The sequence below is a fragment of the Syntrophothermus sp. genome (genome assembly GCF_013314835.1).
Taxonomy (GTDB): Bacteria; Bacillota; Syntrophomonadia; order Syntrophomonadales; family Syntrophothermaceae; genus Syntrophothermus; species Syntrophothermus lipocalidus.
Genome location: NZ_JABUEX010000020.1, coordinates 1 through 49,963, shown reverse-complemented (window position 1 = coordinate 49,963; position 49,963 = coordinate 1). Strand labels below are relative to the sequence as shown.

59 protein-coding genes and 1 pseudogene are annotated in these 49,963 nt (G+C 51.0%); 54 read left to right on the top strand and 6 right to left on the bottom strand.

Translation table 11 applies throughout. The annotated features are described in order from the left end of the window. Together HPY90_RS07955 and HPY90_RS07950 are read left to right on the top strand one after the other, a co-directional pair. A partial coding sequence (locus HPY90_RS07955; RefSeq protein ID WP_287193304.1) for an Eco57I restriction-modification methylase domain-containing protein occupies nt 1-2,603 on the top strand: 2,603 nt, incomplete at its 5' end. Between the two features lie 517 nt (nt 2,604-3,120). Then, a complete protein-coding gene (locus tag HPY90_RS07950) occupies nt 3,121-3,951 on the top strand; it encodes a hypothetical protein (RefSeq protein WP_287193301.1) in 831 nt (276 codons plus the stop codon). Nucleotides 3,952-4,317: 366 nt separating this feature from the next. Here the strand turns inward: HPY90_RS07950 and HPY90_RS07945 are convergent, their stop codons facing one another. The 3 genes from HPY90_RS07945 to HPY90_RS07935 form a co-directional block, all read right to left on the bottom strand. Then, the gene (locus HPY90_RS07945) at nt 4,318-5,166 is read right to left on the bottom strand and encodes a recombinase family protein (protein WP_287193299.1); all 849 of its coding nucleotides are present in this window, start codon (nt 5,164-5,166) and stop codon (nt 4,318-4,320) included. 78 nt (nt 5,167-5,244) lie between these two features. Continuing rightward, on the bottom strand, nt 5,245-5,862 hold the full coding sequence (locus HPY90_RS07940; RefSeq protein ID WP_287193298.1) for a hypothetical protein: 618 nt from the start codon (nt 5,860-5,862) through the stop codon (nt 5,245-5,247). Between the two features lie 15 nt (nt 5,863-5,877). Next, the gene (locus HPY90_RS07935; RefSeq protein ID WP_287193296.1) at nt 5,878-6,078 is read right to left on the bottom strand and encodes a hypothetical protein; all 201 of its coding nucleotides are present in this window, start codon (nt 6,076-6,078) and stop codon (nt 5,878-5,880) included. Nucleotides 6,079-6,205: 127 nt separating this feature from the next. Here HPY90_RS07935 and HPY90_RS07930 point away from each other — a divergent pair, with 127 nt between their 5' ends. The 10 genes from HPY90_RS07930 to HPY90_RS07885 all read left to right on the top strand — a co-directional run bounded on the left by HPY90_RS07930 (nt 6,206) and on the right by HPY90_RS07885 (nt 10,289). Continuing rightward, nucleotides 6,206-6,493, top strand: coding sequence for a helix-turn-helix domain-containing protein (locus HPY90_RS07930; RefSeq protein WP_287193295.1), 288 nt, complete (start codon nt 6,206-6,208; stop codon nt 6,491-6,493). Beyond that, nucleotides 6,490-6,765, top strand: coding sequence for a type II toxin-antitoxin system RelE family toxin (locus HPY90_RS07925; RefSeq protein WP_287193293.1), 276 nt, complete (start codon nt 6,490-6,492; stop codon nt 6,763-6,765). The genes HPY90_RS07930 and HPY90_RS07925 overlap by 4 nt, the downstream gene beginning before the upstream one ends. Nucleotides 6,766-6,791: 26 nt before the next feature. Beyond that, nucleotides 6,792-7,001, top strand: a complete 210-nt coding sequence (locus HPY90_RS07920; protein ID WP_287193291.1) for a hypothetical protein — start codon at nt 6,792-6,794, stop codon at nt 6,999-7,001. Further along, nucleotides 7,001-7,267: a type II toxin-antitoxin system RelE family toxin gene (locus HPY90_RS07915; RefSeq protein WP_287193289.1), complete on the top strand. Its 267-nt coding sequence runs from the start codon at nt 7,001-7,003 to the stop codon at nt 7,265-7,267. Before HPY90_RS07920 ends, HPY90_RS07915 begins: the two co-directional genes overlap by 1 nt. A 57-nt stretch (nt 7,268-7,324) precedes the next feature. Next, nucleotides 7,325-7,537, top strand: coding sequence for a hypothetical protein (locus tag HPY90_RS07910; RefSeq protein WP_287193287.1), 213 nt, complete (start codon nt 7,325-7,327; stop codon nt 7,535-7,537). Continuing rightward, nucleotides 7,506-7,781, top strand: a complete 276-nt coding sequence (locus HPY90_RS07905; protein WP_287193286.1) for a type II toxin-antitoxin system RelE family toxin — start codon at nt 7,506-7,508, stop codon at nt 7,779-7,781. The genes HPY90_RS07910 and HPY90_RS07905 overlap by 32 nt, the downstream gene beginning before the upstream one ends. Before the next feature lie 117 nt (nt 7,782-7,898). After that, entirely contained in the window at nt 7,899-8,426 is a 528-nt protein-coding gene (locus HPY90_RS07900; protein WP_287193284.1) for a hypothetical protein, read from the top strand. Between the two features lie 69 nt (nt 8,427-8,495). Beyond that, the gene (locus HPY90_RS07895) at nt 8,496-8,684 is read left to right on the top strand and encodes a hypothetical protein (protein WP_287193282.1); all 189 of its coding nucleotides are present in this window, start codon (nt 8,496-8,498) and stop codon (nt 8,682-8,684) included. 56 nt (nt 8,685-8,740) lie between these two features. Next, nucleotides 8,741-9,100, top strand: coding sequence for a hypothetical protein (locus tag HPY90_RS07890; RefSeq protein ID WP_287193280.1), 360 nt, complete (start codon nt 8,741-8,743; stop codon nt 9,098-9,100). 493 nt (nt 9,101-9,593) lie between these two features. Further along, the gene (locus HPY90_RS07885) at nt 9,594-10,289 is read left to right on the top strand and encodes a CDP-alcohol phosphatidyltransferase family protein (protein WP_287193278.1); all 696 of its coding nucleotides are present in this window, start codon (nt 9,594-9,596) and stop codon (nt 10,287-10,289) included. Between the two features lie 434 nt (nt 10,290-10,723). Here the strand turns inward: HPY90_RS07885 and HPY90_RS16120 are convergent. Beyond that, nucleotides 10,724-10,858, bottom strand: a pseudogene (locus tag HPY90_RS16120) (hypothetical protein); the annotation flags it as partial. A gap of 707 nt (nt 10,859-11,565) precedes the next feature. Continuing rightward, nucleotides 11,566-11,697 (bottom strand): hypothetical protein, encoded by a 132-nt coding sequence (locus HPY90_RS07880; RefSeq protein WP_287193276.1) that lies wholly within the window; start codon nt 11,695-11,697, stop codon nt 11,566-11,568. A gap of 60 nt (nt 11,698-11,757) precedes the next feature. On the opposite strand from HPY90_RS07880, the gene HPY90_RS07875 reads away from it, so the two are divergent. From HPY90_RS07875 to HPY90_RS07865, 3 genes are all read left to right on the top strand, one after another. After that, entirely contained in the window at nt 11,758-11,937 is a 180-nt protein-coding gene (locus tag HPY90_RS07875) for a hypothetical protein (protein ID WP_287193274.1), read from the top strand. Nucleotides 11,938-12,686: 749 nt separating this feature from the next. Continuing rightward, nucleotides 12,687-13,943, top strand: a complete 1,257-nt coding sequence (gene ltrA, locus HPY90_RS07870) for a group II intron reverse transcriptase/maturase (protein ID WP_287193312.1) — start codon at nt 12,687-12,689, stop codon at nt 13,941-13,943. A 128-nt stretch (nt 13,944-14,071) separates the two neighbouring features. After that, the gene (locus HPY90_RS07865) at nt 14,072-14,677 is read left to right on the top strand and encodes a zinc-binding dehydrogenase (protein ID WP_287193273.1); all 606 of its coding nucleotides are present in this window, start codon (nt 14,072-14,074) and stop codon (nt 14,675-14,677) included. A 180-nt stretch (nt 14,678-14,857) separates the two neighbouring features. On the opposite strand, the gene HPY90_RS07860 is transcribed toward HPY90_RS07865, so the two are convergent. After that, nucleotides 14,858-15,643, bottom strand: coding sequence for a DeoR/GlpR family DNA-binding transcription regulator (locus HPY90_RS07860; RefSeq protein ID WP_287193271.1), 786 nt, complete (start codon nt 15,641-15,643; stop codon nt 14,858-14,860). A 758-nt stretch (nt 15,644-16,401) separates the two neighbouring features. Between HPY90_RS07860 and HPY90_RS07855 the strand changes: the two genes are divergently transcribed. The 39 genes from HPY90_RS07855 to HPY90_RS07670 all read left to right on the top strand — a co-directional run. Then, nucleotides 16,402-17,427 (top strand): uroporphyrinogen decarboxylase/cobalamine-independent methonine synthase family protein, encoded by a 1,026-nt coding sequence (locus tag HPY90_RS07855; protein ID WP_287193269.1) that lies wholly within the window; start codon nt 16,402-16,404, stop codon nt 17,425-17,427. 418 nt (nt 17,428-17,845) lie between these two features. Beyond that, the gene (locus tag HPY90_RS07850; RefSeq protein WP_287193267.1) at nt 17,846-19,087 is read left to right on the top strand and encodes an ABC transporter substrate-binding protein; all 1,242 of its coding nucleotides are present in this window, start codon (nt 17,846-17,848) and stop codon (nt 19,085-19,087) included. A 71-nt stretch (nt 19,088-19,158) separates the two neighbouring features. Beyond that, entirely contained in the window at nt 19,159-20,043 is an 885-nt protein-coding gene (locus HPY90_RS07845) for a carbohydrate ABC transporter permease (RefSeq protein ID WP_287193266.1), read from the top strand. A 38-nt stretch (nt 20,044-20,081) separates the two neighbouring features. Then, nucleotides 20,082-20,906, top strand: coding sequence for a carbohydrate ABC transporter permease (locus tag HPY90_RS07840; RefSeq protein WP_287193265.1), 825 nt, complete (start codon nt 20,082-20,084; stop codon nt 20,904-20,906). A 137-nt stretch (nt 20,907-21,043) separates the two neighbouring features. Next, on the top strand, nt 21,044-21,205 hold the full coding sequence (locus HPY90_RS07835) for a hypothetical protein (protein ID WP_287193263.1): 162 nt from the start codon (nt 21,044-21,046) through the stop codon (nt 21,203-21,205). Nucleotides 21,206-21,317: 112 nt separating this feature from the next. Next, a complete protein-coding gene (locus tag HPY90_RS07830) occupies nt 21,318-21,584 on the top strand; it encodes a transposase (RefSeq protein ID WP_353733646.1) in 267 nt (88 codons plus the stop codon). 237 nt (nt 21,585-21,821) lie between these two features. Beyond that, nucleotides 21,822-22,061: a uroporphyrinogen decarboxylase family protein gene (locus HPY90_RS07825; RefSeq protein WP_287193262.1), complete on the top strand. Its 240-nt coding sequence runs from the start codon at nt 21,822-21,824 to the stop codon at nt 22,059-22,061. Between the two features lie 22 nt (nt 22,062-22,083). Beyond that, nucleotides 22,084-23,340 carry a uroporphyrinogen decarboxylase family protein gene (locus HPY90_RS07820; protein WP_287193259.1) on the top strand — a complete coding sequence of 419 codons (1,257 nt, stop codon included), beginning with the start codon at nt 22,084-22,086 and terminating at the stop codon, nt 23,338-23,340. A 42-nt stretch (nt 23,341-23,382) separates the two neighbouring features. Further along, nucleotides 23,383-23,721 carry a cupin domain-containing protein gene (locus tag HPY90_RS07815; protein ID WP_287193256.1) on the top strand — a complete coding sequence of 113 codons (339 nt, stop codon included), beginning with the start codon at nt 23,383-23,385 and terminating at the stop codon, nt 23,719-23,721. Continuing rightward, on the top strand, nt 23,705-24,901 hold the full coding sequence (locus HPY90_RS16330; RefSeq protein ID WP_502707199.1) for a mannitol dehydrogenase family protein: 1,197 nt from the start codon (nt 23,705-23,707) through the stop codon (nt 24,899-24,901). The genes HPY90_RS07815 and HPY90_RS16330 overlap by 17 nt, the downstream gene beginning before the upstream one ends. 24 nt (nt 24,902-24,925) lie before the next feature. Then, the gene (locus tag HPY90_RS07805; protein ID WP_287193251.1) at nt 24,926-26,149 is read left to right on the top strand and encodes a RuBisCO large subunit C-terminal-like domain-containing protein; all 1,224 of its coding nucleotides are present in this window, start codon (nt 24,926-24,928) and stop codon (nt 26,147-26,149) included. Between the two features lie 58 nt (nt 26,150-26,207). Further along, nucleotides 26,208-27,011: a class I fructose-bisphosphate aldolase gene (locus HPY90_RS07800; RefSeq protein ID WP_287193247.1), complete on the top strand. Its 804-nt coding sequence runs from the start codon at nt 26,208-26,210 to the stop codon at nt 27,009-27,011. Then, a complete protein-coding gene (locus tag HPY90_RS07795) occupies nt 27,008-27,940 on the top strand; it encodes a PfkB family carbohydrate kinase (protein WP_287193244.1) in 933 nt (310 codons plus the stop codon). Before HPY90_RS07800 ends, HPY90_RS07795 begins: the two co-directional genes overlap by 4 nt. After that, on the top strand, nt 27,930-29,273 hold the full coding sequence (locus tag HPY90_RS07790) for a hypothetical protein (protein ID WP_287193242.1): 1,344 nt from the start codon (nt 27,930-27,932) through the stop codon (nt 29,271-29,273). Before HPY90_RS07795 ends, HPY90_RS07790 begins: the two co-directional genes overlap by 11 nt. A 117-nt stretch (nt 29,274-29,390) precedes the next feature. Continuing rightward, the gene (locus HPY90_RS07785) at nt 29,391-30,023 is read left to right on the top strand and encodes a cobalamin B12-binding domain-containing protein (RefSeq protein ID WP_287193239.1); all 633 of its coding nucleotides are present in this window, start codon (nt 29,391-29,393) and stop codon (nt 30,021-30,023) included. Between the two features lie 225 nt (nt 30,024-30,248). Continuing rightward, on the top strand, nt 30,249-31,250 hold the full coding sequence (locus tag HPY90_RS07780; protein WP_287193236.1) for a uroporphyrinogen decarboxylase family protein: 1,002 nt from the start codon (nt 30,249-30,251) through the stop codon (nt 31,248-31,250). Between the two features lie 112 nt (nt 31,251-31,362). Next, nucleotides 31,363-32,172, top strand: a complete 810-nt coding sequence (locus HPY90_RS07775; RefSeq protein WP_287193234.1) for a tyrosine-type recombinase/integrase — start codon at nt 31,363-31,365, stop codon at nt 32,170-32,172. Nucleotides 32,173-32,277: 105 nt separating this feature from the next. Beyond that, on the top strand, nt 32,278-32,703 hold the full coding sequence (locus HPY90_RS07770) for an AbrB/MazE/SpoVT family DNA-binding domain-containing protein (RefSeq protein ID WP_287193233.1): 426 nt from the start codon (nt 32,278-32,280) through the stop codon (nt 32,701-32,703). Further along, complete coding sequence (locus HPY90_RS07765) at nt 32,700-33,170, top strand: PIN domain-containing protein (protein ID WP_287193231.1); 471 nt, start codon at nt 32,700-32,702, stop codon at nt 33,168-33,170. The genes HPY90_RS07770 and HPY90_RS07765 overlap by 4 nt, the downstream gene beginning before the upstream one ends. A gap of 36 nt (nt 33,171-33,206) precedes the next feature. Continuing rightward, a complete protein-coding gene (locus tag HPY90_RS16110) occupies nt 33,207-33,449 on the top strand; it encodes a WGR domain-containing protein (protein ID WP_353733645.1) in 243 nt (80 codons plus the stop codon). Nucleotides 33,450-33,583: 134 nt separating this feature from the next. Then, nucleotides 33,584-34,078 (top strand): helix-turn-helix domain-containing protein, encoded by a 495-nt coding sequence (locus HPY90_RS07760; protein WP_287193229.1) that lies wholly within the window; start codon nt 33,584-33,586, stop codon nt 34,076-34,078. A gap of 399 nt (nt 34,079-34,477) precedes the next feature. Then, a complete protein-coding gene (locus HPY90_RS07755) occupies nt 34,478-35,314 on the top strand; it encodes a ParA family protein (RefSeq protein WP_287193227.1) in 837 nt (278 codons plus the stop codon). 3 nt (nt 35,315-35,317) lie between these two features. Continuing rightward, entirely contained in the window at nt 35,318-36,658 is a 1,341-nt protein-coding gene (locus HPY90_RS07750) for a hypothetical protein (protein ID WP_287193225.1), read from the top strand. A gap of 308 nt (nt 36,659-36,966) precedes the next feature. Next, nucleotides 36,967-37,929 carry a hypothetical protein gene (locus tag HPY90_RS07745; RefSeq protein ID WP_287193223.1) on the top strand — a complete coding sequence of 321 codons (963 nt, stop codon included), beginning with the start codon at nt 36,967-36,969 and terminating at the stop codon, nt 37,927-37,929. Nucleotides 37,930-37,943: 14 nt separating this feature from the next. After that, on the top strand, nt 37,944-38,177 hold the full coding sequence (locus HPY90_RS07740) for a helix-turn-helix domain-containing protein (RefSeq protein ID WP_287193221.1): 234 nt from the start codon (nt 37,944-37,946) through the stop codon (nt 38,175-38,177). 245 nt (nt 38,178-38,422) lie between these two features. Further along, nucleotides 38,423-40,900 (top strand): phage/plasmid primase, P4 family, encoded by a 2,478-nt coding sequence (locus tag HPY90_RS07735; RefSeq protein ID WP_287193219.1) that lies wholly within the window; start codon nt 38,423-38,425, stop codon nt 40,898-40,900. A 60-nt stretch (nt 40,901-40,960) separates the two neighbouring features. Further along, a complete protein-coding gene (locus HPY90_RS07730) occupies nt 40,961-41,302 on the top strand; it encodes a TubC N-terminal docking domain-related protein (RefSeq protein ID WP_287193217.1) in 342 nt (113 codons plus the stop codon). 138 nt (nt 41,303-41,440) lie between these two features. Next, nucleotides 41,441-41,818, top strand: coding sequence for a hypothetical protein (locus tag HPY90_RS07725; RefSeq protein WP_287193215.1), 378 nt, complete (start codon nt 41,441-41,443; stop codon nt 41,816-41,818). Nucleotides 41,819-42,270: 452 nt separating this feature from the next. Beyond that, nucleotides 42,271-42,450, top strand: a complete 180-nt coding sequence (locus HPY90_RS07720) for a hypothetical protein (RefSeq protein WP_287193213.1) — start codon at nt 42,271-42,273, stop codon at nt 42,448-42,450. Between the two features lie 5 nt (nt 42,451-42,455). Further along, entirely contained in the window at nt 42,456-43,277 is an 822-nt protein-coding gene (locus tag HPY90_RS07715; protein WP_287193211.1) for a hypothetical protein, read from the top strand. Nucleotides 43,278-43,282: 5 nt separating this feature from the next. Then, the gene (locus HPY90_RS07710) at nt 43,283-43,522 is read left to right on the top strand and encodes a hypothetical protein (protein ID WP_287193208.1); all 240 of its coding nucleotides are present in this window, start codon (nt 43,283-43,285) and stop codon (nt 43,520-43,522) included. A gap of 131 nt (nt 43,523-43,653) precedes the next feature. Next, nucleotides 43,654-44,280: a hypothetical protein gene (locus tag HPY90_RS07705; protein ID WP_287193206.1), complete on the top strand. Its 627-nt coding sequence runs from the start codon at nt 43,654-43,656 to the stop codon at nt 44,278-44,280. Nucleotides 44,281-44,302: 22 nt separating this feature from the next. Next, nucleotides 44,303-44,740, top strand: coding sequence for a helix-turn-helix domain-containing protein (locus HPY90_RS07700; protein ID WP_287193203.1), 438 nt, complete (start codon nt 44,303-44,305; stop codon nt 44,738-44,740). Nucleotides 44,741-45,577: 837 nt separating this feature from the next. Beyond that, nucleotides 45,578-45,778, top strand: a complete 201-nt coding sequence (locus tag HPY90_RS07695) for a helix-turn-helix domain-containing protein (RefSeq protein ID WP_287193200.1) — start codon at nt 45,578-45,580, stop codon at nt 45,776-45,778. 3 nt (nt 45,779-45,781) lie between these two features. Then, nucleotides 45,782-45,958, top strand: a complete 177-nt coding sequence (locus HPY90_RS07690) for a hypothetical protein (RefSeq protein WP_287193197.1) — start codon at nt 45,782-45,784, stop codon at nt 45,956-45,958. Between the two features lie 44 nt (nt 45,959-46,002). After that, nucleotides 46,003-46,467 (top strand): hypothetical protein, encoded by a 465-nt coding sequence (locus HPY90_RS07685; protein WP_287193194.1) that lies wholly within the window; start codon nt 46,003-46,005, stop codon nt 46,465-46,467. Nucleotides 46,468-46,613: 146 nt separating this feature from the next. After that, nucleotides 46,614-46,886 carry a hypothetical protein gene (locus tag HPY90_RS07680; protein ID WP_287193191.1) on the top strand — a complete coding sequence of 91 codons (273 nt, stop codon included), beginning with the start codon at nt 46,614-46,616 and terminating at the stop codon, nt 46,884-46,886. 117 nt (nt 46,887-47,003) lie between these two features. Then, on the top strand, nt 47,004-48,659 hold the full coding sequence (locus tag HPY90_RS07675; RefSeq protein WP_287193188.1) for an IS1634 family transposase: 1,656 nt from the start codon (nt 47,004-47,006) through the stop codon (nt 48,657-48,659). A gap of 531 nt (nt 48,660-49,190) precedes the next feature. Beyond that, nucleotides 49,191-49,963 (top strand): hypothetical protein (locus HPY90_RS07670; protein WP_287193185.1); only part of this gene is annotated, 773 nt, incomplete at its 3' end.

The following is a 49,963-nucleotide window of genomic DNA, read 5'->3' as shown; positions in this document are numbered from 1 at the left end:
TAACGAACCGCCTATACCTTGAGTATAAGGAAATGCGTCTGTGCCTCTTGGAGTACCTGCGTTCAGTCAATCCAGGTGTGAGTATATCGTTGCTCATTAGCAAGGCACAGAAGATTCTGGACCGTATCCTCTTCATCTGCTTTTGTGAAGACTGTCAACTGCTCCCGGCGCAGACGCTAGAGCGACATTCCAAAGCGGTCCCACCAGGATTCTCCAAGTGGGAGGTTCTCCAGGGACTTTTCCGTGCCATCGACAAAGGATATCCACCAGACAGCATCCCAGGCTATAATGGTGGCCTCTTCGCTCCTGACCCTAACCTAGATAGCCTTAAATTGCCCGATGAAGCCTGCGACCTCTTAACACAGTTAACTCGCTACAATTTTGATTCTGAAGTTAGCGTAACCGTCCTCGGGCACATATTTGAGCAATCGATAAGTGACTTGGAAGCAATGCACGCCGCGGCACATGGCGAAGAGGTAGAAAGTACTTCCCGCCGCAAGCGGGAGGGGGTTTATTACACTCCGCCATACATCACGCAGTTCATCGTCCAGGAAACCTTAGGCAAGTATCTCGAGGAGCAGTTTCGGCGCATTGTAGACAAGCATCAGCCAGACCAGAAACGGAGTAAGAAAAAGAAGAGAATTACTTGGCAAAGGGTTTATGACGAGTACCGGGAGCTTTTACTCCGAACGCGTGTACTTGACCCCGCTTGCGGTTCAGGAGCCTTCTTGGTCGCTGCTTTTGACCTGTTATGGACTGAATATGACCGGGTAAACAGAGCCTTGGCCGAGCTGCGCTCTGGTATGGCCGAACAGGCAGCGTTCTGGGACCTGAACAAGACTATACTTAACAACAACCTCTATGGCGTGGACTTAAACGAGGAGTCTGTGGAGATAACCAAGCTGTCCCTATGGATTAAGACAGCAAAAAGGGGCAAGCCTCTTACCGACTTGGACCATAACATCCAATGTGGTAACTCCTTGGTGGACGACCCCAACGTTCATCCCCGAGCCTTTGATTGGCAGGCACGATTCCCTGAGGCGTTCCAGGATGGCGGCTTTGACGTGATCATCGGCAACCCGCCGTACATTAAGTTGCAGAACTTCCTACAGTTCCATCCTCGGGAAGCTCGTTGGCTCATTGAGCACTATCGGACTTGTCAGACAGGTAACTTTGATATGTATCTTCCCTTCATTGAGAGGTCACTCAACCTTCTGAGAGCTGGGGGAAGAATGGGATTCATCGCCCCGAGTGTCTGGATGAAGAACGACTATGGGGAGGGGTTACGTGGCCTTTTAGCGGAACTAAGGTACATGGACCGACTCGTTGATTTCAAGAGCTATCAAGTATTCAAGGATACTACCACGTACACGGCGCTTCAGTTTTTCACTCGCCAGCCGGTAAACGAGGTAGCCTATGCGGAGGCACCTGACGGCGACCTAATGTCTCTCCAATGGGCCGGTAATTCGTATAGAGACCTTAATGAGCGCCCTTGGGTTCTTCTTCCAGCCGACGAGCAAGATATTATGCGCCACTTAAGTGAATCCGGTGAGCCACTATCTGAAGTGGCTTACCGAATATTCGTGGGCGTTCAAACGAGTGCAGACAAGGTATATCACCTCGAAAGGATTGACCACGACCGGTTCTTTTCACGGGCGCGCAAGGCGGAGGTTGAGATAGAGGAAGAGATAATGCGCCCCCTCGTGTCCGGTGAGCATGTGAAACGATACGTTGAGCCGGTCACCAGAACGTATATTCTATTCCCATATGATGTGACTGAGGGGGAGGATGGCAACTGGCATGTACGATTGTGGACCCAGGATGAGATGGAGAACAGGTTCCCCCATGCTTGGGCCTACCTCCGCAAAGTCGAGAAGATACTTCGTGAGCGTGAGCATGGGATTATGGATAGAGATGATGGCTGGTGGGCCTTTGGCCGAATCCAAAATCTGGACAAGCAACATTTTCCAAAGTTGATTATCCCCCGTTTGCTGTTACACCTGGAGGCATCGATGGACCTAACCGGGAAGTTCTGCCTCGATAACGTCGACGTGGGAGGTGTCTTCGTCAAGCCAGGGTGGAACCCGTGGTATGTCTTAGCTGTCATTAACTCCCCGGTTGGCGACTTTTTCTGGAGGAGGCGGTCAAAACCGTTTCGTGGAGGCTATCGTTCGGCGAACAGGCAGTTCATTGCACCTCTACCTATCCCTAGAGCCACTACAACACAGCAAAACGAGGTAGGAGCGTTAGCGGAACATCTGTACGAACTATACACCAAACGGCGGGCCATACAGGATACAGTTCTCCACCGCATATGTACCGACTTCGGGCCTGGGAGGTCCTCCCGTAGGCTAGAGCAGTGGTACGAACTTGAATTCGCTGACCTGCACAAAGAGATTAAAGCGAAGTTCAAGCATACCATTCCCGTTGTCGAGCGAGACGAATGGGAGGAATACATTCGGACCCCAAAGGAACGGTTAGCCGAGATAGGAGAGAGTATTGGTAAGCTAGAGAGCGAGATAAATCAGAAGGTGTTCTCCCTGTATCGGCTGTCTGACAAAGATATAACAATAGTCCTAAAGGATGAGAGGATAACCTCTTGAGCCCTTAAAAGGCTTCTAGGAATATGCTCGGAAACCCTATCGAAGGGGCTACATCCCACAATATATTTGGGACAATTCCTAAGGATGGCTACAACATATGAAGGCTGTGAGGGTTTTCGAGCAATCTCCTAGGAGGCTGTTTAACCCCCCTCGTTTTTTCCAAAGTGTCCTATTTGTAGTGGCTAGAAAGCTTGGAGCACAAACATGTCATAGCTATTCGTGAAGGCAATAAACCACAACCCCTGAACACAAGGGTGACAATTATTGGTTAATTTTCAGGTTAAGCAGCTCTGCAAGCCTCTATCTCCAGGCTGATTTCCCCCGGAGGCGTGGGCTGTATATCTGAGGATTGAAGAAGAAGTGAATATTGAAATGGGGAGATTAAGAGAGGGTGCCCGATCCCGCTAAGATAGACACCCTCTAGCAGGGACAAAAGCCCCAAATCAAACCCTTGCCCTGCCGATTTTATTATAGCCCAAAAGGGGTAACTGCTACAACAAAAAAAGGGGGCGTTCTTATGGCTAAGTGGGAGAGATACATAGTCTACCCGTTGCTATTTGTGGCGCTGTTTTTGGGAGTGGCTCGTGAAACGCGGGTACTACAGGCAGCGGAAAGCATCGTTGATGAGATACGGGCCAGGCGCGTGGTAGTGGTTGATGAAGCCGGGCGGGAACAGCTGGTGCTTCGCGGTGCCGCACGGGAGGGGGGGGATGGCGGGCGGATTGAGATGTTCAATAAAGAAGGCAAAAAACAAATTGAACTAGGTGCGTCGACAATAGCGGGCGGCTGGATCAATTTGTTCAACCCAGAAGGCAAGGGTGGGATGCATTTAGGGGTGGTGTTGGGCGGGAATATCGGCCTGTACAACCCAGAAGGCGCGGGGGTATGGTTGTGGGCTGATAAAGAAGGCGGATCCGTGAGGATATACAATCCCCAGGGAATTCCAGCAGTGACAATCAATCAAGATTCCTTCGTGCCTCAGCGCGATTATTGGACAGCTCTTGAATTAACTGCTCGTCTTAATACAGGGGGATGGGCTTTAACGCAAAAGTTGATTCAGACGTCATTCATCGTTGTACTGTCTACTGCAGATGGACTTAAGTTAGAGGCGTGGGTTAATACAACATGTCAGCCCACTTGGAATTTTTATCTTGGGCAGGGTAGATTCTCGGTATCAGATAGAGAGGTTAGGGTGGCATATGAGGAAGCAGGTAACTATGTGTTTGAGAAATACATTCAGCCAGCGTTCCCTCAAGTATCTAAGAATGAGGTTAAGATAACGTTCTTCATTCAAAGTTGTGAGGTAGGCACTTGGCGTAACGGGGTTATGAAACTCAAAGGTGAATAAACTGGGAACTAACTGGTGCTGTAGATTCAACATGGAGAGCCTTGAGCGCCATGCCCGGACTTTTTTGTTATTGGTGCGGGTGCCATCTGTCACTAGGCTAGTCTAGGCGTTGGTTCTAGTAGTAACCTTATTATGGCCCGTGGTAGGGCAAGAGTTGGGTAAACGTTAGGAGGAAAGGGGCCTCCAGGAGCACGCAGGAGGCCCGCAGGCGCGAGTTTTAGGACAGGCTAAGGTGATTCTACCTATCCTGGGTGTAGAGGCCCATGGCAGGGAGTTTTGCGAGTTTCGCGAGGCTATAAAAAGCTAAGGGAGCGGCCATGTGAAGACGACTGCTCCTCTGCTATTTGCCCTGCCCTCTTCGGCAGGTTATCCCGCTTTTGGGATGATGGCCTCCTGTTTGCCCTTCGTAAGGACGTAATTCTCTCCATCCCATCGGAAGTAGTATTCGACGTAGCCCTGATATTTGGGATTATCGAGGATATACCGAACTGTACCCGGGTACCAGAGGCCTCCCCGTTTCGTGGGGACGCCTTCGGCGTTGAGTGTGTCTGCTATCTCCTGGAGCTTGCGGCCCTGCTTACGCAGCGTGTAGATGCGGCGGACTGTTTCCGCTTCTTCGGCTACAACCTGGAGGCCTCCGTCCTTATCCCTGGCATACCCTAACGGTGCGGGGCCCCCGGCGAACCCTCCCCTTTGAGCCTTTTCCTTCTTGCCGGCAAGGGTGCGCTGAGTGATGGTAACTCTCTCCTGGGCGGCCATGCCGGCGAGGACGGCGAATATCGTTTGCCCCATGGGCGTGGCCGTATCTATGGGTTCGGTGACGGAACGCAATGTTATGTTGTATTGGTCCTGCAGGGCGTTAACCGTGGTAACTGCGTATGCGAGGTTGCGGGCGAGTCTATCGAACTTCCACACAAGGAGGACTGAGAAGGCCTTTTTCTCCGCAAGCTGGAGCACCTTGAGGAAACCCGGCCTATCCTCTGGCTTTGTGGCACCTGAAATGCCGGCGTCTTTGATGACGTCTACTAATTCGTATCCCTGGGATTCAGCGAAGGCGCGAATGGCTTTCTCCTGAGCCTCCATGCCGTAACCTGTGGAGGCCTGTTCGTCGGTTGAGACGCGGACGTAGCCGACTGCTTTTCGAGCGACTATTTGCTTTTCCTCCGCCTGTTGCTTAGTTTGACTTTGAAGTCTTGCCACTCTCTTGCTTGCCATGCCGGGGGCCCCCTTCTTCTTTTTAAATTCTCGTTAATAATCGCAAAGGGGCGTAGCGTTTCGCTTGGTGGTCCATTTTTAGATCCACCCATATGTATATTTCGAGTAATTGTATTCGTCTATTAACTTGAGAAGTGTTTTTTCCGATCGACTAGTGTAATCCTTAACTTCATTTGCTATGTCTTTTATAATCTCGCAAAACTTAACATATCTTTCCGCAGGATTCTCGTTATAGTAACACCCATAAGCTTGCGCTATTTTATTATCCCAAAGAGGAAAAAACTTAGGAGCCAAGAGATGTAAAGCTTTAGCCACTGCTACAGGGCTCCTCCTCCCCTGCGCTTTACCTGAATCGATTTGCAAAGCTTTAAGTAAATCATCAAATAAATGCTTTATATCATCATTATCGGAACTTGATAACGTGAAAATGTCTCTATCTCTGAAGTTTTCAATTCGGGAGAGATTATCGGTTAAACATTTTTCAAGTTTATCAAAATCGAAAAGCCCATACCGATAAAATGCCTGATTCCACGTCAACAACAATACACCTAATCCATCTGCCATATCCGAAGGTTTACCCCAAAAATGGGATACAAGAAAAGTTGCCACTTTGTACATAGCATCACGCTTCTCATGGTTTTTAAATTCCTCGCAGCCTTTACGAAATTCCTGACGATCTGGAATGTTGATAGGCATTATTTATACCTCCGTTTATTGCCGATTTAATTCTAAACTGCTGGCCCGGCCAACTTCGAGATCCGGCTGATCAAATGCGTTGAGACCATAACCCTGGGCGGCCTGTTCGTCGGTGCTGACCCGAATGTAGCCGACTGCTTTTCGAGCGACTATTTGCTTTTCCTCCGCCTGTTGCTTAGTTTGCCTTTGAAGTCTTGCCACTCTCTTGCTTGCCATAGGGAGGACCCCCTTCTTCTTTATAAATTCTTAGCAGAATTTATAATAACCCATCCCGAGGGAGTTGTCAAGCATCTATTGAATAATAGCGGAAAGTAGTGTATAGTATCGGTAGGAGGTGTTTACTATGAATGAGGGGCTGATTTTAACACCTGAAGAAGCTGCCAGCTATCTGAGGGTAGACTTACGCACTGTATATAAGATTCTGAGGGAAGGCCAACTCCCTGCCGGCAAAGTGGGGCGTCAATGGCGTATTCGCAAGGAGGACCTGGACCGCTTCCTTACCCCCCATATGCCGGTCGCAGAGGAGGAACTCTCTCCTGAAGACCTGGCGGCTATACAGCGAGGGCTTGAAGACATAAAAGCTGGCCGCGTCGAACGGTGGGAAGACCTAAGCAAGGAGCTGGGGCAGTGAGCACCTGGGATGTTATTGTCTCACATGAAGCCGCGAAGACTCTACGCCGGCTGGACAGCCGTCAACGGAAGCGATTGCAAAAGGAGATTTATGGCCTGGCTGAAAGCCCATATCCTGCCCCAGGCCGCGACATAATCCCCGTAAAGGGGGTCCCGGACCTCTTGAGGCTGAGGGTGGGGGATTGGCGAATCTTCTACACCATAAACGATACGGAGAATACCGTTTATGTTGCGGCTATACGGCCTCGTGGTGGCGCCTATCGGAGGCTGTGACCCTTCAACAAGAGGAGGCCTAAACTATGAGCATTCGTGAAGAACTGTTAAAGGCAATTGAGGCCATGAGCGAGGAGGACCTAAGGGCTGTTCTGGACTATGTGCGGCTGCTACAAGAACCCGAAGAAGTGGAACCCACGGAGGAGGAACGCGAGGCCATTGCCAGGGGTAGAGAGGAATATGCCCGTGGGGAATACATGAAGTGGCGTGGTCTTAAGCGGAGCTGTGATATCTGATGCATTCCTATGATGTGATACTAACCAAGGGTGCACAAAAGATTTACAAGAGGCTGACGGCGAAGCTGCGGCATGGCATTGACCAGTGCATTGTATACCTGGAGGTTAACCCGACCTGGGGACCGAATGTAAAGAAACTTGCAGGTGAGCCTGGTTGCTACAGATATCAGGTAGGCGGCTGGCGTATCCTCTATGAAGTAGATGAAACGACCCGAGAAGTAAGGATATATGATATAAGGCCCCGGGGCGATGTTTACAAGCATTGAGTAAGGATCGCGCTGTGGGTATTCGCGAGGAGCTTATATATGAGGGAGGCCGGGACAATGGGCGTTCGCGAAGAACTGCTGAAGATAATGGAGACCCTGAATGAAGAGGACCTAGAGGAACTCCTCGAGTACGCCAGGTGGCTCCAGGCCGACAAATTCGAGGAGCTAACAAAAGAGGAATACCGAGAGCTTGAAGAGGCCGAAGCTGAAGTTGCCCGTGGAGAGGTGGTGCCCTGGCGTGCAATTCGGCGGACAAAGGTTTCGGGTTGAACTTTCCCGCAAGGCGCGGAACTATTACGAACGATTAGATGCGGATACGGCGGCCAGGTTAGACGAAGCATTTGAGGCTATGGAAGAAAATCCGTGGAGCGGGGATATTCGGCCAGTTAAAGGCAAGCCCGGAACCTGGAGACGGCGAGAGGGAGACCTTCGCATTATTTACCGCGTGGACAAACAAACAAGGGTTGTAACGGTGACTTTGATACTGCCCAGGGGTGACGTATATAAGCATTGAGTAGGGGGGCTCCATGAAACTTTCTAGCGGGGAAGTGCCGGCACTGTCGAGAGGAGATAAGGAGCCCCAAACTGTGAGCATTGGTAATTCTAGCTTGCGCAGAGAGGAAGGGGATCGATGGTGCCTAGATCATTTCCAATTTGGCAGTTAAACGAACGGGGGGCTGGTCTTGGAGGGGGTAACCATGCTACGCGCGTAAAGAGGTTCGTAGCATTTCTCTCAGACTGGGGGAGCTGGTACTTTGAGGTGCCTGTTGCCCCCTCAAGAAGAGGGGGCGACTGGAGCCGGCCACGGCACAAAGTGGATGCCGTTTGTGTTCTCGGGGCTGAGAGTCAGGTGCTCCCCCCTGTCAAGTGGGCAGATTCCTCTTGGACGGAGGATATAGGATGCGAGGCTTTCGAGAACGAGAAAGTCGCACTTGTTGAAGTTAAAACAAGGCCCCTATCACATAATGCGCTTGGACAGCTTATTACTTACGAAGAAGAATTTGCATCAAACTGGGGGTGCGAAGTAGACTCCTGTTGGGTTGTCTGTACAGAAGCCACCGATGAATTAATAGAGATATATAATGGCGAAGGGATTTCCGTGGTAATCATGCCTTGGGGAAGTTATGACCCAGGGGATTGGGAATTTTTTGAGGCGTAGAGAATCCTAGATTTTCAGAGTTCGATAAAGCAATAGACGACTAAGAGACTAAAAGGAGCTGCGTGAGCCATGTCGAAACTGCTTGCGTGGAAATGCCGGCAATGCCGGACCGTAACCTACGTCGAGGCCCAGGACCCTACAGGGCGGAGCTTAAACCTGCCCGGGTACTGCAGCGGGTGCGGTAAGGAGCTGGACCGCAAGGCCGCGGAATTCCTGGGGTGGCATGAAATACAGGATAGCCCAAGGCCCTCGCAATAACCTACCCTTATGCACTGCATAGGCGTTGCTGCAGAGGCGCGAAGGGAGGGTGGCCGTTGAGAGAAGCTATTTATGCCTACAAGCGAGGGAAGCGCGTCTACGCACGCAAGAATGGCAGACTTCTTTATGTGCATTACTACGTTGCCGACGGGCATGTCTATGAGATTCCCCGCGGGCGTGGACATCCTCGTGCCCGTGTATGCTTCAAAGAAACACCTGGGGGGCGAGAGGTTCTCTGGGAGGAGTATGACGGCGCAGCCCTTCTGGAGGCGATTCGCAGGGAGAACAAGATGATATTCTCCTTAATGCCATACATCGAAGACGAGAAAGAGCGAATGAAGGTTATAGAAGACTTCCTAGATGCCCTTGAGGTGCCAAGAGAAGCAAAAGACCCTTCACGTTTAGAGCAGAAATAGAGACCCTATCCAATGATAAGGGTGGTTTGACAAGGGTTGTCACAGTGGATAGGGTGTGGTGAATAGGGTTGTCATGACCCTATCCAATGATAAGGATGATGATAAGGGTGGGATTGATAACCCTCGAAAAGGCTGGGGGTATCCCTCACAACGGCCCGGCGCATGATAAAGGACGGGCGATTGAAAGCAGAACTCAGGAAAGGCCCCAGGGGGCAGGTTTACTACGTAGATCGAAGAACAAATTCGAACGGCGCAAGCTGTGATTGACGTGGTTCTCGCGACCCAGCTGGTATCCATACCTGACCTGGTGGACCCGATAGTATTGGCTAGGATAGAATGGAAGTGAGGAATGAAAAGTTAGTTGAGGTCTCGACCCCCCTCACGGAGCAAGAAATCAGGACAAATATGTCGAATCCTGATATAGTTATAGAAAACCGGAGCAGTACTGCGATAAGCCCGAATAAATGATCGACCAAAGGGGGCAGGAACGTCCATGTGGGAGCGGCTGACCTCGCTCGAAGAAAACCTGAGGGATCGAACCCTCGGCCGTATCATAGCAGCCATTATACCTCGATGGGTCCACCCTAACCACATCACATCTCTCAGGATAGTCCTAGTGGGTGTAGCCGTAGCGCTGTTCCTGATCGGCCAGCCCCTTGAAGTCCAAACAAATGTCCTCATCGCCGCGGCGCTTACCGATACAATCGACGGCATGCTCGCCCGCTCTAGAAAGCAGGCCTCCCGCACCGGAGCATACCTGGACCACTTCTCAGACTGGCTGGTCGGCGGCTGGATGGGCATCCTGGCCCTCACCAACGGCGTGCTCGAAACTGGCATAGTGGTTCTGATGATCACGCCTCAAGTCCTTGTGACTATTACAGACCGGATTAAGGCATCACATCTCAGGTTCAAGGATAACAAAACACGCCTGCTGGCCCTCGTGATGGGACCCGCCAATTTCCGGCCCAACACCGTCTCCAGGCTGCAATTTGTCGCAGTTCTCGCGGGTTTCACAATGATGCTGCTCAGCAAAACGGAGAATTACCCTGCTCTCCGCAAGGCGGGGCTTGTCTGCCTGTATGCCGAGGTGTGCCTAGCGTGGATGCTGGCAATCGACGGTCTCATTGGCATATACTATCTTCTTCGCAGACCGCACCAGGGAAGCGGGCGTCCCGTGATACCAGATTGACGTATTCCCGCGAGCTCAGTCAAAACTTGTCCCGTCTCCACCGCCTCCTGAAGTAGAAGACGTCTTGGACGTGCATGGAGCTATATACTAAGGCCTGGGGCAGAGGAGCAAGGGCGGCGGTATCCTGAGTAATGTCAGTGGCACGTCAGTGCGATGTTCAGTGTGTTGAGGGTGCAAGAGCTGGAGGGTGAGGCATTCCGGGTGGTATAGGGGGTCTTCAATCTTCGGAATCTGATGGCCCGGCTATTCGGGCGCGCGGCTTCGCGAAGGCGACCGCGAAATTCGTTAAGGGGGGTACCGGGTTTCAGGAATCCGGTGTTGGAATAGTATTGCAAAACCTTATAACAGGAGCGATGCTTTTCCGATAGGGATATGCCATCAGGAGGTCTCTAGAAACGCGTAGGAGGCCCGTAGAGGCGTGATTGGGGACGGGCTCATATGATTACCCCCTGTAAAATCAAGGGCGTAGAAGCGAAAATTGAGGGGCACAGCTCGGCGTTAAGGGTACAAGCGATCGCCTGCAAGGTGTACCCTTGCTTGCGTAGGGAGTATATTCTGCGGACCGTCTCTGCCTCTTCGGGAACTAACTAACTGCAGGCCACTCTCTTTATCTCTGGCATATCCGAGGGGGGCTGGCCTAGTATTCATGATTTACACCTTTAGCCCGCTAGACATTCCTAGACATCCTGGGGATGGTGCGCTAGCGGGAGCTAGCGACTGCACCTAAAGCAAGGAAACTCTCTAGGAATTTCGCTAGACTTGTCTAGAAGGCCTCTAGGCATTAGCATTCAGACTTCTTTGTTGACTATTAGTTGCTAATAATGATCTAATAATAACGCTCCAATGAATGTCAGCCGTAGCAGAGCTTTTATCCTCTGATTAGCGTAGATCAATAAGCCCAGAACATTCCTCAGCCTGAGCAGGGCGTTTGCTACGATTAGTGAAATATGCTAGCTGGAACACTTTCCTAGCCGTAAGAGGACTTTTGTCTTCTGATTAGCATAAATCGCCAACTAGACAGCCCACCCGCTCTAGCAGGGATTTTACCTTTCGCTTAGTGATTCTCGCTAGCTAGCCACTCCTAGTTAATCCAATAATCAACCCGTTCAAACCCCAGATGAAAAATCGTTAGTAGCAATAGTTCTTATATGGCCGTTGTCACTCTCTTTGGAGAGAATGACATTAATATGGAAAATCTTATAAAATATAGGGTCGAGTCCGATTTTGTGTGTAAGTTCTCCTCTGTGTGGTAGCTATCGCCTCCCAGTCTACTGTTCTAGGTTGCTTCTGGGTGCGTCTCTTCTCCTCTTTTGACCTCTCTCTGTTTTGAAAGGCCTTGCCTCCATGCCCAGTATTCGGTCATGTCAAGATACTTATGCCCCGTTGTCCACTCCTCATCAATCTCCATAACCACTGCTCCAATCAGCCTTTGTGCAGCCTCCTCGTTGTTGGGGAAGATGCCGACCAGTTGGTGGTGGACAGGCTCAAAGATGAGTTAACCAAGCTTGGGTTCACATTGCCTGAGTGGGTGCAGAAGTATCAGGACTTCATCCTTGGGGCGGTGGTGGATGTAGTAGTAGCGATCTTGAATAGATTGGGTTTTTTCGAGCATTCGGAGATGGTAGAGCTCGACTCGAAGCCAGCATAGGACTTGACCCTTTTTCGGTCAAGGTCGAATATCACGTACCGGCTAGCAGGCTTCCCGGGGAGAATCCGGCGAAGCTGGATGATTCGGCAAGGGAGCAAGCGTTGAAGGATGCTATTGATCTTATCCCACAGGTACGATTTGAACATTGATTCTTACTGCCCGGCCTTAAGAGGCCGGGTTTTTTTATTGTGCGCCTGGCATGGGCGTTGTCTATAGGGTGAAAGTCCCGAACAGCGAAGGTAGCAGTAGCTGTAGCTTAAGGCAAGGGTGTCTGCGGTGACGCAGAATCTGAAGGAAGCCGGCGGCAAACCTCCGGCCCGAGGACCACGAACCACAGGTGAGGCTAGCGGCAGTTGGATGAGCTTGCAATACAAAGCGAAGTCCTTGCTACCGAAGGCTGCCGAGAGTAAATGGGGCGGGCGCATGGAGGGAAAGACAGCGTTCTTACCCGGGGAGATCTGCCGGAGGTGCCAATTGAATTGGTAACCCGTGCAGCGATGTACGGCTGAACCGGCAGAAGTCAGCAGAGGCCGTAGTACTTGTAGTGGAGACGTCCGCCAAGGAAGGGCCGAACATGAATGTGAGGGAAGTTCATGGCGAGCTCGAGGAGAGAGCAAAGACAGCAGAAAATCCCATCTGGGAGCTATCCTCAGAAGGAAGCGGTGAATCCGCAGGGAGCTGGGGAAGCGCCGAGTTCTCTTCCGGCGCAAACCACCGGAACGACCCGCGAGGCAAATCGTACCAACCTTATGGAGATGGTGGTAGAGCGGGAGAACATGATTCGAGCGCTGAAGCGAGTAGAGGCGAACAAAGGAGCAGCTGGCGTTGACGGAATGAAGGTTGAAGACCTTCGTGAGTATTTGAAGGAAAGCTGGCCCGAGATTCGGGAGCAACTGCTCGCTGGAACATATCATCCGAAGCCGGTCCGAAGGGTCGAAATCCCGAAACCCGACGGAGGCGTCAGGCTATTAGGTATACCCACAGCGCTCGACCGCATCATCCAACAAGCACTCTTGCAGATTCTGACCCCCACATTCGACCCCGAGTTCTCGCCGTTCAGTTATGGATTTCGCCCATACAGAAAGGCAGAGAATGCAGTCAGAAGAGCCCAGGAGTATATCTCCGAAGGATACCGCTGGGTGGTAGACATGGACTTAGAGAAGTTCTTCGATCGGGTCAACCACGATATCTTGATGTCGCGGGTAGCCAGGAAAGTGAAGGACAAACGGGTTCTACGACTCATTCGGCGATATCTTCAGGCTGGGGTGATGGTTAACGGATGCTGTGTGGCCACAGAGGAAGGGACGCCGCAGGGCGGCCCGCTGAGCCCTCTGTTGGCTAACATCATGCTGGACGACCTTGACCGGGAGTTGATGAGGAGGGGTCATTGCTTTGTCCGGTATGCCGATGACTGCAACATCTACGTGAAAAGTCAAAGGGCCGGGGAGCGGGTAATGGAGAGTGTCAAGAGATTTGTGGAAGGGGAGCTAAAACTTAAGGTCAACCTGCAGAAGAGCGCGGTAGACCGACCGTGGAAGCGGAAGATTCTTGGGTTCTCATTCACATGGGACAAGGAGCCTCGGATACGGTTAGCACCTAAAACCATTAAACGGTTTAAGGATAAGATCCGAGAGCTAACGAAACGAAGCCGAAGTCAATCCATGGAGGACCGGATTGGAGCACTGAACACGTACTTGATGGGGTGGATTGGATACTTTAAGCTAGCGGATACCCGCAGCGTTCTCCAGTCACTTGATGAATGGGTTCGTAGGCGGCTTCGAATGTGTTACCTGAAGCAATGGAAGAAGCCCAAGACCAAACTTCGTAACCTCATCGTTTTGGGAATACCCGCGGACTGGGCTGCCCTCATCAGCGGTTCTCGGAAGGGTTACTGGCGTTTGGCAAACACTCCACAAATGAACAAAGCCCTTGGTCTGGCCTTCTGGCGAAACCAAGGACTTCGTAGTCTCGTAGGAAGGTATGACCAGCTTCGTTTTACATCATGAACCGCCGTATACCGAACGGTACGTACGGTGGTGTGAGAGGACGGGGGTTAGCCGCCCCCTCCTACTCGATTTCTTGTCAATAATTAGGTAAGGTAGACGACAGGATTCCAGCGTTTGTTGCTCCCATAATGGAGATGGTCATCGGAGCAGCGCGACTATTATTCGATTCAGATGGAACACGGGCGATTAAGAAAGGTGATGTTGCAGTAGTATACGGGTTGGGCCCTGCAGGATTGATCTATGTGCAGTTGACTAAAGCCATGGGGGCCCGAAAGGTCATTGCAGTCGGTCGACACAGGTTGCGACTCGGGAAAGCTCTTATGTTGGGCGCGGATGTCGCTATCGATGCTCAGGAAGGGCACGTAATTGATAAAGTTCGGGATATAGGGGAAACCCTGGATATTATCATCGATGCAACCGGAGCCGACATTGTTACTGATGTCTTGGCTCTGGGGCATTCCGGTATGGCTTTTGTTCCGTACGGGGTGCCGCCTTTTGACTGGAAGGAAAAGCTACCAGAGCTCGAGGGGAAGGGTATCGTCTTTCGCGATGGCGGACTGGTGGAAGCTCGAGTTGCTGTTGAACAATGTATTGACTGGGTCGCTAACGGGGCCATACGCCTGGAGCCGATTATAACACACCGGATTTCGCTAGAGCAGGTTGAGTTCGGCCTTAAGCTCTGCCATGACTTCAGGAACGATACCTTAAAGGTGGTCATAGATATGGCCATATAGGCTCTCCACTTGACATCCGCTAGCCTCCTTTATGATGTTGCATTTCTGAACCGAGGCTACGCCCCTGGGGGAGTGTAGGTTATTCCCATTTCGTTCCGGGTTGGCTGCGTAAAATGAGATTTCCAGTTTCCTGGATGTGTTTCTGCAAAACCCAAGTTAATGAAAATCAAGATGGGGTGATCAAACCAAGACGAGTTTCAATCCGAAACCCCGTAATTCATCTTGCATCCTGGCTTCCAGGTTGGAGTCGGTGATAATAATATCCACGCTGTGCAGGTCAGTTACGATGGTAAAACTTATCTTTCCGAACTTCGAGGAATCAGCGACTAGAATCACCTCTCGGGCGCTCTGAATCATGGCTCTCTTTACCTGCGCCATGAGGATCCCTCTTTCCATCAGGTGTCCGTTATCCACAGCATGAGCGGCCAGGAATAGTTTGTCCGCCTTAATATCTGATATGCTTCGCTCAGCTTCTGGCCCAACCAATGATAATGTTGCGTAGTTCAATATTCCACCAGTTAGGTGAACAATCAGGTTAGGATTAACTCCTAGGACAGAGGCAACATTAAGGCTGTTAGTCACAACGGTTACCCCTTTATGATCTTTTAGATGTCGCGCCACTTGCATGGTGGTTGTGCCGGAGTCTAGGATGATTATGTCGCCATCATTCACCATTTTTGCTGCAGCTTTACCAATATTGATTTTCTGTTGTTTATTCTCAATGGCTCGTTGTGAATAGGGGACCTCTATTGTCTCGTTCAGTTTCGGAAGGCGCACGCCCCCGTGGACCCTGATAACCAATCCCTGATCTTCCAATTGGGAAAGATCGGAGCGCAGGGTGACCTCGGATACACCGAACATTTCTTTTAATTGCGATATCCTCAAGCTTTTATGTTTCGAGAGGAGTTCAAGGATAGCACGATGTCTATCTTCTTTAAGCGCATGGTTAGGTATTAGATCATCCATAGTTTAATATAAGCACCTACCTCTTAAACCGAAAGACGGCGATACTCTTATAGTTTAGTATAATGGTTGATTACATTGGTTTCAATTCTAGAATAATGTTTTAGAACCGGAATAAATTATAGTTGACATATCGTTTTCTTTCTTTTACACTTATACGTAGATAATAGTAATAACACTATCTTGCTTTTACAGAGCCGTCCCAGATTGTGTATTAGGTAATTTTTATTGAAGAATTCGATTAACTTCCTTTATATAGTTGAAATTGAAACGCCGAGGCTCAACATATAGTGGTTACGATTTGGGAAGCAAAGTCTGTCATTTCAGTGGAAACTATGTAAATCATTCTAAGAGTTGTGTAGGGAGTCTTAAATCTCCAATACAGTACTTAATGGGTAGTCTATCCAGCTTAGGTATTGCTTATTTGCTTCTCAATCTACCCCTGGGAATTTGAGTTTTGACCAGTTTCTTGTAAGAGCCTCCCTCAGATATAGAGGAGGCAGCTTTAATTGATGTTTGCTCACGTGTGAAAGCTCTCATAACCATTGTAATTCCAATAGCTCAAGACGGATTAACAGCAACGGCAATCCTTCCCTTGTATAGAGAAAGGGTACATATAACCGTGACGCGAAAAGAACGGGTAAAACAAGCTATTCTCAGAAGACCAAGGGAATTAATACAGAAACCTGTTTTCGTCGCCGTATACAACGAGTGCTTTGTACAGAAGTGGGGAGTCTAACCAGATAGAGGAGGTTTGGGCAATGGACGGTATCAAATCCTACCCCGAGGTTACTATCGATTTCTCCCCCTTATGGTGGAACAAGAATTATGGGTTTGAGTTCGATGAAGCATTCTGGCTGGATCCTATAAGAAGGACGGAACAGACGATGGAAATGCAGCGTGTTCTTTTTGACCGATTTGGCGATGTCGGCCTAGGCTGCGCCGATCCAACACCGACACCGAATGTGGAGATGTATGGGCATAGATTTGTCTCGGCATTGTTAGGTGCTGAAATCCGGTACTACCGAGATCAACCTCCCTCTGTATTAAGCGTCGATCTCGATTATGATCATATGGGTCGCATCCAGTGTCCTATTCTTTCGGAGTCAAAGGTTTTTACAGAGACCATGAGACAGGCCGCATTGCTCATCGATCGATACGGGTTCTGTAATGGCGAAATCAACATGGGTGGGCCGTTGAATGTAGCTGTCACCATGTTCGGCACTTCGTTCTTGGCAGCTCTGTTGGAAGCTTCCAGGGTAGCAGATCATGTCCTTAGCGTGATAGCTAACACAATGATCAACCTCTATGATGAACTGACTTGTAAAATATCACCGACTGAGCATAATAGCAGAAACCGGAAGTTATTCTTAGGCAATTGCCCGGTAATCATGATATCACCCGATCATTACCAAACCAAGGTCTTTCCCCACGATCAATGGCTACGTAGCCAAGCAGCAGTATTTACTCTCCATCATTGTGGATCCCATATGGAGCGTTATCTTTCATCGTATACTCACCTGAGGCCTATATCCCACATAGAAGTTGGCTGGGAAGGCGATTTAAGATTAGTTGCCGAGGCTATACCCGAGGCCACTATAACGCCATTACTATACGCCACCGAGTTGGCTGGTAAAACCGAATTGGAATTGGACGACCTCATTGGATCCATCCTCCAATCCATAGGTAACCCTGCACGGATTTCTCGTATATGGATAGTGGACTGGGGTCCTGAGTTAGATGATAGCATCGTCCGCTCTCTTCGTTCGTATGCCGAGAGGCTATGAATGCTTGTATATCTGGAGAGTTGGCAGTGCGGTTAGATGTCCGGCGAACTCCGGTTTTCGTTAGACCTTGCTCTCCAGAATTCCGTATCTTCCTGTAGGAGCGCATAATGTCGGCATGAGGTCAAATACGCCAGACGTACATTGGATAAAACCTCGCCATCCAGGGTGAAATTCCAGAGAAATCACCAGTAAATCAAGGAGGAGAAGGAGGCAAATAAACAAAGGCTCTCGGATAGGCAAAAGATCTCTTGTGATCAGTTTCTCCGGCACTAGTCTGTGATGGACAGTATTATCAATATCAACCGACCCAAAACATAAGTCGCCGTCGGTTGAAAGGGGGTAGATACTGACCGATTTGTCATAGCTAATACCGGGTTGACCAGGGGAAAAAGACATTAGAAATGGAGGGACAATCCAAATGAAGAGTGGTCGCTTGACAATCTCGATTGCGCTTCTGTTGGTCTTGGCTGCGGGACTCGCTGTACCGGTATTCGCCGCCGAAAAGGTGCGCCTTACCTTCCTGGCCCATACCGCAACGGAATGGAACAACGTTCTGAAACGTCATATCTCAAGATTTGAACAGCAGAATCCGGGCGTTACGGTTGAATTCATGACAGTTCCTCACAAGGACCTCAACACAAAGGTCCTCACCGGGTTTGTGAGCGGCACGGCACCTGACATAATTGGAGTCTACGGACCTTGGATGAATCAGTTTGTTGCTTCTGGGTATTTGTCTGAAGCTCCCGACTGGGCTGTTAAGGATCTGAAGGAGAACTTTGTGCCTGCAGCCATTTCCGGTGCCACGTTCAACGGGAAAGTGTACGGGTATCCTCAGCACTTCGGTGTTTGGGGGCCTATCGCGAATGTAAACCTCTATAAGAAGGCTGGCTTGGCTTTCCCGACCACATGGGAAGAACTTATGGCGATAGCTCCCAAGATGGATAAGAGGAAAGCCGACAACAGCTTTGAACAAGTTGGCGCAATGTTGAACACCGAGACGGATGGCAGCTGGAACGTGATTACCTGGGCCAATATCCTTTCAGCTTACGGGGTTTCAATAGTGAACGAAGACGCTTCCGCCGCCGCCTTTAACACGCCTGGCGGGAAAGCAGCGACCAAAGTCTATGCAGCGCTCAGCCATCCGGATTTCGGTAAGAAGGCCTGGGATATGTTCACCCTGGGTCGTGTCGGGACGTATTTCCACGGGTCGTGGACCAAGGCGACCAGTCCCAAAGGTGGTTGGCCGTTTGAAATTGCGGCTCTCCCTACTCTGAAAGGTGACCGGATCTCCTCGGCAGGGTATGTATGGTACTGGGTAGTCAACAACAAGACCAAAGGGGCGGCTCGTGAAGCGGCGTGGAGGCTGATCCAGTTCATGTCGCAAGACCCGCAATATATTGAAATATACCGCGAGATCAATCTTCCTCCAATGACTTACTCATTGGCTAAACAGATCGAAAGCGACAAATGGACTTCCACTTTCTTCGATACCCTGAAGTTGATGAAGCCGTACTATTCTCTGAAAGTACCCAACTGGGAAGAGATTGACCTGATCATAGGCCGAAACCTTGAGTGGCTCGCTGCCAAGGAAATCACTGTCGACCAGTTCTTGAAGCAGACGGAGAACCAAGTCAACAAGGCACTGAAGAGAAAAACCTGATCTAACTGTGGGATTGTGGGGCACCGTTCGCAAGGGGGCGGTGCCCCGTAAGGGAAAGGAGCTGATGGCAGTTGAAAGCTCGTCTTCGTAGGGAACAAACAAGGTTTGTGCTTCTTGCTTTGATTCCGATTGGCGCTTGTTTCTTCCTCTTCGCAATCTACCCGATCCTGTACGGTTTCTACATCAGCCTATTCGACTGGAGCCTGGTTTCGCCTCGCAAACCGTTTGTGGGGTTGGAAAACTATGCGGACGTCGTCACGGACCCGCTTTTCTGGACCAGCCTCCGCAATACTTTCTATTTCACCCTCGCGACCGTGGGCGTTGGCACTTTCTTCTGTCTTGCTATGGCCCTCTTGGTTAAATCTTTCAAGCAACCCTGGAATATAATCCTTATGACGCTGATTTTCGCTCCTGTGGTAGCTTCCCAGAGCCCAACCTCGTTACTCTTCAGCTGGATGTACCAGCCAACATTCGGTGTGTTGAATTATTTGCTGAAGTACGTCGGTCTGGGACCCTATCAGTGGATCACTTCATCATCTCAAGCTTTGGCTTCAGTTTGGCTGATGACCCAATGGAAGAACGTGGGTTATGGAATGATCATATTCCTGGCGGGGCTCAACACTATACCCACCGAGTTTTACGAGGCTGCTGCTATCGACGGAGCAACCGGATGGCTCAAATTCCGTTACATTACCTTTCCCCTTCTTAAACCAATTACTTTATTCGTAGTAGTTACGGGTACAATCTTTGCTGTTCAAATATTCACGCCCATCTTCATCATGACGGGCGGGGGCCCCGGGACGTCGACGCTCGTTATGGTTCAACATATTTACGATGTAGGGTTCAAATTCTTCTCCATGGGTAGAGCCAGTACCCTTGCTATGTTATTGTTCGTCGCTCTGTTTTTCGTTACGTTGATCCAGTTCAAGTCGTTCCGCGAGAACTTCGAGTACTAACTTTCAGTAATCCGGCTTGCTCGAAAGGATGGATCGCGATGGAACGTTACATTGGGAAGTTGAAATACGTTCTTTGGGTAATAGTTGCGGTGGGAATGGTATTCCCACTGTACTGGATGTTGGTTACTTCCTTCAAACCTTCCCGGGAGGCAATAAACTATCCTCCGACTTTCATCCCCCAGACGTTTATGGGGCTGCAGAACTATTTTGAAGTCTTCCGAAGGGCGCCCTTCGGATACTTCTTTGTCAACAGTATTATCGTGACAGTGGTAGTCACCATATTCGTGATCTTCACAAGTGCTCTTGCGGGATACGTTTTTGCAAAATTCCGGTTCCGCGGACGCGACTTACTGTTCTACCTTTTTCTTGGAACAATGATGATACCTTTTCCCACTAAAATGATACCGTTGTTTCTGATGGTCAAGTCATTCGGACTGATTAATACTCTCCCGGCATTGACCTTGCCATATCTGATATCTGCCTTCGGTGTGTTTATGATGAGGCAATTCATGAAGGGCATACCGACTGAACTCATTGAGGCGGCACGAGTCGATGGTTGTTCGGAATGGCGGATATTCTGGACCATCATCATTTCCCTAAGCCGAAACGCCCTGGCGGGTCTGGGGATTTATACATTCGTGGTCCAGTGGGATGATTTCGTGTGGCCGTTAATTGCGGTATCGGACATGAAGAAGATGACCTTGCCGATCGGTATCGTACAGATTTCTGAGCGATTTGGCGCACAGGATTACTCGGTGTTCATGGCCGGGGCCGTTATTATCGTTTTTCCGGCTCTGCTGGCTTTCCTTGCGATGCGCAGAGAGTTAATTGAAACAATTGCGTTGAGCGGGATGAAAAGTTGAGCGGGATGGGACGAAACCGCTATCAAGGAGTGAGGCAATCCCGTAGCGGTTCGAAGGTATGACGCAATTCAGTGCTCGATTCGGCGGGTGGAAAGAGGTCCAGTCCGATCCGTTAAGGCTTTATGAGGGGTTCTTAAATGAATTCATACGAAAGAGCGGTTGCGGTGTTATCGGGCGAAATTCCCGATAGAGTTCCTATATTTGAGGCGCTCGTAGATCCGGCTGTTACGCGCCAGATGACGGAAATAGACAACTATGCTGAGTTCTGCGAGAGCACACCACTATGTATTTTCCATTGAAAAAGTCCATTTTCTTTAATCGCACCCATAATATATGGGATTCTGGCGACTTGAATTCAACAACATATGGAAAGCTAACCGGGTTTTTCTCAATAGAAACTAAGTAGTTTCTATTGATGACTGCATAGGCGACAAGGATTACATGAGCGCATCCGTCAGCGTGTATTACGAGGAACTCCGGCAAGTGGCTGCCTATAATGAGACGGAGGCTTTCCAAAAGGACAAGGCAATCTGCGCCAGGATAGAGCCGAAGTTCGGCGAAGCCAAGAGATTCCACGGCATGGCAAGGGTCCTCTACCGGTGGCTTAAGAAGGTGAATCTCCAGGTTCTATTAACGGCGATCGCTTTGAACGTAAAGCGCATCTTCACGCTACTCTAGGAGCGAAAGGCTTCGGCAGTGGCAGAGCCTATAGCAGCATAGGGAGTAGTGTGCCCTTTCCCCCCGCAAGGCCCCCAAGAGGGGCTGCGAGGGAGAGGGTACTCGGGCTAACACGCACCAAATCCCCCATGTTGTGGGGCTATATGGAGATTATGGCATTATCCTCGTTTATCAAGGTGCAGTCCTTGCTCCCATTTAGTTAGGAGAAATCAACAGTCTCAGCCCGAAGTAATGGATGTGTTCAAAGTCAAGAGAACATACAGGAAGAAGCTTGCGTTCTATGGAGGCGTTAATATCCAGCGGGCTTTGCCCTTCGGGACGCCTGGCGAGGTACGCGGTATCGCCCGGAAAATGATCCGCGAGATCGGCCGGGGAGGCCGCTACATTCTTTCTCCTGCACACGCAATACCCGGCGATGTGCCCCTGGAGAATATCCTGGCACTACTGGAACCAATAGTTTTTCAGTACTTGGAATGATCTTGCCTAGGGGGGTGATTCCGTGACATCCAGGGAAAGAGTATACAAAGCCATTAACCACGAACAACCCGACAAGGTACCGGTGGATCTAGGAGCAACAGCGGTCACCGGAATATCCGCCAGTTCATATGCAAAGCTCAGGAAGAGACTGGGCTTGAAAGCAGGGCGGGTAAAGGTATGGGAGCCCTATCAGATACTCGGTGAAGTTGAAGAGGAGATCAGGAGTCTGATCGGGGTAGACGTCATCGGGTTGACTCTTCCCACCACTGCGTTCGGATTCAGGAATGAAGGTTGGAAACCGTGGACCCTTTTCGATGGGACAGAGGTGTTAGTTCCGGAGAAGTTCATAACAACACAGGACGAGGAGGGTAACCTGTACATATATCCCGAGGGAGACACCTCGGTTCCACCGTCCGGAAAGATGCCCAAGGGAGGGTTCTATTTCGACGCCATTGTCCGACAGGAACTGATAGACTACAGCAACCTCGATCCTGAAGTCTGGGCGAGGCAGATGTACAAAATCCTTACCGATGAAGAACTCGGGTATATCGAAGAAACGTCAACAGCACTTTTTAATAACACGGATTACTTCATTATTGGTAACCTCATTTCCGCTAGCTTCGGTGACATCGCGTGGGTCCCCGGGCCGATGCTGAAACATCCTAGGGGCATCAGAGATCCGCAAGAATGGTACATCGCACTCATGGCACACCCGGAGTACGTCAAGGGCATTTTCGATATACAGCTTGAGGTGGCGCTTGAGAATCTGAAACTGGTACACCAGGCAGTTGGCGATAGGATTGGAGCGCTCATTATCAGCGGGACGGATTTCGGCACACAGAACGGTCCGTTCTTTAGCCCCGATATGTACCGTGAACTGTTCAAGCCATATCATAAGGCGATTAATGATTGGATTCACCGGCATACTTCCTGGAAGACTTTTTACCATAGCTGCGGTTCAGTGGTGAAACTGCTTGACGATTTTGTGGATGCCGGAGTCGATATTCTGAACCCGGTACAGACATCGGCTGCGGGGATGGACCCCGAATGGCTCAAGAAAAACTACGGCCACAAGTTGACCTTCTGGGGCGGTGGAGTTGATACACAGAACACGCTTCCGTTCGGTACGCCCGACGAAGTGGCAGAACAGGTGAAATACAGGATGAGGGTTTTCGGTAATGGCGGGGGATTTGTGTTCGCCACGGTTCACAATATCCAGAGCGGCGTGAAGGAAGAGAACCTGGTTGCGTTGATCGAAAGCATAAAGGCGTTCAGGTAAATCACCACTAGTTATATCGTAGTCGAAAGGGCTGATATACTTATGAAATTCGTTGAGAAACCATGGGGAAGCGAATTGTGGGTTGCCGATTGCGGCGATTACGCTTTGAAGATCATCACGTTTAAGAAAGGGTGCCGCTCGAGCCTTCAGTACCATGTCAAGAAACACGAACACATCTACATTGACTCGGGAAGAGTCAGGATGGAACTGGAAGGCGATGACGGAAGCCTGGTGATCCAGGAATTGGGCCCTGGGGAAGTGGTCGAGAACTGGCCCGGCCGGAAGCACCGGGTGGAGGCGCTCGAAGACACGCGTCTGATTGAAGTCTCGACGCCCGAACTGGATGATGTGGTGAGAGTGGAGGATGATTATGGCCGCTGAAACTCAAGCCGGGCAGCGCCCGAAATTGCTGTTGTTTGGAGCCGGCTCTACGGGGCGGGGCCAGGTGGCACAACTAGTTTATGAAGGCGGATGGGATATAACCCTCGTCGACCGCAAGCCGGATCTGATTGACCGTCTTCGCCAGGCGGGATGCTACACGGTGCGCCTGTTCCAGCCGGATGGCAGTTCCCGTGACGTCGTGGTGGATCGCTACCGGGTCTACCATACCTCGGAGGTCGAAGCAATTGCTGATGCGGTCGTGGCAGCGGACCTGGTGGTGACTAGCGTGATAGCCACAAACCTCAAGGATGTCGCCCCCCTCCTGGCGCTGGGCATCAGGCGCCGCGCGGAGCGGCGGCCGCACGACCCGCTCAACGTGATCGCCGCCGAGAACATGGAGCGTAGCTCCACCGTGCTGCGCAGCCTTACCCTGGAGCACCTGGCTGGCGCGGGGGCTATAGATCTGGATCGCCTGATCGGCTTCCCCGATTCGATGATTGCGAGGGTTGTGCCGGTGGCTGAGGATCCGCTGTTGCTCTTAGCTGAGGAATATAGCGAGTGGACCGCGGACGCGAAGGCCTTCATCGGCCGGCCGCCCGAACTAATGGGGCTGGAGCCAGTACCCAACCAGGAGGCCCGCCTGCGGCGGAAGCTCTTCATCCATAACACGGGGCATTACTGCTGCGCTTTATGGGCCCTGGCCAGAGGTTACCGCTACGTCCACGAGGGGGGCAGGGACCCCGAGATCCTGGCTGAAGTGAGCGCGACGATAGCTGAGAGCGGGGCTGCGATCAGCGCTGAGTACGGCTTTTCGCTCGAGGATATCGCCGCCTACCGGCAGAACCTGCTTGACCGCCTGGCCTGTGACGTTTTCGTGGACAGCGTGACCCGCGTCTGCCGCGAGCCCCTGCGCAAGCTGGGCGAGCACGAACGGCTTGTCGGCCCGCTGAACCTGTGTATCAAGCACGGCCTCCCCTACGAGCACCTGGCCCGGAGCATCGCCCTGGTCATGCGAACCGACCTCTTCGGGGATGAGCAATACCGGCAGATGCATGCCATGCTCGCGGCCGGCGGCCCGGAGCGGATTCTAACCGATGTCTGCCACCTGGGGCCGGGTCACCCGGCCAGGACTTTTATTTTGAAAGAACTCGACTCACCCGGCTTCCCGTGCCGGCAATGAGCTTGCAGCGAGGAGGATTCACCAATGAAAGCAATGGTCGTTGATGATTGCCTGGTCATGGCGATGCACGTAGAGTCCAGTAAGCACTCGTTATCCGAAATAGCGAAGATGCTGGCCGAGATGGAGACGACCGGCGGCGCAGGCCCGGGTGCTGACGATCTCATGGTGCGCTGCACCGGCAGGGTCCTCGACGTGCAGGAGGAGAGCCCTGGCGTGGGAACTATTCAGATAGGCCTGCCGCTGGAGAATCTCAATTTCGATACAGCGGCTAACGCCTTCACCTCGATTTACCTTTACATGATCGGGGGGGCGAGCATGGCCTGGCTCGAGTACGATAAGAGCAGGCTGACCGACTTTTCCTTGCCCGACTCGGCCCTGAGCGTTTTCCCCGGCCCGCGCTTCGGCCCGGACGGGACCCGGGCGCTGCTGGGCGCGGATGCCAATGAGCTGCTGGTCGGCACGATCGTCAAGCCGACAGCCGGCCTGCACCCCCAGCAGGTGGCCGAGCTGTGCTACAGCTACGCCCGGGGAGGGATGCGCTTCATCAAGGACGACGAGAAGATGGCCAACCCGCGCTACTGCCCGCTGGAGGAAAGGGTCCCCGCTGTGATAGAGAGGATACGCCAGGCGGAGCAGGAGACAGGGCAGCGTTGCTTGTATGCCCCACACATCAGCACCGGCCCGCAGCAGATCCTGGACTGGGCCCACTTCGCAGTCGAACACGGTGCAACGGCCCTTATGATCAACATGTTTGCAGCCGGGTTTCACTCCCTGCTTATGGTGCGTCAGGACCCCTCGCTCAACGTCCCGATCTACGGGCATTGCGGTGGGAAGGAAGCGATGTCGAGGGCCGAGGGGCAGGGAGTGTCGATGGAGGTTGTGGCTAAATTCGCCCGCTTGCTGGGGGCCGATTACTTCCGCATCGGCCTGCCAGGAGGATATCTAGTCGGTAACAAGCCGGAAGAGCTTCGCTCGCTCTTTGCCGCGATGACCGAACCGTGGGGGCCGATCGGCCCGATGGTGCCGGCCTCAAGTGGCGGCTTGAAGCCAGCCAATATAGGTACAGGGCTCGAGCTCTTCGGTAAAGATGCCATGTACCTCGCCGGCACCGGCGTCAGCCGCCATCCCCTTGGGGTAGCGGCCGGGGTGCGAGCTATCAAACAGGCCGCCGAGGCGTTCCTGGCGGGCATCCCGATCGAGGGATACGCTAAAACGCACGAGGAACTCAGGATCGGCCTGGAATTGTAACCTGTTATCCGCTATAGCCTGCTATATTACACCAACACTGAAAAGAGGAAATTGCATCATGAACCTCGGCAAACTTATTCGTATGCGGCGGATCTTCACTCACCCCTCGGGGCGCTTCCTTTCTATCGCTTTCGACCACTTCATCGGCTACGGAGCGGGTTTGCCGGAAGGGTTGCGGACCATCGGGCCGACGCTGAAGAGGATAGTTGACGGCCAGCCCGATGCCGTGACGCTTCACAAGGGACTCGCCAGGGCAGCCTGGGAGCCTTACGCCGGCCAGATTCCCTTGATCATACAGTCGACCATCGCCCGGCCGGATGACTCGGCCTGTGAGCAAATCGCGGAGCCTGAGGAGGCCGTCCGGTTGGGGGCCGACGCCTTTGCGGTTACTATGTTTGTCCGGGGACCGAGCGAGGCGGCCCACATCCGCACGGTGGCCCAGGCCGTCCGCCAGGCCGCCCAGTTTGACCTGCCCGTCATCGTGCACGCCTATTCCCGTGACTACTCCTCCGGCGAGGTGCGGGTATCGACCCTGCCCGAGGATATCGCCTGGGCTGTCCGCTGCGCTGTGGAGGCGGGCGCTGATGTCGTCAAGACACCTTACTGCGGCGACGTCGCGGCATACCGCCAGATCGTCGAGGACTGCCCCGTCCCGCTGGTCGCGGCCGGTGGCCCCAAAACCCCCACGGTCGAGGCTGCGCTTCAGATGATGAGCGATGTGGTTGCTGCCGACGCCCGCGGGGCAACGGTCGGTCGTAATGTCTGGGGGCAGGTCAAGGTGAAGGAGATGATACTGGCTTTGAAGGCTGTTATCCATGACGGCGCCAGGCCGGCGGAAGCACTGGAGTGTTATGGCCTATGATTACACCGCGCTGGGACGTTCTCGGGTGTGGGATCGTCGCCGTCGATGACTTGCTTTACGTCGATCAGTATCCACTGGCCGATAGCAAGACTCCGGTATTGGACATAGTGCGCGAAGGGGGCGGGTTGACCGGCACTGCCCTGGTCGCCGCCGCCCGATTTGGCACCAAGGCGGCCTATGGTGGCATCCTTGGCTATGACGAGCTGTCTAACTTCACACTCGAAGCCTTCCGGCGGGAGGGGGTTGACGTGTCGGCTGTGGTGCGCCGGGCCGGAGCCAGCACCTACCATTCCATCATCATTATCGACCAGGCGACCAAGACACGGACCATCTTCTATACCGCCAAAGGAGTTGTAGCTCGTTCCCCGGAAGAGATGAGCATAGAATTAATCGGAAACTGTCGCGTGTTGCTGGTGGATATGCTGGGTCTGGATGGTACAATTCGCGCTGTTCAGATTGCCCATAGCCTGGGTATTCCGGTCGTAGCCGACATCGAGTCAGCCGACGAACCCCGCTCCATGGAACTGATTGAGCAGGTGGACCATTTGATCATACCGCGCCATCTGGCCGCTCAACTCAGCGGGTCAGATGACCCGGAGTATATGGTGAAATGGCTGGCCAAAACCCGGCGGGCATGTACTGCAGTCACCTGCGGCGATCAAGGGACCTGGTATACCCTAGCGGATGGGGTAGTCAGGCATCAACCAGCCTTCAAGATTGTGCCGGTCGACACCAACGGCTGTGGAGATGTGTTCCATGGTGTCTATGCAGCCTGCTTGGCACAAGACAATATCCCGCTCGAGCAGGCGATCTTAATGGTGACGGCTGCCGCAGCTATCAAAGCCACACGCCCGGGAGGGCGCTCGGGTATCCCTGACCGGCGCGCCGTCGAACAATTCCTGAAGGAGCGACATGATAATGAGTTGTAACTTTGAGAAACTTGTCTGTGAGCTGGAAGAAGGTCTCAGCGCCATTCCCATCCTGGATGTCCACACCCATCTCGATGCTGAACATTTATCAGCTCGCGGGTTACATGATATCCTGCTCTACCATATGGTCAAGACGGATTTGCTGGCGGCTGGTTGCCCCGACGGGGAGCGGCTGTCTGAAGACCCGGACGAAGCCGAGGTGTACCAACGGTTACGTAATGCCATACCTTACCTGCGTTATATCCGGAATACGAGCGGATTCTGGGGCGTTAAGACGATCCTACGTGAGCTATATGGCTGGTCGGAGCAATTGACGGAGGATAATTGGCAAAAGGTCCATGCCATTATCCGCGAGAGAAGTGAGGACCAGGCCTGGGCACGATATATCTTGCAGCGGGCTGGCGTAAGGCGTGCCTCAACTGAATACTGGCGTCGGCGCGATGGTCGCAGCGATGATGTCTTGCAGTATAGCCTGGAATGGGCATTTTTCGCACGCAACCAGCGCGGCCAGAATGACATCGCTTTATATGAGCTTGAGCGGACTTGGAGTCAGGAAGAGGTATCGGGGCCGTTACCGGTAGCTCTTGACCTTAACAGTCGGCGGCCAGTCGAGCGCCCGATTCGGACAGTCTCGGATGTTCATGCCGCCATGGAACACTACGCCGGGCTTATTCCCTACGACCAGTTGCTGTCTACGGCACAGCACATCTCGACCGATATCGACTATCGCACGGTTTCCGAGGAGGAGATGCCTTTCGCGCTTAGACAACGTGAAAATGCGACCATTGTTGAGCGCGATATCTATTGTAGCTATATCCTGGAACTCTTTTTGTCGGAGCTTGAGCGCCGCGGGGATCATATCGTCTTCCAATTTTCGCTTGGCGCCGAACCGTCAACCCACGAGACAATCAGCAAGCTTAAAACCGAAACAGTCTCGCAACTGGCCGAGATGATCGAGCGGCACCCGAAGCTGCGCTTCCAGGTCTTCCTCTCTAGTTCCCCCTTCAACCAGGCCATCTGCACCTTGGTGCGCGAGCTGCCAAATCTCTCGGTCGCGGGCTATTGGTGGCACAGCTTTTTCCCTCCATTCATTCGCCAGACGATCGCTGAGCGTCTAGACATGGTGCCGGCAAATAAGCAGGTTGGATTCTTTAGCGATGGCTATTGCGTCGACTGGGTCTTTGCGAAGGCGATCATCGTGAGGAAGCAATTGGCCCTAGTCTTGGCTGATAAGGTGGTAATGGGCCAATACACGAAGGACGAAGCCCTGGCAATTGCCCGGCAAATCCTCTTTGAGACGCCACAGACGCTGGTTGGCATGCAACCCAATTAAAATCCTGATTGGTCTTGAACTAGTCGGTAGTAACACAGAACAACAGCGTGTTATATTATAACTTGCATTTTTTGTAATCCTTATTTAAGGGGATTTTATTCGAGGGGGTGTCTTCAAATGATAAATCTCCAGGAGCTTCAAAATGCTGTCATTTCCGGGAATGCGCCGAAGACGAAGGAGCTGACCGAGCAGGCACTGAAGGAGAACATCGATCCTGTAGTCATAGTCAAGGAATGGCTCATCCCTGGCATGGGGATCGTGGGGGACAGGTTCAAGAGGAACGAGATCTACGTTCCCGAGATGCTCATTGCAGCCAGGGCCATGTATGCCGCCCTCGATGTGCTCCGCCCCATCCTGGCGCAGACTGATATGGAGCCTGTGGGCAAGGTGGTCATAGGTACGGTCAAGGGGGACCTCCACGACATAGGCAAGAACCTTGTCAAGATGATGCTGGAGGGTGCCGGGTTCGAGGTCATAGATCTGGGGATCGATGTTGCCCCTCAGAAGTTCGTGGATGCTGTCAAGGAGAACAAGCCCAATCATGTAGCCATGTCAGCTCTTCTCACCACGACCATGCCTGCGATGAAGGAGACGATAGAGGCCTTGAAGGCAGCGGGCCTGAGGGATAAGGTAAAGGTCATGATCGGGGGAGCGCCTGTGACGGATAAGTATGCGAACGAGATCGGCACTGACGGCTATGCCCCTGATGCGAGCTCTGCAGTTGACCTTGCGAAGAGGCTGCTCCAGTAAGGAATAGTTTCAGCCGTTAGGGAGGCCCTCGCATCTTAACCCAGATAAATGGTCTTGGGCTTGGCCTGACCATTTAGCAAGACCGGTGATCGCTCTGGTAACATAGCTTAAATGGTATAATCTTTCATCATATGGGGGCATGTATGTAAACTCTTTAGGGAGTAGATCCATGCCCCCGAAATCTAAGCAGATTCCATGAAACATATGCAGGAGGGATATTTCAAGGTGCGGTTAATAGACATAGTAAGGCAATCCCCGAGGCGTCTTGTCATTCCATTGATGGGCTATCCCGGTGCTCGTCTTACAAACTCCACCATAAGGCAAAACGAGTTCAACAGCGACCTTCATTACAGGTCCATCTACAAGCTGGTTGAGAGGTTTGATCCTGATGCCGTCTTCTTTATGATGGACTTATCTGTTGAAGCAGGGGCCCTGGGCCTCCAGGTCCGCTACCCGTTGAGCGAGTCCGCCACAGTAGAGCATCACCCTGTCAAGACCCTTGCTGATCTTGAGCAATATGAAGTTCTTGATCCACTATTCGATGCGAGGATCCGGTCGTATATAGAGACAATGAAGCTGATGGCGAAGAACCTTAACATCCCCAAGGGGGGCTACGTGATCGGCCCCTTTACGCTGGCGGGCCTCTTGATGGGCGCAGTCGAGATAGCGACAGCCACCATCACCGAGCCCGACCTGGTGCTGTCCGTGGTGAACTTCGCGGAGAACATTATCATCCGTTACGCCAAGGAGTTGATCCGGGCCGGGGCGAATATGATCGCGATACTCGAGCCCACGGCCACCTTCCTCTCCCCGAAGGCATTCGCCAGGTTCTCGGGTGCATCGGTGAGCAGGATCGTGAGGTTCCTCGATGCCATGACCATATTGCACATATGCGGTAACACCACCCACCTGGTCGAGGCCATGTGCGAGACAGGGGTTCAGGGCTTGAGCCTGGACTCTGTGGCTGATTTCCCTGCAGTGGCTTCGAGGGTGAGGAGCGATGTGGTGTTGATAGGCAATATAGCCCCTGTCCGGGTGATGGTAAACGAGAAGCCAGATGGGGTCAAGAGGGCAGTGAATAACCTGCTCGAGGCGATGGAGCCTTACCCCAACTTCATCCTGAGCACAGGGTGCGACCTGCCGCTTGAGACCCCTCTTGAGAATATACAGGCCTTTATGGAGGCGGGCAAGGCATGGCGGCTACGGAGGGCGGATAGTGCCGCGTAGGTACTCACCCCTAACTACACTTAGGCACGAATTACTTTACCGATAGGAGACCCTATCGGTATTTTTATGCTATAATAGTACCGTATAGTATAGCTAAATAGGGGTGATACTCGTGGCTATCGGTACTATCCATGATTTCGAGACTCACCTTAAATCCCGGGGACTATCGGAGCACTCTATCCAGGCATTTACTCTAGATATCCGACAGTTCTTGGAATTCGCAGGAGACCGGGATATCTCCTCCAGCCTCATATCTGATTGGTTCAGCCACCTCCACGAGAAGGGCCTCACCAATAAGACCTTATCCAGGAAGAGGACAGCATTATCGATTTACTCGAAATGGCTCGGACAGTCGTGGGAACTCCCAAAGATAAAGCCAGAAAAGAGACTCCCCGATGCCTTATCTGAAGTTGAAGCGAAAGCAGTATTGGAGGCCGCCGGCCAAACACGACACGCGAATCGCAACAGGCTCATGGTTGAACTCATGCTAAGATGCGGCCTTAGGGCAAGTGAACTCCTATCCCTGAAAGCAGAAGACTTCCAGGAAGATGGCGGCATACTCTACATCCACGTTGTTTTAGGCAAGGGCAAGAAGGACCGGCGGATACCTGTCACTTATAAGCCGCTGCAGCAGGCAATAAAGAAATATACAAAAGGCATGCTCCCAAGCGATATCCTCTTCCCCATGATAGATCGCAACCTGCGCAAGCTCGTGGCCGATATTGGACGAAAGGCAGGATTATCTAAGAGGCTACACCCTCACATGCTTCGCCATACTGCAGCGACGTTGTACCTGCGCAAGGGCGCGAACATCGAGAGCGTAAGACGGACCTTGGGGCATGAGAGCCTGGCCACCACGCAAAAGTACCTCGCGCTCACCGATGAGGACGTGGCAAAAGACCTCGCCCGTGCTACTTGGTGAGATAACCTTTAGCGCTGTCCTTCAATGCGAAATCTTGCGAAGGTCGCTATAAAGCCATATAATATGGGTAAAGGGTATTACGTAATACCAAAGGGGGTGTCTAACGTGGAACCCTTCGAGGAGAATACGACGACCATGAGCTCAAAAGGACAGGTAACGATCCCTCAATTCATCAGAGAGAAGTTGAGGTTGAGCCCAGGAGATAAGTTCGTTTGGGAACTACTCGATACTGGAGAAATGAGAGTCAGGAGATTGGATTCGCTTGAAGCTATGCGCTTGACGATTGGGGCTGAGTTCAAACGAAGGGGGATCACTCCCGAACAACTCGAAGCGCTTTTGGAAGAAACCCGTTCGAAGGTCTTCCCCCAATACCTCCAGGAGCGTTATAAAGCTGGAAAGGGAACCGAACAAAAAATGTTTGGGACTGGCGCCTTTCGGGAATACACGCGTAAAGAGATTCGTGATTTTCTGAAGGCAGACAAGATCGACCCCGAGATCGCCCGTAAAGCGGAGCAATTACTTGAGCCATGACTCAGAAATCAAGCCATGAAAAGCCCGGAATATTCCTAGATGCAAGCTGCTGGGTGGCGGCGGCTGGCTCTCCCACTGGAGGCTCAGCCCTCATTCTCAAATTAGCGCGACGCGGGTATTTACAGATTATGGCCACCAAAAGGATACTCCTTGAAGCAGAACGCAACATAAATAGCAAGATGGGCGAAGAAGCCTTGTTACACTATTATCAGGAGTTGGGAGCGACTGAAGTAGAGCTCATAGACCCTCCAACCGCAGAAGAGGAGGCTCGGTGGCGATATCTGGTTGCCGAAAAGGATTGTCATGTGCTGGCTGGGGCGTTCAAGGCTTATGCAGATGTACTAGTTAGTCTAGATAGGCGACATATACTGACGGAAAAGGTAGAAAGAGAATTTCCTATAACCGTCATGGATACCAATGATTTCTTGAAAGAGTTTATAGATAAATTGGAAATAAGTAAGAGTTAACCTGACCGGTGCTTGCCGATAATGGAGAGTTGAACTATGGAGGTCTATCTAGAGAATACAACACCTCCACATAATAAGTTCTACATACTCGCTGTTGAGCCAAGCTTATTCTACGTAACTCTCCGACGCCACTGGGGGAGAATCGGGAAAAAAGGCAGGGTGAAAGTTGATCTCTTCGATACTTGGGCGAATGCTGAGAAGACCTTTAGAAAACTATATCGTCGAAGAGTAAGGCATGGGTACAGACCGGTTCGAACAAATAGAACTTTCCTGTGCTAACTGGGCCTAACATCCTTACTTCAACTGCGTTAACGCAAAGGGAAATAGAGCCTGAAGGAAGGATGCCTTACCCTAACGAATACCTTCCAAGGTAATGCTCAACCATGGAAAACTAGGGGAGGCTGTGAGGCGGTATGTATAGTGAAGAATACTCCCTAAAAGACGCAGCTAAACTGGCAAATTGTTCGGTAAAGACTCTACGTAATCACATCAAGAATGGGAAGCTAGTTGCCAGGGTAAGGAAGGGTAAACATGGCGAAGAATACCGCATTTTACGTGCAGATTTGGAGATATACCTTGGAAGGACTATAGAAAAAGATTCCAGGGATTTGGCAAGGGTAGAAGGAATAACAGCGACAGTAGCGACTCAACAGGTGATCCAGCAAGCCGTATTTAATTCAATTCAGCCACTTACAGCTAAAGTGGATAGCCTTATAGCAACCTTGGAAAACATGGGAAAACGGTTGGAAGAGTTAGAGTCTTTACGATCGGAGCTTGCTGCGGCCAGGGAAGTTCAGGAGCGTATTGAACGGAACATAGAGGAACGAGATCGGAAGCTCACCGGAGCCCTACGAACCCTTGGGGAAAGAAAAGAGCGGCAGACGTGGTGGCGAAGAATATTTAGTTAGATTTGAGGTAGAGCCCGCAAGGCCCGGTTGGGAAGGACGGAATTAAATAGGGAAGATAGTTCTGATCAGCGCAGTTATCTGAGTGGTAGTAATATTGGCTTCGGCGATGGTTGAACCTGAGGCGTTCAAAAGTCTCATACCCATTCTTAGTGGAGGAGTGGCTGCTCATATAATTATTTTAGGGGTGCAAGCCAGGAAACATAAAGACTGATGATAATATCCAAGCTCTTGACATACTCAAAATGTAATGCCCTAGGTATGCAGCCTAGGGATTTTTGCTTTTATCTACTGGAGAATTACATGAAATTCCTTCCTGGAAAAAGGAAATACTTAAACCATGACGAATATATTTGATGATTTGGCGAATAGGTCTTTGATACGGTCTGTGGAGGTGATAAAATGCCAGCCAAGATTATTTCTATTATCAATATAAAAGGGGGGGTTGGGAAATCTACAATTGCTATGAACCTAGCCCATGCTATACGCCGGATGGATAGAAATGTCCTGTTAATTGATGTCGATATGCAATCTAATCTTACTGATATGGCTATCAAAGACGTTGAGAAAATTACGGCCACAGTCTATGACGTCATTATGGACGAAGAACGGACAATCAGCCAAACTATTTATGAGTCTGTGATACCGGGAGTTGATATTGTCCCAAGTGACCTGCGTTTAATAGCAGTTCAAAGGGAAATAGACCCTATTAGGAACCCTGATTCCCTTGTTATATTGCGGAATAAGATCGATCAGGAAGCCCGCCAGAAATATGACTATATAATCATAGATTGCCGTCCGGATGTCGATCTTCTAACCGTTAATGCGCTTATGGCCAGCCATTATTACATGATCCCTGTATTCCCAGATCGCCATTCGGTAAAAGGTATCAAACTAACGGATACGTACTTGCGAAACATACTTAAATCTAACCGTGATCTTAAAGAGTTAGGTATTGTTATCAATAACTTCGATACGCGTACTACCCTTTCAAAGCTTATGTATAGTAAGCTTTCCGAATTATTCGGACAACGCTTAATGAAAACGGTAATAAAGGTCAATCAAGGCATCGCTACAGCAGCGGCCCGGCGCCAATCTGTATTCCAGTTTGACCTACGTCAAAGCGGGTGCCATAGCTTTAGAAAGCTGGCAAGTGAGGTGCTAGAACGAGTGGGTGATATAGTAATCAGTGAAGCCGACGTAAATGAAGATGAAGAAGTTGAGACGGCGGTGAGCTAACCGATGGCTAAAAAGCTTACAATTGGAGACGTAGACGCCATATTCAGCCAGACATTTGGGAATATAACCACACTCCATGTGCCACCTACAGATATATCTAGAACAGACATATCAGAAAAGGACATGTCAAAATCTGATATATCTAAAAAAGACATATCCTATAATGACATGTCTAAAAGTGACATGTCTAAAACCGATACGGTCAATGGGCATCCCAAGCTCACTAGGTTAGCTTCAAGGAACAAAAAAATAAAACCAGTGGACCCTGATAAGGATTTTATACCAATTAATTCCATGTTTTACAAGATAGATAATGAGATCGATGACATTTTGATTCCCACCCTTGAAAACGCTACGGCTCAATCTCTTTACCGACTTATCTATCGACATAGCTATGGCTGGGGAAAACCTGTCTGTGATTCATTAGATGTTCCAGATATGTGCCGACTTTTAGGTGGCATATCACGCACTACCTTTAACCGTGCACTAGACTTACTAATTTCTAGGGGTTATGTAAGTATCACGAAAGAAGCGACTAATAAATCCCCTAGACATTACCGTGTATACCTGCCCTGTCAAATACCAGGGCTAAAGGAGAAAAGCGCGAGAAATAGCATACTCACCTCTGATATGCCTAAAATAGACATGTCCAAATCTGACATGTCACATATTAACGTGACGGAATCTGACATATTGAAAAATAACCCTCCAACATGCCCGAATCTGACATATCAATACATCAAAACTGACATGTCAGATTCGAACCCTATAGAAGAAACTGCGGCACCTAGCAGGGAAAATATTGTTTACATAACACCAAAAAGGCCTCCTAAAGACAATATTAAAGACATATATAAAAACAACAACAAGGAAAGGTTGTTGTTGTTCTTTTCCAATACCCCTTTCGAACCGGTAACCCCCGAAGCCCTCGACTGGCTATCGCAATATGATTATGACACGGTAACTCAATATGCTCAGGAGGTATTAGCTTGGCCAGGTACCAAAAACCCGATGGCGCTATTGCGCGCAGCACTTACAAATAGCTATAAATTTCCGAAGAGCGGACGCGATCTCGCCCAAGATAGCGAAATCAAAGCCATTATCGAGCAGCAGGCAAAGCAGGCCGAGGCGGAAGAGCAGGCCTTCAAGGAGTTTAAGAATAGTCTATCGGATGAGGAAAGAGAGAAGATCGCTACGCGAGCTCGCGAAAGTCTACAGAGTGATCCGTTTTATAGGGTCATTCAAAGCGAAGAAATTAAAGCCAAGTACCTAGATGGCAAAATCGAAGCTGAACTGCGCAAGAAATTTGAGGAAAGAAGGGCTTGTATCAATCCAGTTAGCTAAGGGGGATTTGCGGCAGAAGATAAGTCTGCACCAGGATGTAAGTTGAGGCCTTACGCGCGGAGATTGCGGTAACCCGGGAGGCACAGTAACGAATCGAAAGAAGCATAGAGGAGCGAGACCGAAAGCTGACGGAGGCCCTGCGGACTCTCACAGAGAAAAGGGAACGGCGGGGATGGTGGAGAAAATTATTCCAGCGATAGCAAAAGAAGTATTGACAACATCGACCTTATGTTTTATACTAAAAGCGGTTAACGAGACTATTTTTAGTACAACGTGGTGTACTATGCCCTTTATTGGGGGGATTTCTCTTGCAGGGAGCTGAAGCGGAGGCGAAATGGGCATTCTGGGATTCAGTACATAAAGGCAAGCAGTTATCAAAGCGACACTGCAAACCCCACAGAAGGGCGGTATACAGAATCATGAGCCCGGACGAAGTGATTCGAAAAGTAGCGGAGCTGGGAGGCCCTACGGTAAGCAGAGCCACCCTGACAAACTGGGAAAGGTGGGGGCTCCTCCCCCAGGCCCGGCGTGGTAGCTATGGACGCGGGAAAGGTAGGTGGACCGATTATCCAGACGGAGCAGAATTTGAAGCATATGCGAATGGAGTCTTTTTTAGGGACGGCGTCCCAGTAGACCCTGGATCAGGATATACAATTAAACAACCATCGCGTAGACTGGCGCAATCGGCAAGACGGATCGGCTTAGCATTACTCAAAGGCCCTATTTGCACGGGGGACTTTAAGGATGACCGGCTGAAATCTGTATGGGAAGCAGAAAACCGATTACTACAGATTGCTATTGAAGAACGCAACAGATTGCTAAAGATAATTGCGGAGGACATTGCCCCCCGGGACTTTTTAACACGTATCGGGGCACTAAACAGCATGGTTGAAACCATGAGCGCGCGGGTTAAGACATTAGAACGTGAGCTTCCTCGGATGCTAGGGTTGGATAAAAACGATAAAAGACTGAAAAAAGGACGGGAAGTAGCAAAAAAAAGTTCCAAAGAGCAAGAGAGTTTAATTGAAACATACCAATGGGTACTCTGGTTTTATGAAGTACATCGTGAAGCGTTATCCCTTATGCATGGATTGCGCTGGGCATCTAGCTATCTACACGCAAAATACCAAGAAAAGCTGGCTATAAGCCCGTATGCGGAGGTCTGGGTGGAACAGTCAGGCGAACACAGAGATATTTATATCGGATTGGTACCCGTTATAAAGCCGATGGCTTTGGAAGCCATGAAAAGCTTAGTTATTCCTATTTGTTAACGGAGGTGGTCAACATGGTGAACCCAATAGTTACGATTCGTGAAGAGCTGGGTTTTGACCGGCGAAAGTTTGCCCTGGCCCTGGGTGTGAGTTATGCCACACTCCAGGCCCACGAGAACGGCTTAGTGCGAGTGGTGCAGCCGGCTGTCAAACGAGGTTTGGCGGCTCTGGGTGTAGATTCTGACCTAATAGAACAGGATTACACAAGATGGCGGGAAGAGCAAGGTAGACAGATACGCGAAGCATAAAGAACCCGGCACAAAAGTGACCGGGTTTTCTTATGCCCGAAATGGCAGAAAACCGCGACCAGCACAGCGAATGTTCTCCATAAACGGTGAGAACCGCCCGAGGTTGGTGGCCCGGCGGTTCCCTTGCATGATGTGCGCAGAGTCTTACTGCGCTATAGGCTTTACCTGTATTATACCACAGGCAAAAAAATTCCTGCAGGGAATCTCTGGGAAAGGAGAGATTTTAGAAACCGAGGTGAAACCGGATGGCCGTAGAACTGACGACCGCAACCAAGGCCCAGGACGATGCCAAAGCATTCTACAAAGCCCTTTATGGGGGGGGCCGTGGATTCGTGAGCCTATGCACTAAAGAGCCGAACGGAGGCCTCCAGGTGCAGGGTTTTTATCATGTGAGTAAGCTGGACGAGCTATTGACGAAGGCCTTCACATACTCCGGGAAGGCGCATGTCTACCATGGACTACATCCTTTGCGAAAGAAGCCCGAAACAGGCCGAGGCCGGAAAGAGGACATTATGGGTGCGGCATTCCTGGCGGCTGACGTGGACGCAAAAGACTTCATTCCGGATTCCGAAGGCCGGAAGAAGGCTAAAGCCGAGAAAGACAACTATCGCTGGGCCCCGGACCTTCTGCAAGAGTGCAAGCGGAAGGCCTTCGAGCGAATCCAGACCCTACCCTTTGAACCCACGGCCATAATAGACAGCGGACACGGATACTACCCTTTCTATGTCCTGCGGGAATTCTGGTTGTTTGAAAGGCCGGAGGAACTAGAGAGATTCGAGGAACTATCACAAAGATTACATAAACCCCTGGGCGGCGATTCGACCTATGACGTTACCCGGGTACTCCGGCTAGCTGGAACTTTAAATATAAAGCCCGGCTGCCCTATGCCCTGTAAAGTGGTGGAATTCAACCCGGATATAAGGTATAACCCAAGCGACCTTGACGACTTTTTACCGGCCACAGAAACAGGAAAAATCATTACGGTGAGTTTCGGAAAGACCGTTACTGTAGACCTTGACGCATTGAGGTTACCCGAAGAGATACGGAAAAGTATCGAAACCGGAGACGTAGGCAAATACCCGTCGAGAAGCGAACGAGACATGGCTATAACGCATTATCTTGTAAAGGCCGGGCTGTCGGATGACCAGATTTGGTATATATTCAAAACTCAGGCCTGCGGCGATAAATTCCGTGAGAAAGGCCGGAGTGGAGACGACTATCTAGCCCTTACAATCAGCAAGGCTAGGGCGTCTAAGACACAGGAGACGGCTAGCAGGCCGGGAGAAGAGGAAATTCACGAAACAGATCTAGGGAACGCAAGGCGCCTTGTGAAACTGCACGGTCGGGACCTCAGATATTGTCACCCATGGGGAAAGTGGTTCGTGTGGAACGGCCAGAGATGGAGCAAAGATGCGACAGCCGAAGTAGTCCGGCGAGCCAAGGACGTTGTGAGGGAACTCTATGCGGAGGCCTCCAGAGAACCGGATGAAGACCGTAGAAAAGCCTTAGCGAAACATGCCCTTAGATCAGAGAGTGAAAACCGTATTGCGGCCATGATTTCCCTTGCCGAGAGTGAACCGGGTATTCCGGTATTACCAGATGACCTAGATCGCGACCCGTGGCAATTAAACTGCTTAAACGGAACCCTTAACCTGCGGACCGGGGAACTAAGGCCTCACAAGAGAGAGTATCTTATAACACGAATAATCCCTGTGCGGTATGACCCGGACGCGACCTGCCCACAATGGGAGGCCTTTTTGAATCGCATTATGGACGGGCGACAGGAGCTAATAGATTTCTTGCAAAGGGCGGCTGGCTATTCTCTAACAGGGATTACAGACGAGCGGTGTTTATTCATTCTATGGGGGAGCGGCAAAAACGGCAAATCTAGCTTCCTTGGAGCTATGGCCCTTTTACTTGGCGACTATGCTACGAGAACTCCTACGGAGACCTTGCTAACAAAAAAGGGTGATGTTATCCCGAACGACATAGCCCGACTGAAGGGCACACGATTCGTCTATGCTTCTGAGGCTGAAGAAGGCCGGCGATTAGCTGAAGCGCAAATAAAAGACTTGACGGGCGGCGATAAGGTATCAGCCCGGTTTATGCACGCTGAATGGTTTGATTTTACCCCGGAATTCAAGTTGTGGCTAGGCACAAATCATAAGCCTGTGATTCGTGGGACGGATAATGCCATATGGGACCGTATCAGACTTATTCCGTTTACAGTAAGAATTCCCGACAGCGAACAAATCCCAAAGCGGGAGCTTATGGCCCGTTTCAAGGCCGAATTACCCGGTATCCTCTCCTGGGCGGTGAAAGGGTGTCTGGAATGGCAAAAGCAAGGGCTAGGAATGCCAGAGGAAGTAAAAACCGCAACCGAAGGATACCGGGCTGAAATGGATATTCTAGCAGATTTCCTGGCTGACTGCTGCATTATAGACAAGAAAGCCAAAACAAAAGCGGCTGACCTTTACCAGGCCTATTGTAAATGGTGTGAGGAAAATGGAGAACAGGCGATAGCTAAAAGGACATTCGGGATACGACTAAAGGAACGTGGATTCGAGAGTAGAAGGGGCACAGGTGGCCCTAACTGGTGGCATGGTATTGGGCTAGTGAAGCAAGTGAAGTATAGTGAACCAATTTCCAGGTTATTACGCGAGGACCCCAATACAAGCGAAAACGGAAAAACTACTTCACTATACTTCACTTACTTCACTTGAAGGAGACAGTCCTGACCCGGAGGCCTCCGAAGATGACCTTCCCGAGGAGGTTTTCTAGTTATGAGGCCTGCGGAGTTACTTGCTAAACTCTATGAGGCCGGGTGCCGGGTTGTGGTTGATGGCAATACCCTTCGGGTGAGAGGCCTTCTGGATGACAAGCTAAGGAGTGAGATTCGAGAAAATAAAAGCGAGATATTGAGGCTACTTGGAGGCCCTGGCGGTAGTGCTGGGGTTTCATCATGTACCAGGGCGGCTGCGGACCGAAACAGCGAAACTGAATCAGAAGATACAATCCGACTCAAAACAGAAGCAAAACAGGAGCAGGCCTGCGAGCCGGAGCGAACCGAATTGGAGCCCAAAAAGCGGGGGGGCCGGTGCAAGATTCTCCTAAAGGCCGGGTGATATTTGTTGGCCCTCCCCCCGTGATCTTGGGTCCTAATGATGAGAATCCGCTAGATTACCGATGGGATTGTAAGGCAGGCCAATGGGTTTATGATCGTGACTGGTGGCGCAGCATTCCAAGGAAAGGAGGCAAGCACGATGAGCATGCCACGGCATGAGCGCGAGACTGCTGCACGGGTGGCGGCGCAGATGTCAACCCCCATATCCAGAGAGACATTACGTAAGATGATTCGGCTTAACGCTGAATTCAAGAGGGGAAACCCCGAAGCGGCAAGGCTCATAGGGTTATTGGATAGCAAAGAGATCAGTGTAGACACGGCTTACCGCAGGCTATTCAAGGCGGATGATGATACTGTGGGGCTTTATGTGCGTATACCACGTGGGTATCGTGATACTTTAGTGGCGTTGTCAAGGGAGCGGGGCATGATGGCAAGCGAGATCGTGAGGCAGGCATTGCGGGATTATTTTACCCAAATATTTGGGGAAGGTGAGCGCGATGGACAAGCGCAAGCTTGAGCAGCCAAAACTGATTCCATTCCAGTGTCCAACATGCCACAAGTTGGTAGTCTGGACTTTGAGTGGTGCAAAGTGTTTCTGTCCGGGTGCCGAGTATGGTTTGGAGCGGAAGAGGTGAAAGCGCGTGCCACAAAGATTAAGAAAGCCTTGTAGCTATCCTGCCTGCCCAAAGTTTTGCCCGGTGGAAAGACGAACAACAGGCCGGCTAACACGAACAGGCGAACAGTACCGGCGAAGGGAAACAAGGGAAACAACGAGGCCGGGAAGTGTAACAAGGGTAACACTTGCCGGAGGAAGCTTAACAACCTTAACATTTGGCGAATGAGCTTAACAAGGTTAACAGCGAACCTTGACAAGCGTGACAATAGCGAAAGAAAACGTGACAGCGTGACGGCCGGTAATGAGACATTTGAGACATGGTGAAACAGTGAAACACCTGGGCGGGTGATGATATGCGCAAGGGCAAAGTGAAGCAGCCAAAGCTGGTGCCTTTTCGGTGTAGCAAATGCGGCCGGCTGATAGTCTGGACACTTCCCAGGGCGCGGGCGTGGTGTACGGAATGCAAGAGGTGGGTAGAGGCCGGAGAAGCGGAGGCGCTAAAGGATAAGGCGGCAGGAGACAGCAGGAGGTAAGAGCTATGGCTTTGCACAAGAGGACCCTTGACTTAATTGACGCGGCAAGGGATGTATTAGCGGAATACCACCCCATGACCCTGCGGCAGGTATATTATCAGTTGGTTTCTAGACATGTCATAGAAAATACCCGAAGCGAGTATCAGCGGCTATCTAATGCGCTGGTGAAGGCCCGGCAGGAGGGATGGATACCGTGGGAATGGGTGGAGGACCGGACTAGACGGCCCCGGGACGTGAGCATGTGGAGCGGGCTGGATGATTTCATAGATACCGTTAGACGGGCTTACCGAAGAGATGTCTGGGAGACGCAGGAGCGCTATGTGGTTGTGTGGCTGGAGAAGGACGCATTAAGCGGGGTGTTTGAAGAGATCACCCTTGAATATGGGGTAACTTTGCTTGTAGGCCGGGGTTATAATTCCTGGAGCATTAGAAAAGAGCTGGCGGAACGGTTTATATCTCTAGGTAAGCCGGCTGTTGTTCTCTATTTCGGCGACTTCGACCCCAGCGGGGAGGACATATGCCGCGACTTACGGGAGAGCTTCTCGTTTTTTGGGATTTATCCCAGAGTGGAGAAGGTGGCCCTCACAAGGGAGGACGTGATTCGCTATAAGTTACCCCCCGACTTTGCGAAGAAGACTGATTCCAGGGCGAAGAAATTCATCGAGCGGTACGGTGATATGGCCGTAGAATTGGACGCATTACCTATGCCGGCGCTGCAGGATAAGATACGGAAGAGCATCGAGGCTCATATGGACTTAGAAGCCCTTGGCGCAGTTTTTACTATAGAGCGTGAAGAGCGCGAACAATTGAAGATGCTGTTAGCGTAGGGGGAATGAACATGGCCAAGTATTGGGAGAATGAAAAGCCCATCGAGGTGAGGAGCGGGAAGAATAGTCTCAGGTGGTATCTGAAGGCCGGGAAGTTGCAAATATCCCGGCCAGAGTGGACGGACAAAGAGGGTAGCACTCACCCAGTCAAGACGGTAATCCTGGACGTGGAGGCCCTGGGCGAAAGCGAGGACCGGGAGAAGGCCCGGAAGATATTCGCAGAGATCGTGGAGGAGCTAGGATAGGTATACACATATTGCGATTCGGTTGCAATGGTGAATTCCAAGTGCGCCAAGGGGTTGAGGCTACAAAAGGGGGGCAAACGGGTAAGGTTGCCTAATGATTTCGGGAAAATTTGGGGAGGTGTTCGGCTGCAGTGGGTGGCCGTGGATCAGGGAACTGGTATAGGCTGAGTAAGAAGGATACTGTAGAGGGATGCCGGAGCCTTGACGTAAATCGCTGGCACAGAGAAGGCCTTCTCCGGCCTGGACAATGGTTTGGGTGGGCGTGGAAGCGGGATGACGGGAAAGAAGAGGCGAGTATCGGGGTTACCGTCCTCCCTGATGCGATAGAGCTATCCTACACCATGAGGCCTGGGATGGAGGACGCGGAGAAGGTGCGCTATATCGTGCCTATCACCTGGACTGAATGTAATTATGGAGGACGGAGGCCCTGGTTTGTGTGTCCAGGGAGTGGTTGTGGCCGGCGGGTAGGGAAGCTGTATCTAGGGGGCAAGTATTTCCTATGTCGGCATTGTTACGACCTGGTTTATGAAAGCCAGAGAGAGAACCGGGCTTACAGATTGATGCGCAAGGCGCAGAAGATACAGGAGCGGTTAGGCGGGAGGACAGGGCTGATGTATTCCTTCCCTGATAAGCCAAAGTGGATGCACTGGGACACCTACAACAGGTTGAAGTGGGAAGGGCTCAGGGCGAAGAATGAAGCCCTGATGGCCGCGTTGGAGACATTCGGCCAGATAAAGAAGGCATTGGAACGCACATAATTTAATGGGAGGGGTTAAGAAAATGGCGAAAGTGGACAAAAGCCGACAGTTGACTATCGAACAAGAAAACGCGATTGACCTGCTGCTGCAAGGGAAAAGTGATAGGGAGGTTGCCGAGGCTGTAGGAGTGAGCCGTCAAACCGTGACGGAGTGGCGGAATAGGGATGCCCTGTTTGTGGCGGAACTAAACCGCAGGCGGCAGGAAGTATGGGGTGGGCAGACCGAACGATTACGCCAGTTAGTGGCCCAAGCAGTGAACGTCCTGGAGGAAGACTTGCAACAAAACCAGGACCGCAAGTTGCGCCAGGCAGCGGCGGTGCATATCCTGCGGGCGGTAGGCCTGTATGGGGTTAACCTGGCTCCCAAGGGTGCGACTGACCCGGAGGACATAGAAGCTGAATGGGCGAGCACTAAGGCCTTAGCAGAATCCTTAAAGGAACTATCCCGGTTAACGGCATAATTATCCAAAAGTATACCGAAAGTTGCAGGAACTTGTTTTTACTTGGGATTATGAGGGTGTAAACTTTGGGAAGTTTCCAGCGGAGGCCTGGAAAGTTTGCAAGTGTTACATAGCGTTACAGCGAAGGGGGATAGGCCCATAAAATCTCCAGGAGTTTCAGGCCTGGGGTCGGGCGGGCAGCAGCGTGTATGCTATCGCGAATTTCGCTAGGGGGGGGTAATGCCTGGTGCTAATACAGGACTAACACAGTATTAGTCCGGTGTTATTAACAATGCTAACGATGAGACTAACATTAGCAGGCGATATTCGGGAGGCCTCCAGGCCCCCACAGGAGGCCCGCAGAGCCGTCGAATCGGCCGGGTAGGCAAACTATTACCCGGCCATTTTCATTGGCCCCGTAGGGCAAAATAGAGGCCCTGCGTGGCCGTGGTGCTGATCTTGTGGTCTAACAAAGAGACTAACAAAGAAGCTAACAAGAGTTTTCCACGTGGAAAACGCCCGGAGAAAAACGCCAAAGGGTGTAAACAATGTTTACGGGGATGCCATCAGAGCACTATGCAAGACGAAACTCAAAAAGTGGTGGCTGCTACCCATTTTTGAGGCATTTTTAAGGCCAAAGTGGAGGGAAAATGTCGGGTTCTCCGATAATCTTCCCCCACCTATACACCACCTGAAATGCATCTTAGCGTGGCCTAGAATGCTTCTCTCGCAAGGGGTTCAGGACTGCCAACAAAAGGAAGTAAACATAATGCCTATTATGCGACATTGTGACAGGCCGAATATTTGCTTGACATGCTGTCCCGTTCTATGCTAGAATCCGAATGGGAGGTGTTGCGAGTGTCAGAAGATGTCTACGAGGTGAAGGACGTTGCGCGGATTCTAAAGATACACCCCCGAAGTGTCTACCGGCTGATTGAAGAGCAGGGGCTCCCGGCCGTGAACCTGGGGGTTGGCCGGCGGCCGCGATACCGCATCCGAAAGGAAGACCTCGAGATGTGGTTGGCTGCCAAGGCACAAAGGGAAGGGAAGGAGGCCTGAGCTGTGGCGGAACTGCGTTTGAAAGACGCACAGGCCGACTGTGATGAAAAGTTGAGGAGTTTTATCGAGCGGTACTGCGAGGGCCGGCAATACGATAGCTGCGTAAATAATTCATGCCCGTTCTCAAGCGCGTTTGGCTGCCGGCATCCCGAGCACCCGAAGAACCAAGGGGGAAGGTAGGCAAATTATTCGGCAGGGTGAAGGGCTAAAGGAGCGTGTCTTGCGTGGAACTCAAGGGCATTATCCAGTCGGCCCTTTCGAAATGTAAAGTCGATCATGATGACTTGGAGTTTATGAGTCAGGCTATTGAAGAACGGATTCTGGCAAACTACATTCTCACGCCAAAGGAGAACCTAGACCTGTCAGAAAAATTGGACAGACTGCAGGAAGCCATATTAAAGGGTGAAGCCCCGAAGCAGGAGCTTGCAGCGGCCATAAATGAAGCAGATGAATCCCGTTATTTTGAGCACCTCACCTTTGAGAATGCCGAGGCATGGGAACGGCTACGAAGGAAGGCACATTATCTCCAGGAGCTTCTACATAAGCTGAAGCATCGGCGAGCTACAAGACGGTTGCAGGATGAACTACAGAAGATGATTTCCCCTGAAGCGTGGGAGGTGTACCTGAAAATCGAGGAAGAGACTAATTGGGAGATATGGAGACTACAACAAGAGGGTGCCACCCGCTAAGATAGACACCCTCTAGCAGGGACAAAAGCCAAAAATCAAACCCTTGCCCTGCCGATTTTATTATAACTCCATAGATTAACTACTACAACCCGACAATAGGTAATTTTTGGCCGCCCAGAAGGCCCGTAGAGGGGAGAGATAGCCAGATGAAATGGTTAGCGTTTATTATCACATTGATTATCCTTGGCCCTATTATGATACTCAGCGGGCTAAAAGTGGTTTTCACCTTTATTGACTTCTATCTGCTCCCTGGATGGGGCGAGGGCGGGATAATAGATACATTACTTGTAGGCCCGGATGCTCCCCGGGGAACAGTCCTTACTTTTTTACATTACGCGGCTGGAATGATCCCGCTTCTCATCCTGAGTTTATCAGTTGGACCCGCTTTGGGCCAGTTTCGGAGTCAAGAAATGGCTTAATATCGGCATTTCTAACCGCACTACCGAAGAAAATCTCAAAAAGTGTAGTGGCAAAATATTTGGCAAGATATATTGCCAAGTGTTGAATATCCGTCCTAATAGTGGTATAATACAGCTATGTTCCTGAAGATTACACGCTCAAACAACTATCAATATGTGCAGTTGATCAGGTCATACCGGGAAAATGGCGTCGTAAAGCACGAGGTTGTCCTCAACCTGGGTAGGCTGGACACAATCGAAAACAATCCCAGTTTCCAACGCCTTGCCCTGCGTCTACAGGAGCTATCAAGGGCTAACCCAAAGCAAATACCCGACCTGAATAAGGCGTCAGAGGCTGAAATCCTCAACTGGGGTTACATCGCATATCAAAAACTATGGAAGGAGTTTAGTCTACACGAATTCTTACCATCCCTTACAGCTAGCACGAAGGTACAGTTCAGTCTGGCTGATGCCTGTTTCCTGATGACCATACAGCACCTGTTGAGCCCCATGAGCAAACTTGGCACTTTCAAGCACCAGCAGCGTTATGTGAACATGCCAGAGGTATCCCTTAATCACCTCTACCGCTCTCTGGATATCCTCTGCGATCACAAGGAACGGCTGGAACAAATGATTTTCCACAAGAACCGCACCATATTCAACATGCAGGTAGACGTGATCTTCTATGATGTCACAACCTTTTCCTTCGAAAGTGTGAAGGCTGATACCCTTAGGGATTTTGGTTTCAGCAAGAACGGTAAGTTCAATGAAGTACAGGTGGTCATGGGACTTTTGCTTGACTGCGAAGGTAGACCTATTGGTTATGAATTGTTTCCAGGCAACACCTTTGATAGTAGTACCCTGGAGGCCGCTCTCGAGAAATTGAAAGAGAGGTTCGGTATCCGCAGGGTGATCATCGTCGCTGATCGGGGGATCAACAGCAAGATAAACCTGAAGCGGATCGCTGATCAAGGTTACAGTTACATCTTCGCCTCTAGGTTAAAGAGCATGAAAAGAAGTGTTCAAGAGGAAGTCTTCTCCGACGGCTACCAGGAGATAGCCCTCCCGGGGATGGATTCAGAAGAAAAGATCCTCTACAAGGTGATCGACTACGTCAATAGGGTGAAGGATGAGGAAGGAAAGATTTACGAGCTAAAAGAGAACCTGGTCATCACCTATTCCCCAAGGAGGGCTCGAAAGGATCGGGCCGACCGGGAAAGGCTGATTGAAAAGGCCAAGTCTCTCCTGGAGAACAAGTCAAGGATCAAAGCCAGCAACAAGCGAGGTGGGAAGAAGTATCTCAAGGAAGCAGAGCCGGGGTGTGTCGACTGGGTTTTAGATGAGGAGCGGATTAGAAAAGATGAGAGATTCGACGGGTATTACGGTATCCAGACCAATGAAAAGAACATGAGTGCGAAGGGTGTGCTGGCAGCATACCATGACCTATGGAAAATTGAAGAGTCTTTCCGGATTATGAAGTCGACTCTGGAAGTGCAGCCGGTCTTCCATTGGACTGAGCGACGCATCAAGGGTCACTTTGTGGTTTGCTTCTTGGCCTTTCTGCTTGCCCGTACCCTGGAGTTCAAGCTCCGGAAGGCTGAGGTGGAGGCTTCGGCAGATGCAATTAGGGAAGCCATGAACTCCATGAATTTTGCCAAGGTGGAGATTGACGAAAGGGATTATCTTATCAAAACGAGAGGGACTGATCTGAGCAACAAGATATTGCGATTGCTACGCATCAAGCCACCGCCCAATGTTCTGCCTGCCGATGAATTCCAGGACCTAGAGTTGTAGTGGCAAAATGTACAGTTTCAAAAAGAACTCTTCAGGTTTGATGCGGGTTTGGGCAGAGTTAACTGATAAACTCAGGATACATTACTTGTAGGCCCGGATGCTCCCCGGGGAACAGTCCTTACTTTTTTACATTACGCGGCTGGAATGATCCCGCTTCTCATTTGTTGGAACATCCTTCGTGTGCTTTGGAGGAGAGCCAGACGTAAACCGTAGGCCTCACCAACTATTAGGTTCGCGATCTCAAGTCTAAAAAAGCCTCCAGGAGCGCGTAGGAGGCCCGTAGAGGCGCCGAAATGGCCGGGTAAGTATCAAAACTATTACCCGGCCTTGTTGTGGCCTTGTAGGGCAAAGATGTGGGTAGAGGGCCATAAAACAGAGGCAAAACGGGTTTCTATCTCTTTGCGAGGGAGAGGCCTCTGCAATGTAGAATTACTAGATAAAAAGGATGCAGGCTTTGGGTAACAGGGTATGAACCGAGGCGAGGGGAATCACTTAGCATAATGAGGTCTAGGCATAATGAGGGGGATACTGATGGCGATTGTAGGTCTTTTCCATTCCAAGATTCTGAGTGAGGCAATGGCAAGGTTCTGCTTTCCTCCTGATATGGACGACAAGCAAGCCATTATCGCCAAGTGGATTGCTTCCTTGGAACATGGAACGCTGGATGAGGTTAGTGAGGTATCTTTGCACGGGGATTTCCTCAAGGATATTTTCGGGCAGGTCCTCGGCTATAGTGGCCCGGTAGAAGGCGTAACGGAGTGGACGCTCCAAGCAGAGAGACATACTGTGTCAGGTGGCGGGAGTGCCGATGGTGCCATTGGATTCTTTCAGGGGAAGAACAAGGGGCGCATCGTTGCCCCTATCGAGCTAAAAGGGGCACGAGTCGACTTGGACCGCAATATGCCGGGGCGGGGATATACCCCAGTACAGCAAGGCTGGTGGTATGCCAGCGAAGCGGGATGTAACTGGGTGATTGTCTCCAACTATCGGGAGACAAGATTATATAATCGCTACAAGACACCAGCCCACTACGAATCCATTAATCTTGCCGATCTGGCTGACCCCGCCGTCTTCCGTCGATTCTATTTCCTGCTCTGCAAAGAGAACTTCCTGGCAGAGACAGCCCCTTCCGTGGTTGAACAACTTTTGGTGCAGAGTGATGCCACCGAGTTGGACATAACGAACCGCCTATACCTTGAGTATAAGGAAATGCGTCTGTGCCTCTTGGAGTACCTGCGTTCAGTCAATCCAGGTGTGAGTATATCGTTGCTCATTAGCAAGGCACAGAAGATTCTGGACCGTAT

Coding starts and splice junctions, on each gene's coding strand:
- HPY90_RS07950 (WP_287193301.1), top strand. CDS start 3,121: ATGGCTAAGTGGGAGAGATACATAGTCTACCCGTTGCTATTTGTGGCG.
- HPY90_RS07945 (WP_287193299.1), bottom strand. CDS start 5,166: ATGGCAAGCAAGAGAGTGGCAAGACTTCAAAGTCAAACTAAGCAACAG.
- HPY90_RS07940 (WP_287193298.1), bottom strand. CDS start 5,862: ATGCCTATCAACATTCCAGATCGTCAGGAATTTCGTAAAGGCTGCGAG.
- HPY90_RS07935 (WP_287193296.1), bottom strand. CDS start 6,078: ATGGCAAGCAAGAGAGTGGCAAGACTTCAAAGGCAAACTAAGCAACAG.
- HPY90_RS07930 (WP_287193295.1), top strand. CDS start 6,206: ATGAATGAGGGGCTGATTTTAACACCTGAAGAAGCTGCCAGCTATCTG.
- HPY90_RS07920 (WP_287193291.1), top strand. CDS start 6,792: ATGAGCATTCGTGAAGAACTGTTAAAGGCAATTGAGGCCATGAGCGAG.
- HPY90_RS07915 (WP_287193289.1), top strand. CDS start 7,001: ATGCATTCCTATGATGTGATACTAACCAAGGGTGCACAAAAGATTTAC.
- HPY90_RS07910 (WP_287193287.1), top strand. CDS start 7,325: ATGGGCGTTCGCGAAGAACTGCTGAAGATAATGGAGACCCTGAATGAA.
- HPY90_RS07900 (WP_287193284.1), top strand. CDS start 7,899: ATGGTGCCTAGATCATTTCCAATTTGGCAGTTAAACGAACGGGGGGCT.
- HPY90_RS07895 (WP_287193282.1), top strand. CDS start 8,496: ATGTCGAAACTGCTTGCGTGGAAATGCCGGCAATGCCGGACCGTAACC.
- HPY90_RS07885 (WP_287193278.1), top strand. CDS start 9,594: ATGTGGGAGCGGCTGACCTCGCTCGAAGAAAACCTGAGGGATCGAACC.
- HPY90_RS07880 (WP_287193276.1), bottom strand. CDS start 11,697: ATGGAGATTGATGAGGAGTGGACAACGGGGCATAAGTATCTTGACATG.
- ltrA (WP_287193312.1), top strand. CDS start 12,687: ATGGAGATGGTGGTAGAGCGGGAGAACATGATTCGAGCGCTGAAGCGA.
- HPY90_RS07865 (WP_287193273.1), top strand. CDS start 14,072: ATGGAGATGGTCATCGGAGCAGCGCGACTATTATTCGATTCAGATGGA.
- HPY90_RS07860 (WP_287193271.1), bottom strand. CDS start 15,643: ATGGATGATCTAATACCTAACCATGCGCTTAAAGAAGATAGACATCGT.
- HPY90_RS07855 (WP_287193269.1), top strand. CDS start 16,402: ATGGACGGTATCAAATCCTACCCCGAGGTTACTATCGATTTCTCCCCC.
- HPY90_RS07850 (WP_287193267.1), top strand. CDS start 17,846: ATGAAGAGTGGTCGCTTGACAATCTCGATTGCGCTTCTGTTGGTCTTG.
- HPY90_RS07840 (WP_287193265.1), top strand. CDS start 20,082: ATGGAACGTTACATTGGGAAGTTGAAATACGTTCTTTGGGTAATAGTT.
- HPY90_RS07835 (WP_287193263.1), top strand. CDS start 21,044: ATGAATTCATACGAAAGAGCGGTTGCGGTGTTATCGGGCGAAATTCCC.
- HPY90_RS07815 (WP_287193256.1), top strand. CDS start 23,383: ATGAAATTCGTTGAGAAACCATGGGGAAGCGAATTGTGGGTTGCCGAT.
- HPY90_RS16330 (WP_502707199.1), top strand. CDS start 23,705: ATGATTATGGCCGCTGAAACTCAAGCCGGGCAGCGCCCGAAATTGCTG.
- HPY90_RS07805 (WP_287193251.1), top strand. CDS start 24,926: ATGAAAGCAATGGTCGTTGATGATTGCCTGGTCATGGCGATGCACGTA.
- HPY90_RS07800 (WP_287193247.1), top strand. CDS start 26,208: ATGAACCTCGGCAAACTTATTCGTATGCGGCGGATCTTCACTCACCCC.
- HPY90_RS07795 (WP_287193244.1), top strand. CDS start 27,008: ATGATTACACCGCGCTGGGACGTTCTCGGGTGTGGGATCGTCGCCGTC.
- HPY90_RS07790 (WP_287193242.1), top strand. CDS start 27,930: ATGAGTTGTAACTTTGAGAAACTTGTCTGTGAGCTGGAAGAAGGTCTC.
- HPY90_RS07785 (WP_287193239.1), top strand. CDS start 29,391: ATGATAAATCTCCAGGAGCTTCAAAATGCTGTCATTTCCGGGAATGCG.
- HPY90_RS07765 (WP_287193231.1), top strand. CDS start 32,700: ATGACTCAGAAATCAAGCCATGAAAAGCCCGGAATATTCCTAGATGCA.
- HPY90_RS16110 (WP_353733645.1), top strand. CDS start 33,207: ATGGAGGTCTATCTAGAGAATACAACACCTCCACATAATAAGTTCTAC.
- HPY90_RS07760 (WP_287193229.1), top strand. CDS start 33,584: ATGTATAGTGAAGAATACTCCCTAAAAGACGCAGCTAAACTGGCAAAT.
- HPY90_RS07755 (WP_287193227.1), top strand. CDS start 34,478: ATGCCAGCCAAGATTATTTCTATTATCAATATAAAAGGGGGGGTTGGG.
- HPY90_RS07750 (WP_287193225.1), top strand. CDS start 35,318: ATGGCTAAAAAGCTTACAATTGGAGACGTAGACGCCATATTCAGCCAG.
- HPY90_RS07740 (WP_287193221.1), top strand. CDS start 37,944: ATGGTGAACCCAATAGTTACGATTCGTGAAGAGCTGGGTTTTGACCGG.
- HPY90_RS07735 (WP_287193219.1), top strand. CDS start 38,423: ATGGCCGTAGAACTGACGACCGCAACCAAGGCCCAGGACGATGCCAAA.
- HPY90_RS07730 (WP_287193217.1), top strand. CDS start 40,961: ATGAGGCCTGCGGAGTTACTTGCTAAACTCTATGAGGCCGGGTGCCGG.
- HPY90_RS07725 (WP_287193215.1), top strand. CDS start 41,441: ATGAGCATGCCACGGCATGAGCGCGAGACTGCTGCACGGGTGGCGGCG.
- HPY90_RS07720 (WP_287193213.1), top strand. CDS start 42,271: ATGCGCAAGGGCAAAGTGAAGCAGCCAAAGCTGGTGCCTTTTCGGTGT.
- HPY90_RS07715 (WP_287193211.1), top strand. CDS start 42,456: ATGGCTTTGCACAAGAGGACCCTTGACTTAATTGACGCGGCAAGGGAT.
- HPY90_RS07710 (WP_287193208.1), top strand. CDS start 43,283: ATGAACATGGCCAAGTATTGGGAGAATGAAAAGCCCATCGAGGTGAGG.
- HPY90_RS07700 (WP_287193203.1), top strand. CDS start 44,303: ATGGCGAAAGTGGACAAAAGCCGACAGTTGACTATCGAACAAGAAAAC.
- HPY90_RS07680 (WP_287193191.1), top strand. CDS start 46,614: ATGAAATGGTTAGCGTTTATTATCACATTGATTATCCTTGGCCCTATT.
- HPY90_RS07675 (WP_287193188.1), top strand. CDS start 47,004: ATGTTCCTGAAGATTACACGCTCAAACAACTATCAATATGTGCAGTTG.